The organism is Agrobacterium sp. GW821-FHT02D03, assembly GCF_059421725.1.
The window spans coordinates 1,780,761-1,829,799 of record NZ_JBWKVN010000002.1; the positions used below are offsets into that span (position 1 = coordinate 1,780,761).

At 55.1% G+C, this 49,039-nt stretch carries 47 protein-coding genes and 1 pseudogene (1 of these 48 running past the window's edge); 29 read left to right on the forward strand and 19 right to left on the reverse strand.

Annotated features, from left to right (window positions below):
• Both AC07U5_RS21435 and pcaF read left to right on the forward strand, forming a co-directional pair.
• Nucleotides 1-398, forward strand: the 3' portion of a protein-coding gene (locus tag AC07U5_RS21435) for a 3-oxoacid CoA-transferase subunit B (protein ID WP_272865800.1). It extends 304 nt beyond the left edge of the window; only the last 398 of its 702 coding nucleotides appear in the window; the start codon falls outside the window, past its left edge; the stop codon is at nt 396-398.
• A gap of 11 nt (nt 399-409) precedes the next feature.
• Nucleotides 410-1,615 carry a 3-oxoadipyl-CoA thiolase gene (gene pcaF, locus AC07U5_RS21440; protein WP_494724209.1) on the forward strand — a complete coding sequence of 402 codons (1,206 nt, stop codon included), beginning with the start codon at nt 410-412 and terminating at the stop codon, nt 1,613-1,615.
• Between the two features lie 87 nt (nt 1,616-1,702).
• Here pcaF and AC07U5_RS21445 read toward each other — a convergent pair.
• The 4 genes and pseudogenes from AC07U5_RS21445 to AC07U5_RS21460 form a co-directional block, all read right to left on the reverse strand.
• A pseudogene (locus AC07U5_RS21445) lies at nt 1,703-1,867 on the reverse strand (IS110 family transposase); the annotation flags it as partial.
• A 40-nt stretch (nt 1,868-1,907) separates the two neighbouring features.
• A complete protein-coding gene (locus AC07U5_RS21450) occupies nt 1,908-2,222 on the reverse strand; it encodes a putative quinol monooxygenase (RefSeq protein WP_494724210.1) in 315 nt (104 codons plus the stop codon).
• 136 nt (nt 2,223-2,358) lie between these two features.
• Nucleotides 2,359-3,153: an alpha/beta fold hydrolase gene (locus AC07U5_RS21455; RefSeq protein WP_494724211.1), complete on the reverse strand. Its 795-nt coding sequence runs from the start codon at nt 3,151-3,153 to the stop codon at nt 2,359-2,361.
• Entirely contained in the window at nt 3,150-3,512 is a 363-nt protein-coding gene (locus AC07U5_RS21460; protein WP_494724212.1) for a nuclear transport factor 2 family protein, read from the reverse strand. The genes AC07U5_RS21455 and AC07U5_RS21460 overlap by 4 nt, the downstream gene beginning before the upstream one ends.
• Nucleotides 3,513-3,620: 108 nt before the next feature.
• Between AC07U5_RS21460 and AC07U5_RS21465 the strand changes: the two genes are divergently transcribed.
• Complete coding sequence (locus AC07U5_RS21465) at nt 3,621-4,421, forward strand: helix-turn-helix domain-containing protein (protein WP_494724213.1); 801 nt, start codon at nt 3,621-3,623, stop codon at nt 4,419-4,421.
• 54 nt (nt 4,422-4,475) lie between these two features.
• Here AC07U5_RS21465 and AC07U5_RS21470 read toward each other — a convergent pair whose 3' ends face one another.
• Entirely contained in the window at nt 4,476-4,898 is a 423-nt protein-coding gene (locus AC07U5_RS21470; RefSeq protein ID WP_062599729.1) for a hypothetical protein, read from the reverse strand.
• A gap of 373 nt (nt 4,899-5,271) precedes the next feature.
• Here AC07U5_RS21470 and AC07U5_RS21475 point away from each other — a divergent pair, with 373 nt between their 5' ends.
• Nucleotides 5,272-5,847, forward strand: coding sequence for a GNAT family N-acetyltransferase (locus AC07U5_RS21475; RefSeq protein WP_494724214.1), 576 nt, complete (start codon nt 5,272-5,274; stop codon nt 5,845-5,847).
• Between the two features lie 211 nt (nt 5,848-6,058).
• Here AC07U5_RS21475 and AC07U5_RS21480 read toward each other — a convergent pair whose 3' ends face one another.
• Nucleotides 6,059-7,435, reverse strand: a complete 1,377-nt coding sequence (locus AC07U5_RS21480) for an MmgE/PrpD family protein (protein ID WP_440599008.1) — start codon at nt 7,433-7,435, stop codon at nt 6,059-6,061.
• A gap of 100 nt (nt 7,436-7,535) precedes the next feature.
• Between AC07U5_RS21480 and AC07U5_RS21485 the strand changes: the two genes are divergently transcribed.
• The 11 genes from AC07U5_RS21485 to AC07U5_RS21535 all read left to right on the forward strand — a co-directional run bounded on the left by AC07U5_RS21485 (nt 7,536) and on the right by AC07U5_RS21535 (nt 21,237).
• A complete protein-coding gene (locus AC07U5_RS21485; RefSeq protein WP_494724215.1) occupies nt 7,536-8,447 on the forward strand; it encodes a LysR family transcriptional regulator in 912 nt (303 codons plus the stop codon).
• A gap of 40 nt (nt 8,448-8,487) precedes the next feature.
• The gene (locus AC07U5_RS21490; protein ID WP_494724298.1) at nt 8,488-9,402 is read left to right on the forward strand and encodes a LysR family transcriptional regulator; all 915 of its coding nucleotides are present in this window, start codon (nt 8,488-8,490) and stop codon (nt 9,400-9,402) included.
• Nucleotides 9,403-9,571: 169 nt separating this feature from the next.
• Nucleotides 9,572-10,516, forward strand: coding sequence for an ABC transporter permease (locus tag AC07U5_RS21495; protein WP_494724216.1), 945 nt, complete (start codon nt 9,572-9,574; stop codon nt 10,514-10,516).
• Entirely contained in the window at nt 10,513-11,331 is an 819-nt protein-coding gene (locus AC07U5_RS21500; protein ID WP_112358090.1) for an ABC transporter permease, read from the forward strand. Before AC07U5_RS21495 ends, AC07U5_RS21500 begins: the two co-directional genes overlap by 4 nt.
• Nucleotides 11,328-12,956, forward strand: a complete 1,629-nt coding sequence (locus AC07U5_RS21505) for an ABC transporter ATP-binding protein (RefSeq protein WP_494724217.1) — start codon at nt 11,328-11,330, stop codon at nt 12,954-12,956. Before AC07U5_RS21500 ends, AC07U5_RS21505 begins: the two co-directional genes overlap by 4 nt.
• 17 nt (nt 12,957-12,973) lie before the next feature.
• Nucleotides 12,974-13,834, forward strand: a complete 861-nt coding sequence (locus AC07U5_RS21510) for a serine hydrolase (RefSeq protein ID WP_111846779.1) — start codon at nt 12,974-12,976, stop codon at nt 13,832-13,834.
• Nucleotides 13,835-13,873: 39 nt separating this feature from the next.
• On the forward strand, nt 13,874-15,415 hold the full coding sequence (locus AC07U5_RS21515; RefSeq protein ID WP_494724218.1) for an ABC transporter substrate-binding protein: 1,542 nt from the start codon (nt 13,874-13,876) through the stop codon (nt 15,413-15,415).
• A 104-nt stretch (nt 15,416-15,519) separates the two neighbouring features.
• A complete protein-coding gene (locus tag AC07U5_RS21520; protein ID WP_111846528.1) occupies nt 15,520-16,989 on the forward strand; it encodes a M20 family metallopeptidase in 1,470 nt (489 codons plus the stop codon).
• 442 nt (nt 16,990-17,431) lie between these two features.
• Nucleotides 17,432-18,136: a gluconate 2-dehydrogenase subunit 3 family protein gene (locus tag AC07U5_RS21525; RefSeq protein WP_494724219.1), complete on the forward strand. Its 705-nt coding sequence runs from the start codon at nt 17,432-17,434 to the stop codon at nt 18,134-18,136.
• A gap of 3 nt (nt 18,137-18,139) precedes the next feature.
• Nucleotides 18,140-19,909, forward strand: a complete 1,770-nt coding sequence (locus AC07U5_RS21530; protein WP_494724220.1) for a GMC family oxidoreductase — start codon at nt 18,140-18,142, stop codon at nt 19,907-19,909.
• 11 nt (nt 19,910-19,920) lie between these two features.
• Nucleotides 19,921-21,237, forward strand: coding sequence for a c-type cytochrome (locus tag AC07U5_RS21535; protein WP_494724221.1), 1,317 nt, complete (start codon nt 19,921-19,923; stop codon nt 21,235-21,237).
• Nucleotides 21,238-21,818: 581 nt separating this feature from the next.
• Here AC07U5_RS21535 and AC07U5_RS21540 read toward each other — a convergent pair.
• Entirely contained in the window at nt 21,819-22,502 is a 684-nt protein-coding gene (locus tag AC07U5_RS21540) for a GntR family transcriptional regulator (RefSeq protein WP_153310389.1), read from the reverse strand.
• Between the two features lie 121 nt (nt 22,503-22,623).
• On the opposite strand from AC07U5_RS21540, the gene AC07U5_RS21545 reads away from it, so the two are divergent.
• From AC07U5_RS21545 to AC07U5_RS21580, 8 genes are all read left to right on the forward strand, one after another.
• Entirely contained in the window at nt 22,624-23,265 is a 642-nt protein-coding gene (locus AC07U5_RS21545) for a GntR family transcriptional regulator (RefSeq protein WP_494724222.1), read from the forward strand.
• Nucleotides 23,266-23,435: 170 nt separating this feature from the next.
• A complete protein-coding gene (locus tag AC07U5_RS21550) occupies nt 23,436-24,260 on the forward strand; it encodes an ABC transporter substrate-binding protein (RefSeq protein WP_494724223.1) in 825 nt (274 codons plus the stop codon).
• A gap of 68 nt (nt 24,261-24,328) precedes the next feature.
• Nucleotides 24,329-25,021: an amino acid ABC transporter permease gene (locus tag AC07U5_RS21555; RefSeq protein ID WP_113261166.1), complete on the forward strand. Its 693-nt coding sequence runs from the start codon at nt 24,329-24,331 to the stop codon at nt 25,019-25,021.
• 22 nt (nt 25,022-25,043) lie between these two features.
• Entirely contained in the window at nt 25,044-25,937 is an 894-nt protein-coding gene (locus AC07U5_RS21560) for a dihydrodipicolinate synthase family protein (RefSeq protein ID WP_494724224.1), read from the forward strand.
• A gap of 14 nt (nt 25,938-25,951) precedes the next feature.
• Nucleotides 25,952-28,852 carry an FAD-dependent oxidoreductase gene (locus tag AC07U5_RS21565; RefSeq protein WP_494724225.1) on the forward strand — a complete coding sequence of 967 codons (2,901 nt, stop codon included), beginning with the start codon at nt 25,952-25,954 and terminating at the stop codon, nt 28,850-28,852.
• Entirely contained in the window at nt 28,849-29,577 is a 729-nt protein-coding gene (locus AC07U5_RS21570; RefSeq protein ID WP_494724226.1) for an amino acid ABC transporter ATP-binding protein, read from the forward strand. Before AC07U5_RS21565 ends, AC07U5_RS21570 begins: the two co-directional genes overlap by 4 nt.
• 9 nt (nt 29,578-29,586) lie before the next feature.
• The gene (gene hydA, locus AC07U5_RS21575; protein WP_494724227.1) at nt 29,587-30,996 is read left to right on the forward strand and encodes a dihydropyrimidinase; all 1,410 of its coding nucleotides are present in this window, start codon (nt 29,587-29,589) and stop codon (nt 30,994-30,996) included.
• A 21-nt stretch (nt 30,997-31,017) separates the two neighbouring features.
• Entirely contained in the window at nt 31,018-31,422 is a 405-nt protein-coding gene (locus AC07U5_RS21580; protein WP_494724228.1) for a DUF3830 family protein, read from the forward strand.
• Nucleotides 31,423-31,450: 28 nt separating this feature from the next.
• Here the strand turns inward: AC07U5_RS21580 and AC07U5_RS21585 are convergent, their stop codons facing one another.
• The 7 genes from AC07U5_RS21585 to traA form a co-directional block, all read right to left on the reverse strand.
• Nucleotides 31,451-31,696 carry a hypothetical protein gene (locus AC07U5_RS21585; RefSeq protein WP_494724299.1) on the reverse strand — a complete coding sequence of 82 codons (246 nt, stop codon included), beginning with the start codon at nt 31,694-31,696 and terminating at the stop codon, nt 31,451-31,453.
• A gap of 298 nt (nt 31,697-31,994) precedes the next feature.
• The gene (locus AC07U5_RS21590) at nt 31,995-32,174 is read right to left on the reverse strand and encodes a protein NO VEIN domain-containing protein (RefSeq protein ID WP_494724300.1); all 180 of its coding nucleotides are present in this window, start codon (nt 32,172-32,174) and stop codon (nt 31,995-31,997) included.
• A 326-nt stretch (nt 32,175-32,500) separates the two neighbouring features.
• Nucleotides 32,501-33,439: a hypothetical protein gene (locus AC07U5_RS21595; protein ID WP_494724229.1), complete on the reverse strand. Its 939-nt coding sequence runs from the start codon at nt 33,437-33,439 to the stop codon at nt 32,501-32,503.
• 268 nt (nt 33,440-33,707) lie between these two features.
• Nucleotides 33,708-34,619, reverse strand: coding sequence for a hypothetical protein (locus tag AC07U5_RS21600; RefSeq protein ID WP_494724230.1), 912 nt, complete (start codon nt 34,617-34,619; stop codon nt 33,708-33,710).
• Nucleotides 34,620-35,741, reverse strand: a complete 1,122-nt coding sequence (locus AC07U5_RS21605) for an AAA family ATPase (protein ID WP_494724231.1) — start codon at nt 35,739-35,741, stop codon at nt 34,620-34,622.
• The gene (locus tag AC07U5_RS21610; RefSeq protein WP_494724232.1) at nt 35,738-36,838 is read right to left on the reverse strand and encodes a DUF262 domain-containing protein; all 1,101 of its coding nucleotides are present in this window, start codon (nt 36,836-36,838) and stop codon (nt 35,738-35,740) included. The genes AC07U5_RS21605 and AC07U5_RS21610 overlap by 4 nt, the downstream gene beginning before the upstream one ends.
• 306 nt (nt 36,839-37,144) lie before the next feature.
• Nucleotides 37,145-40,327 (reverse strand): Ti-type conjugative transfer relaxase TraA, encoded by a 3,183-nt coding sequence (gene traA / locus AC07U5_RS21615; protein WP_494724301.1) that lies wholly within the window; start codon nt 40,325-40,327, stop codon nt 37,145-37,147.
• 238 nt (nt 40,328-40,565) lie between these two features.
• On the opposite strand from traA, the gene AC07U5_RS21620 reads away from it, so the two are divergent.
• Both AC07U5_RS21620 and AC07U5_RS21625 read left to right on the forward strand, forming a co-directional pair.
• A complete protein-coding gene (locus AC07U5_RS21620; RefSeq protein ID WP_494724233.1) occupies nt 40,566-40,973 on the forward strand; it encodes a mobilization protein in 408 nt (135 codons plus the stop codon).
• Nucleotides 40,970-42,613 (forward strand): type IV secretory system conjugative DNA transfer family protein, encoded by a 1,644-nt coding sequence (locus AC07U5_RS21625; protein WP_494724234.1) that lies wholly within the window; start codon nt 40,970-40,972, stop codon nt 42,611-42,613. Before AC07U5_RS21620 ends, AC07U5_RS21625 begins: the two co-directional genes overlap by 4 nt.
• A 325-nt stretch (nt 42,614-42,938) precedes the next feature.
• Here the strand turns inward: AC07U5_RS21625 and AC07U5_RS21630 are convergent, their stop codons facing one another.
• On the reverse strand, nt 42,939-43,118 hold the full coding sequence (locus AC07U5_RS21630) for a DUF3606 domain-containing protein (protein ID WP_494724235.1): 180 nt from the start codon (nt 43,116-43,118) through the stop codon (nt 42,939-42,941).
• Between the two features lie 336 nt (nt 43,119-43,454).
• On the opposite strand from AC07U5_RS21630, the gene AC07U5_RS21635 reads away from it, so the two are divergent.
• From AC07U5_RS21635 to AC07U5_RS21650, 4 genes are all read left to right on the forward strand, one after another.
• Nucleotides 43,455-44,462, forward strand: a complete 1,008-nt coding sequence (locus tag AC07U5_RS21635) for a nucleotidyltransferase and HEPN domain-containing protein (RefSeq protein ID WP_494724236.1) — start codon at nt 43,455-43,457, stop codon at nt 44,460-44,462.
• A gap of 832 nt (nt 44,463-45,294) precedes the next feature.
• Complete coding sequence (locus tag AC07U5_RS21640) at nt 45,295-45,627, forward strand: hypothetical protein (RefSeq protein WP_494724237.1); 333 nt, start codon at nt 45,295-45,297, stop codon at nt 45,625-45,627.
• Nucleotides 45,628-45,635: 8 nt separating this feature from the next.
• Nucleotides 45,636-46,085, forward strand: a complete 450-nt coding sequence (locus tag AC07U5_RS21645) for a hypothetical protein (RefSeq protein ID WP_494724238.1) — start codon at nt 45,636-45,638, stop codon at nt 46,083-46,085.
• Between the two features lie 130 nt (nt 46,086-46,215).
• Nucleotides 46,216-46,854, forward strand: a complete 639-nt coding sequence (locus AC07U5_RS21650) for a hypothetical protein (protein WP_494724239.1) — start codon at nt 46,216-46,218, stop codon at nt 46,852-46,854.
• A gap of 189 nt (nt 46,855-47,043) precedes the next feature.
• Here the strand turns inward: AC07U5_RS21650 and AC07U5_RS21655 are convergent, their stop codons facing one another.
• The 4 genes from AC07U5_RS21655 to AC07U5_RS21670 all read right to left on the reverse strand — a co-directional run bounded on the left by AC07U5_RS21655 (nt 47,044) and on the right by AC07U5_RS21670 (nt 48,502).
• Complete coding sequence (locus AC07U5_RS21655) at nt 47,044-47,466, reverse strand: type II toxin-antitoxin system VapC family toxin (RefSeq protein WP_494723309.1); 423 nt, start codon at nt 47,464-47,466, stop codon at nt 47,044-47,046.
• Nucleotides 47,463-47,729 (reverse strand): type II toxin-antitoxin system Phd/YefM family antitoxin, encoded by a 267-nt coding sequence (locus tag AC07U5_RS21660; RefSeq protein ID WP_494723308.1) that lies wholly within the window; start codon nt 47,727-47,729, stop codon nt 47,463-47,465. Before AC07U5_RS21660 ends, AC07U5_RS21655 begins: the two co-directional genes overlap by 4 nt.
• A 195-nt stretch (nt 47,730-47,924) precedes the next feature.
• A complete protein-coding gene (locus AC07U5_RS21665; protein ID WP_494723307.1) occupies nt 47,925-48,293 on the reverse strand; it encodes an HVO_A0114 family putative DNA-binding protein in 369 nt (122 codons plus the stop codon).
• Entirely contained in the window at nt 48,290-48,502 is a 213-nt protein-coding gene (locus AC07U5_RS21670) for a toxin-antitoxin system TumE family protein (RefSeq protein ID WP_494723306.1), read from the reverse strand. Before AC07U5_RS21670 ends, AC07U5_RS21665 begins: the two co-directional genes overlap by 4 nt.
• Nucleotides 48,503-49,039: the final 537 nt, after the last annotated feature.

Here is a 49,039-nt window from a genome sequence, read left to right on the forward strand (position 1 = left end):
CCATGGTGCGCGGCGGCCATCTGGATGTGGCGATCCTTGGGGCCTATCAGGTCGCTGAAAATGGTGATCTTGCCAATTGGCGTGTCGGCTCCAAGGGCGTGCCTGCCGTGGGTGGCGCGATGGATCTTGTCCATGGCGCAAAACAGGTGGTGGTCATCACCGAGCATGTCACCAAGGACGGCAAGCCGAAACTGGTCGAGCGTTGCACCTTTCCCCTTACTGGCGTTGGCTGCATCACGCGCGTCTATACCAGCCATGCAGTGATCGACATTGTGAATGGCAAATTCGTCGTACGAGAGAAGCTTGCAGCCATGACTATGGATGAGCTTCAAGCCATGACGGGCGCGAAGCTCCATATCGATGGCCATGTCGACGACCTCGTGGTTCCGGCGCTGTAAGGAGTAAATCAATGACCGAAGCCTTTATCTGCGCTTATATTCGCACGCCCATCGGCCGTTTCGGCGGATCCTTGTCATCTATTCGTGCTGACGATCTCGGCGCAGTGCCTCTGAAGGCGCTGATGGCACTTTATCCGACCGTCGATTTCGACGCCGTCGATGACGTCGTCTATGGCTGCGCCAACCAAGCGGGGGAGGATAATCGCAACGTGGCGCGCATGTCGTTGCTGCTGGCAGGTTTGCCGGTTTCGGTTACGGGTACCACGATCAACCGCCTGTGCGGTTCCGGCATGGATGCCGTCATTACCGCCGCTCGGGCGATCAAGTCGGGCGAAGCGGAATTGATGATCGCGGGCGGCGTGGAATCGATGAGCCGCGCACCCTTTGTTCTGCCAAAGGCAGGGACTGCCTTCTCACGCAATGCCGAAATCTATGACACCACCATCGGCTGGCGTTTCGTCAACCCGATGATGAAGAAGCAATATGGGGTCGACTCGATGCCTGAAACTGGCGATAATGTCTCGATTGACTTCAATATCGCCCGCGAGGATCAGGACGCCTTTGCCGTGGGAAGCCAGGCGAAGGCCGCTGAAGCACAGGCCAATGGCCGCCTTGCTAAAGAAATCACGCCGGTGAGCGTGCCGCAGAAAAAGGGTGAACCGCTAATCGTTGATCGCGACGAGCATCCGCGTGCGACATCGATGGAAGCGCTCGCCAAGTTGAAGTCAGTCAATAAAATCGAAGGTGGCACGGTTACAGCGGGTAATGCGTCCGGCGTCAATGACGGCGCGGCAGCGCTCATCATCGCTTCCGAAGCTGCTGCCAGAAAGCACGGCCTGACCCCCATCGCCCGCATTCTGGGTGGCGCTACGGCAGGCGTTCCCCCGCGCATCATGGGCTTTGGTCCCGCACCGGCAACCAAGAAGCTTCTTGCCCGCCTCGGCCTCGCTCAGGAGCAGATCGACGTCATCGAACTCAACGAAGCGTTCGCCTCCCAAGGCCTAGCGACGCTGCGGGATCTCGGCATTGCCGATGACGACCCGCGCGTTAACATCAATGGTGGAGCCATCGCGCTCGGCCATCCACTCGGCATGTCCGGCGCCCGCATCACCGGCACGGCAGCGCTTGAGCTTTCCTTGTCCGGCGCGCGTTACTCGCTTTCCACTATGTGTATCGGCGTGGGGCAGGGCATCGCGGTCGCGCTGGAGCGGGTGTAGGCTGGGTTCAATCCTGAAGTGCGTGTTGCGGATGATATCAGTGGATTATCAGCCACAAGGAAGATGTAGCGGGACGGTAAATACTTCCATGGTGGGTCGAGAAGCAGCCTTGGCGATCGCTTCAGCATCGACGGCATCATTTTTCTGACGCTTCACTACAGGCTTGATGTGCTCAGGGGCCTTAAGACGCACATCCTGGCCCAGCTTTCTAATCTCGCGACACCAGTGATGGCCCCCGGCGCAGGCCTCCCGTGGGAGGGGGGCCACAGGCCTGCCTTGCGAGGGTAGATGGTCAGGCAGACCTCGCAACGGTCCATATTGCAATATGTCGCGGCTCCACCAACAGAGCATCGATGTGCTCATGAAAAGCCGCTCGATAGGGCCGATTTAGCTGAACCTTGAGCACGTCCGCCCGATCTGTCCATGTTTCATGAAGCTGGAAGACGTTGCTCCGCTCCGGATCGACGTGCAGCGTGTATCGCACAAACGTCTGCTCATGGCGCATTGCGTCTAGTACCGGGTCGAGAAGGGCGAGGAACCGGCCAACTTGCTCAGGTAAAACGTGGAAGGTGATGACGTAGGTTTCAGGCTGTGTGTGCGAGGTCATCTTAGCGCCTCCGGAAACAGGACGGTAATTTTTGTGGCGCCTTGCAAAGTATATCTGCGTGACACTCTTCGGATCGGAATCCGTGAGGGCGCTGATAGTTGATACCTGCGGGGTGCCCGATCAGAGGTCGACTTGATCATGCCAACACCCGGCCGCTAATGTCGTTGGCAAGCCTTGAAGCGTGCGTGACCATAATTCCATGTGCCACCCCTTCGTAAACGACAAGTTCCGCGCCGGGTATCGTGGCAGCGTAAACGCGCCCACTGGACTCCAGCGGCGCGGAAACGTCGCAGTCGCCGTGGATTATCGTGACTGGCAGTTTCAAGTCGTGGGCTTCCGCCGAAAGGTTACTCAGCGCGATCGTCTGTTGGAAAGCGACCAAAGCCCGGCGAGAGCAATCCATAGCCATTGAGCCCATCCAGTCCTTGACGCGTCTATGGGCGCCGGGAGCGAAGGGGTCGATGTTGGCGTCGATCCAGCCCGACAGGTTGGAGGTGAGTTCTCCGCACAGCCTTTCCACCATTTCCGGAGTTACTCCACCGACGCCAATGACTCTAGGCCCGGTTGCACCCACTAGAATGAGCCTTTTGATCCGGTTGCCATTGTACCGCGAAAGGTAGCGTATTGCTTCGCCGCCGGCGCCGGAGTGCGCCACAAGCGTCACGTTCGAAAGGTGGAGAGACCTCATCACCTCAGCGAGATCGTCGGCCAAGTCGTCGTAAGAGTAGGTCGCCCGATCGGTAGAACGACCGTGTCCGTTTCGGTCGTAAGCGATGGTCCTGAGACCTGCGTCATTGAGACGAAGCCTAGTTTCACCCCAAATTCGGCTGTCCATAGCCCATCCAGCCAAGAAGAGCACGGGCGGACCACCACCCCAATCGCTGACGTGAAGAAAATGCCCGTCTCCGCGTGAAACAAATGCCGGCATCATACGAACTCCTTGTCGAGGAACCCGATGACCTCTTCGATTTGACCGTCCTGCGTTGCGCGGATGATGTCGGTCCCCGTGGCGATCAGCCTTCCGTCCTCGCCTGAGAGCGTCCAGGAGAACCGCGCAAATGAGCCATGCCCGTCAGGTTCGCCCCGAAGTGTAAAGGTGTAGCCAGGGAGTTGGGCCCGGACACCTGCGATCATTGCAGAGATGCCCCCCCAACCTTCGCTTGCCATTATCGGGTCGGCGTAGCGAGCTCCCGGTGTCCAGGCGTTGGCCAGTCTCTGGTCGCGTGATGTGGCGTCAGGATCATTCCAGAGCGCAAGATACTCACTGGCCAGCAAGTCGGGATTTATCATTGTCCGCCTCCATATTAGATGACGAACCAAGAATGCCGCAGCCGCTGGACGAAGACGATTACCTCCGAGGTAATGACTTAGACGATCCAGACCGTTAGTCTCCGCCACATGAGCGCAATATCGACGACCCTTGGTGAGGCATTGAGAATGTGGCGGGCAAGACGCCGACTTAGCCAGCTTGATCTCGCGGGCGAAGCGGAGGTCTCTACTCGCCATCTCAGTTTCATTGAAAGCGGCCGTGCGTCTCCTAGCCGCCATGTGCTATTGCGTCTTGCGGAAGCACTTCGCTTACCTCTGAGAGAGCAAAATCAACTACTGCGTACCGCGGGCTTCGCCCCGATCTATGAAGAGCGTGGATTCTCCTCTCCAGACATGGAAAACGCTTTGGTTGCCGTGGAAACAGTGTTGCGAGCGCATGCGCCCTTTCCGGCGCTGGCCGTCGATCGGCACTGGAACTTAGTGCTTGCCAATGATGCCGCGCGGCAGATGCTGATCGGCATCGATGAGAGGCTGCTGAGGCCTCCCGTAAATGTGTTGAGAGCGACGTTCCACCCACAGGGGCTGGCGCCACGCATTTTGAACCTCGCCGAATGGCGTCACCATGTTTTGTCACGACTTCGAAGAGACATCGATCAATCTGCTGACCCGGTACTAGAAGCGCTCCACACCGAACTCTCCGGCTTTCCTTTTCCCGCTAGTCGCCGCCCGCCAAGCTCTACCGAGCGCATTGCCGTGACGCTTTCCATTCGCAGCGAAGCAAATCGTGGCGTGATGTCGTTTCTGTCAACAACGACCGTGTTCGGCACTGCGGTGGACGTTACGCTCGCCGAACTGACGCTGGAATGCTTTTACCCGGCAGACGAGAAGACGCGAAAATCTCTAATGGAGGGAATGACCAATCCATTATGAGCCGTTTGTTCAGCAGTCCGAGCGTTCTTATATCAGCTTCACCGCACGAACATGTTAGTCATCTTGCCATGCAATGGCGGCAATGCGCCAAGCATTCTGAGTCCGCACCAACTGAATGAGCTTTGCGCCGCTTCCATCGTAGGGTTCGCCCGAGAAGATCCCACTCTTTGCGTAGGTCGAATGGCGGCAGGCTATGCCACGCAATACCTGAGTGGTCGCTGAAGTCTCCCACTCATGAAAGTCGATAAGCGAGCCGTCGCTAAGCATCCGCTCGCGCGGTACGATGAACGCATCCACGTTCATCGTTTCCACTTCAGCAGCATTGGCTCGCACGATGACTGCCTCAGGAAGAAACATTTCCCGCAGCCCTCGCACGTTAATGACCCGTCCGCTGCGGTTGTCGAACGCGGCATAAAATCTGCCGACCAATTCGTTGATTGCTGCGTGCAAATCAGGATTGTCACGTTCGGTGGTCATAGAAGCCTCGTTATTCCTATCTATGGAATTTACACCTACCCTAATAAGGCAGCGTGGTTCAACGACAGCGCTATGTTACGTCTACGAGGGACACTGATGAGGGGAGCGCGTGAATGCATTCCGCAGGCGAACGGATAGCTGCCAAAGAACTGTAAATGCTCGCCAACTTCTCTGACGTCAGCTCGGTGCCTCGTCGCAGCTGCCTGATCACTCCGTCGATCGCAGATTGCCTGGAACTCTGGTCATATTCCACCAAGCCGCCTTTGGCCGCCGTTGACGTTCCGATCCGTGCAAGCGTCTCTTCCAATATGTTCGGTATCAACTTAGTTTGACGCGACCAGATAATGTAAGAGCTGATGACGACTGAGGTTCGATGGACGCACTTGCCATGCAAAATGAAGCCCCGAATGTCATTTTGACCGATCGTCTTACGATGCGGTTGCCAGAGGTGTCTGATTTTGCGGACATGGTTCAGCTCTGGAGCGATCCCGATGTCGTCCGCTATATCGGAGGCCGTACTTCCACTGACGATGAGGTTTGGCAGCGCCTTTTACGTTATAGAGGCCTCTGGGCGCTGGTTGGTTATGGCTATTGGACTATTGGTGAGACCAAGACCGGTGATTTCGTAGGGGAGATGGGTTTCGCGGATTGGCACCGCGCCGGCCTTCCTCAACTGAAGGGCGTGCCTGAAGGTGGATGGGTTCTTACCTCTGCAATGCAGGGAAAAGGTTATGCCCGAGAGGCATTGAACGCTGCGCTGCAATGGCTTGATAGATCCATCACACCGCGTACGTCTGCGTGCATCATTGCACCTGAAAACAGGCGATCCCTCCGCCTTGCCGAGCAATGTGGCTATCAGGAGGTAACACGAACCGCCCACCGGCAAACCGATACGCTAGTTATGGTGCGCGATCATTTGCCTAGGGGCCATGATTGCGGCGCTGATTGAATTTTGGTTGAAAATTCGCTCAAAATGGCTCGGCTGGGAAACCTTGAATTTCAGAAATTGCTTGTTGGAAAAGTCTTGAAATCCCATCTGTTTTTCCATCGCGAGCGACATTGGTTGCTACCTTTTTGCATTGGGTTTGGGCTTAGTCAACCGGGCGTGGGCGCAGGAATAATTTCCGCTTCGTGCCTCAAGAGGGCACATAGGTGATGGTTTAAATTCGGGACAAACTAAAAAATTGTTGCAACGTATCATCGCAGACGGTCCTCACGCTCTTTCCGGAGCAAATTGCTTTCAATTCGGAGTGGGTGATAAGCGCCCTGGAATGTCCTGCCCACCGCAAGCAATCTTCAAGTTTTGCAAGCTTCTGCCCGCCATTTAAAGGTGCGACTATAGAGCCGTTGGCGTGAAGGCGCTCGGTGGAGAACCTCCGGCCATCCATTAACGAGATATGGACTTGATGCGGTAGGCGCTCAACGCCGCGCTCTTCTTCTGCGCTGTAAGAAGTAATACTGATCTTCGCCATGTGGGCTCGGAAACTTTGCCGCGTAGCAGCTTGAGGAGTGAAATCACGGAGTGATAGTCCTCCGCCCGAGAGCGCGACAGCCAAGCAGTAATGCATGGAAAACCTCGCCTGCATTTCATCGGTAGGATCGTCATAGGGAAGATTGTCAAATGCAGATCTTCCAACTTTCGTATCGATCCGTTCGATGTCATCAAGCGAAAATCCGTATTTCTTTTGAAGGTCCAACGCCGCGTCAATGGCTCTGTGAGTGGATGCGCAGCATGGATGAAGTTTCGTGACCAGACCGCGGGTTTCGATGATGTGCTCCTCGTTCCATGTGAGGTCCGCCCACCCCGTCGCTTCGTTGCCTCCGAAGAGATCGAGGAAGCCTTGCGATCGTTCGAGGATATCGAGCCTGCCGCCCAAACCCGATCGGGCAAGTAACGCGGCCTCGATCGCATTTCGCGCCGCGATGCCTGCGTGAAAGGGTTTTGCTCCGGTGCCAAATTGTCCTTTTGGACCCGAGGCCATGCTTGTGGCGAGGCTCATTGCGTTTGCTATCTTAGCTTCGTCAAGTCCGAGAAGGACGGCCACACCTGCGGCGGCTCCGACGCAGCCGATTGTCGAGGTTCCGTGCCAGCCCCGATTATAGTGCGAGGGGATGACGCCGAAGCCAATGGATCCCTGCGCTTCCAGCCCGGCAAGATATGCTCTGACCATCATGTGGCCCGAAAACTCGTCGCTGCTCGTCGCGACGGAGAGAAGCGCTGGCACCAGGACCGCTGATGCGTGGGCGCGTGCGGGATGAAAATTGTCATCGAAATCGAGGCAGTGGGCGGCAGTGCCGTTGATGAGGGCAGCGATGGAGCGCGATGCGCGGCCTCCTGTGAAAACCAGCGATGCGCCAATTTCATTGATCTCGTCACGAAAAGCTGCGGCCACAGACCGTGGGGCAGCGTCATTCCTGCCCGCAATCATACAGCCGATAGTATCCACAATCGCGTCTTCCGCCCGCTCTATTGCGATTGCTGAAAAGGACGTTCTTGCAATGACCTGTCGGGCAATCTTTTCGAGAACGGTTGTCATTGACGCGCTTCCTTGCAAAACTCGGAGGGAGCGGCATTGATGAACGGGCAGGTCTATCGGCGCAATCTTATGCAAATGACGGGTGACGTTATCCGGGAGAATGAGACTGAAAAAATCGGGCGACGTTCAGATCAGCATCAAGCATATTCAGGCCTTCGAAGCGATTGCGGCCACAGGCTCAACCATTGCCGCTGCCGTTGATCTCGGTATTTCTCAATCCAACACCAGCCGACTTCTGCATCAATTGGAGATCTACCTCGGTGTTCGGTTGTTCGACAGGGATAAGAACCGACTTTCGATGACGCGTGAGGGGTTGAAGCTAGGACCGGAAATCCGCGCCATTGCGGACAAGCTCACGACCCTGAAAATAACGGCGCAGGAACTGGAGGAGGGACGTTCAACGGAAATCCCACTGAGAATAGCTTTTCCTGCAAGCCTTTCCGCAACGCTGGTGCCGCGCCTAGTCAAGAGCTTTCTGGCGGAAGCCGGTCCTATCAGAATCGAAATTGCATCTGGAAATTATCTTGCGATAGAACGAATGGTGGCGGAAGGGGCAGTCGATCTCGGTTTCACGCGCCTGCCCTCGCCAACGCCGGGGCTTCGCGAAGAGCATGTCATGCCGACGCGCAATATTTGCATTCTCCATAAAGATCATCCGCTTGCCGGTCAGGGGAAGATCAACGTTGAACAATTGAAGACCGAGGATCTGATACTTCTCAATCGGGAGCGGGCCGTCCGTCATGAGCTGGAAGCGATCTTTTATCGCGCAGGACTTCGCCGCCGCCCGGCAATCGAAGCGCATTCCGTCGGTTGCGGCTGCGCTCTTGCGGCGGAAGGGCTGGGCATCGCAATCGTCAGCGAATTGCTGGCGCTTGAATATCAGGCCTTGCCACTGGCATTCGTTCCGCTTGAACCGACCATCTCCGTCGATTACGCAATCGTCAGTTCCGAACTCTCCCCGCTTCCGAAAATCGCTCTGCCGTTCTTGAACTACATCCGGGAATGGGCTTAAGCGTTTTCATATCGGCGGGAGAGGGAGTGGCGAAAGCATGATCAATTTCAGGCAGCTTGAGGTTCTGAAAACCCTGCTTGCAACAGGGTCGACGATCGCTACCGCCAAGAGCATGGGGCTTAGCCAGTCCGGCGTGAGCCGTCTCCTTCAGCAGTTAGAGAGCGATCTGGAACTGAGGCTTTTTGATCGGGATAAGGGCAGACTTATCCCAACGCCTGAAGCCAGTATTCTGGCGCGGGATGCCGAAACGATCTTGCTTGGATTGAACAGGTTTTCAGGACTGGCGGAAGATCTCCGCAGCGGTGCAAAGGGGCCAGAACTGGTGCGGGTAGGGCTTCCTAGCAGCATGTGGGAAAATTTCGCGCCCGCGATGATGAAGGAATTCGTGCGTGATTACCCGTCGGTCCGGATCGAAACCTTTTTCGAGACGACATCCAACATCGCACGTCTGGTTGAGCAGAAGGTCATCGATTTCGGCTTTCTGCGCAACGAACATCCCGCTTTACCTGGGATCGATATGGAAATCGTGGCATCAGGCACCAGCGTTTGCGTTCTGCCCGAAGGTCACGAACTTGCGTCGATGAAGGAAATTAGTGCACGGGACTTGCGTGGGGTGCCGCTTATTCTCATCGGTCGGCAAAGGCCGACACGTATGCTGCTCGATCAGACCTTTGCGCGCGAAGCCGTGAGGCAGAACGTGAAAATCGAGACTCATACCAACAGTTCGGCCTGCTCCTATGTGGCTCACGGTTTGGGAGTTGCCATATTGAGCAGCTTTTTTGCCAATCTCTACCAAAACCTTCCTATCGTGCAGCGCCCATTCGTTCCGGCCACCAAGCAGGAATTTGCGCTCGCAACCCCCTCTGGCACGTCTGCTTCTCTGGCAGCAAAAGCCTTGATGGACGCGCTCAAGCGCCAAATCGAAATCTCACAAAAGCAATGCTCTAGCTGTTAAGCACCGCGCCACAGATCAAACTCAACGCGCATCTGCGTCTGCAAAATATGCATTAGCCTATGAAGATAATGCATAATATTGCGCTCATTTTTTTGATCCGTCATAGTTTCAAACATAACAGCCGGTGACTTTGTAGATCCGGTCCCGCCAATCGCGTTCAGGGGAACCGATGATAAGATTCATATTCCATCGATTGCTGATGGCGATCCCGACATTGTTGATCGTCGCAATCACAGTCTTCGCTCTTATTCGTTTCATCCCAGGTGATCCGGCAGCTCTGATGCTGGGAGACATGGCAACACCAGATCAAATTGCCGAGATGCGCACTGAACTTGGCCTCGATACGTCACTGCCGCAGCAGTTTTTCGTCTGGGCGGGCAATGTGCTGAGCGGTGATTTCGGCCAGTCTATCGTGAACAAGGAGCCGGTGCTTCCGCTGGTTGTTTCGCGCTTCATGGTTTCAGCCGAGATCGTCGTGGTCGCGGTCATTCTGGCAAGTCTCATCGCGGTACCAGCCGGTGTCATAGCGGCGTGGCGGCAGAACAGCGCTACGGACCTCGTATTGATCGGCACGGCGACGGTGTTACTTTCGATCCCGACCTTCTGGCTGGGATTGCTTTTGCTTCTGTTCTTCGGACTGAAGCTCGGCTGGCTGCCGGTGTTGGGATATGTGTCCCTTTCGGATAATTTCGTGTCCGGCCTGTTATATCTGGTCCTGCCCATCATGACGCTCGTTATCCATGAGGCCGGTGTTCTCATCCGCATGGCCCGTGCCTCGACGCTGGAAGTGTTGCGGCTGGACTACATCACCCATGCCCGCGCCAAAGGCCTTTCGGAGCAGGCGGTTCTCTGGAAGCACGCTTTCAAGAATGCTTTCGGTCCAACATGGACGATGATCGGCCTGATCCTTGGAAATCTGCTTGGCGGCATTGCCGTCATCGAAACGGTGTTCACCATTCCGGGCCTTGGTCGGCTGATGGTCGATAGCATCTTCCAGCGCGATTACCCTGTCATTCAGGGCTGCCTTCTCTTCGTCGCCATGTCCTATGTGATCGTCAATCTGATTGTCGATCTCCTATATCCCCTCTTTGATCCGCGCGTGGTGGCCGAATGAAACACGTTGCTCTCAACGGCTTGATAGGCGGCGTTCTGATCGCGGCTCTGCTCATCGTCGCAGCCCTGAGCCTCTTCTGGACGCCTTTCGATCCCATGAAGCTGAGCTTCACGGCAAAACTGGCTGCTCCCGGCTCACTCCATCTCCTCGGCACTGATGAATTCGGGCGAGATGTGCTCAGCCGCCTTATGGTAGGCGCACGAGCAAGTGTCTGGATCGGATGCCTTACGGTCGGTTTCGCGGTTGTCGCTGGTACATTGATCGGTTTGATTAGTGGGTATGCCCGTGGCTGGATCGATGGCCTGATCATGGCTGTAAACAATGCACTGCTGGCATTCCCCGGCATTTTGTTGGCACTCGGACTTCTCGCGGTGTTCGGCGCAAATCAATACGGCATCATCTTCGCTCTGGGCATCGCATATACGCCGTCTATGGCACGCGTCGTTCGAGGAGCCGTGCTGTCATTGCGGGAACGCGAATTCGTTGAAGCGTCCCGCGTGATGGGCAATGGCGAAATCTTCACGATGTTCAGACACATCCTGCCGAATTGCCTCGCGCCAATCACCGTGCTCGCAACCTCGATGTTCGGCTGGGCCATTCTCTCGGAAAGCGCCTTGAGCTTCCTCGGTCTGGGTGTTCCGCCTCCCGCACCGACATGGGGCAACATGCTGGCCGCAGGTCGCCCTTTTATCGAACAGGCCGTTTGGCTCGGACTATTTCCCGGCCTCTGCATTGCTCTCACACTGCTCGGCATCAACCTTCTCGGAGATGCTCTGCGCGACAAACTCGACCCACGCATGAGAGGTTTGAAATGACTGAAAGAAAGCTTCTCAGCGTCCGCAATCTTTCGCTAGAAATCGTCCGCCGTGATGTTTGCGTGGTGAAAGACGTCAGCTTCGATGTCGAGCCGGGTGAAATCTTCGGCATCGTCGGCGAAAGCGGTTCGGGAAAATCGCTCGCGACGAGGGCGATTGTTTCTCTGCTGGCGCCCGTTATCCGCAAGACGGCAGGCACAGTCATCTTCAAGGGCCGCGACATCACCACCATCAGTGAAAAGGATTTGCGCACGCTTCGTGGTGCGGAGATCGGACTGGTTTTTCAGGAGCCGATGACCTCGCTCAACCCGTCCATGACCATTGGACGGCAACTGGAGGAGGGGCTGGCTCTGCACACGCAGGATCAAGCCTCCACGAGGCGCGAGAAAATTCTCTCCATGCTGCAACGTGTCGGCATACGCGATCCTGGGCGAGCGCTGACGTCTTATCCTCACGAATTTTCCGGTGGCATGCGCCAACGCATCATGCTCGCATCAGTCATGCTTTTGAAACCGGCATTGCTGATTGCCGATGAGCCGACGACAGCGCTGGATGCTGTCATTCAGCGCGACGTCATGGAGCTGATGGTGGAACTGACGAAGGCAGAAGGCACGGCAGTCCTTCTCATCAGCCATGACCTACCGATGGTGGCCCGCTACACAGACCGGATCGTCGTTATGGAAAAAGGCTCTATCGTTGAAGCCGGTACGACAGAGCAGATATTAGAGCGCCCGCAGCACCCTTACACGCGCAAGCTTCTGTCATCCTTGCCAGTGCGCGGCGACGTCAGGCCTATCGATACGACTTCGGCACCGATGATTTCGGCCCGCAACATCGTCGTGGATTATCCTGGACGGAAATCGTTTCTCAAGAAGGGCGAGCCGAAACGCGCACTGCATGGTGTCTCGATTGACATTCATGAAGGCGAAGTCGTGGCTCTGGTGGGTGGTTCAGGCTCCGGCAAGACGACCTTGGGGCGAACCATCGCCGGACTCGTCAAGGAAACCGAGGGCGAGGTTTTCTTCCAGGGGCGCACGCGTGATCAGGACTGGCGCGATTATCGTCTCAATTGCCAGATGGTATTTCAGGACCCCTATTCCTCACTTGATCCTCGCATGACAATCCTTGCTCTTGTCGAGGAGGCCCTGCGTCTCGTTCCCGGAATAGACCGGGTGGCGAAGATGACGCGCGCCTACGAAACGTTGGAGGAGGTTGGTCTCAACGCCGAGTTCGCCCTTCGCTATCCGCATGAGCTTTCGGGCGGACAGCGGCAGAGAGTGGCCATTGCCAGAGCGATTGCGCGACGACCACGCTTCCTCATTGCCGATGAGCCCGTTTCGGCGCTGGACGTGACAGTTCGCGCGCAGGTGCTCTCGCTCTTTTCCGATTTGCAGAAACGATATGGCTTCTCCTGCCTGTTCATCAGCCACGATCTCGGCGTGGTTGAACAGGTCGCCGATCGCGTCATCGTTATGCAGGACGGCAGGATCATCGAGGAAGGTGACCGCAACACGATCTTCGACATGCCGAAGCAGGCCTACACCCGGCGCCTTCTCTCGGCAATTCCCGCGCTCGATCTCAACGAGACCGGCGGCGTGAAACTCAAGTGGCGCTTGGAGGCGTGACGATGAATACTGCACCTATGATATCCGGCAATCTCGGATCAACTGCCGAAAGGCTGAACGCGATCTGTAATGCACAGCCATTCGTCACGCGCTTCAGCATTAAGAACCTGCGCAATGGCGAGGTTTTTGAACGCGGAGCGGATGAGGAAACGCCTTCCGCCAGCACCCGTAAGACCTCGATCATGATGGCGGCGCTGAAGGCTGTGCATGAAGGTAGGCTCGATCTCGACGAGCAGATTGTCTACGAGGCGCGCTTTGCCGACGAAGTCGCAAGCGGAATGTTTCGCTATCTGACGCCGGGCATCGTGATCTCGCTTCGCGATGCCATCACCGGCATGATGGTGCTTTCCGACAATGTCTGCACCAAGATGGTCTTCGAGCGCCTGACGCTGGAGGAAGTGGACAGCTATTGCAAGGCAATCGGCATGGAAGGCACGCATCACCGTTTTCTGATCCCGCCGCTCGCTCTGTCTCCCGATCATTCCTTGAAGTCCGTTACGACGACGACGGCGCGCGATCAAATGTTCCTGCTTCAGTCGATTCTCGATGCTCAGGGTTCCGAAGAGGCTTCGAAGCGGTTGGGCGTCTCCAAAGAATTGAGTGCCTACGCCTTGCAGACACTGAAAAATCAGATTCTGCGATACGCCATTCCTTCGCGTCTGCCGTTCGGTACGGTCGTCGCTCACAAGGGCGGCACAGGGAAGCGCGGCCGGATGAATGCGGGCATCGTCTACAGCGATGGTCAACCGCTCTACATCATCACCGCTTTCACGGATCAGGTGCCGCAGGAGATGCCGGATGGAACACCGGGATACACCATGTCTCTCGAAACCATCGGACGCCTTTCGCGTGTCTGCTGGGATGAGTTTCGAGCTTGAGCCAACAGCATTAAAACCAACAATAACAGAGGGTAGAACATGAAAAGCTTACTTCTTGCTGGAACTATATTGATGGCGCTTTCGGGCGCGACCCACGCGCGCGATATCGTCATTGCGCAGAGTTCGGATCTTCGCAGCAACATCCCCGGCGTCAACCGGGATGGGAATACGGATGGCGTCATCCTCCATATTGTTGAAGGACTAGTAGGCTACGCCAATAACGGTGAGGTCAAGCCGCTGCTGGCTGAAAGCGTCGAAACGTCGGACGATGGCCTGACATACACCTTCAAGCTTCGTCAGAACGTCAAGTTCCACAACGGCAAGCCACTGACCGCAGATGACGTGGTGTGGAACTGGAACCGGTACATGGACCCCGCCACGAAGTGGACCTGCGTCAAGGATTTCGACGGCGGTACAGTGAAGGTGACAACTATCAAAGCCGTTGATGGACAAACCGTCACCATGTCTCTGGAAAAGCCCTCTGCTGTCTTCCTCGGTTTGATGGCGCGTCCGGAATGCGGTTACACCGGAGTGATCTCAAAGGATTCCCTCAAAGCGGATGGTGCGTTCGACAAGCCAATCGGAACCGGTCCGTTTAAATGGGACGAGTGGAAGAAAGGCGAATACATTCATCTGTCCAAGTTCGATGACTACCAGTCTCCGGCCAATGACGGCAAACCGGATGGCATGGTCGGCTCTAAGCGACCGCTGGTAGATGGCATCAAGTTCATGGTCATTCCCGATGCATCGACCGTGAAGGCAGGTCTGCAGTCCGGTGTCCTTGACACGGCGGAAATCTCGCCCGACCTCATTCCCGAGTTCGAGAAGAGCGAAAAGGCCAAGGTCATTATTTCGCAGAACAACGGCAAAAACCTCTTCTACATCCAGACCCGCGACCCCATCATGAGCAAACAGGGTGTTCGCCGTGCAATCGCGATGGCGCTTGACATGGACGAGCTTGTTGCTGCGGCCTCCAACGGTACCGGGAAGGCCAACGGCTCGATGGTGGCGTCAGACTCGATTTACTTCAGCGAGACGCAGAAGAAGCGTCTGCCTTACGATCTTGACGCTGCGAAGAAAGAACTCGAAGCGTCCGGCTACAAGGGTGAGCAGATCAACATCATCGCCAACAAGCGTGGCAATGTACCCAGCTTCCCGGCAGCCGTTATCGCTCAGGCGATGTTGCAGCAGATCGGTCTTAACGTGCAGATCGAAGTTCTGGACTATGCGACGCAGGTCGATCGCCGCCGCTCCGGCAATTACCAGATCATTTCGCAATCCGTCGCACCCCGTCTCGATCCTGCGTTGATGTACAGCTTCTATGTAGGCGAAAAAGACAAGAATGCCTCGCTCATGTGGGACAACCCCAAGGCAATCGAACTGATGAAGGCCGCTTATGCGGAAATCGATCAGCATAAGCGTCAGGCAATCTTCGACCAGTTTCACGAGCTCATGTTGCAGGATATGCCAGGCATCTTCCTCTACGACATGATCGACGTTTGGGGAGCGACCAAGTCGCTTGAGGGTCAGCCGGTCTGGCAATCCAACGCGCGGCTTTGGGAAGTGTCGGTCGGCAAATAACCCAGTCATAAGGCGCCGCGAACAAGCGGTGCCTTTCATATGCACAGAAGCCCTCTGCCATCATCGATGCGCGGTGCCGGTTTCGCTTTGTCTCGAGGAACAGCATGCCAGATCAATCAGCCCTGAAATCACTAACGCAATCGATCGACGACCTAGCTCCTAATTTTACATCCATAAGTGATCAAATATGGGATCTGGCAGAACTGAAGTACGACGAATATAAATCAGCCGAACTTCTTGTTGAGACATTGAAGCAACATGGTTTCTCCGTTGAGGAAGGCATCGCGGGAATGGAAACCGCATTTGTCGGCCAATACGGGCATGGCAAACCTGTCATCGCATTCCTTGGCGAATATGATGCTCTTGCAGGCATGAGCCAGCTTGCGGACATCGATGAGCAACGGGAAGGTGAGCCGGGTGCCAGCGGTCACGGCTGCGGCCATAACCTATTAGGAGTCGGGTCTCTCATCGCGGCAATCTCGCTGGCAAGACATTTAGAGGCTAACGGTCTGCCGGGGACAGTTCGATATTATGGTTGCCCTGGAGAGGAGGGCGGTTCCGGCAAAACCTTCATGGTGCGGGCAGGTGCCTTCGACGATGTGGACGCCGCACTGACCTGGCACCCAGCCCCATTCAATGGCGTCAGATCGACAAATAACCTCGCGGTACTTGAGTATTACTATAGGTTCAAAGGCACTGCCGCGCATGCCGCCAATGCGGCTCATCTTGGGCGGTCGGCTCTCGATGCCGTTGAACTGATGAATGTCGGTGTCAACTTCCTTCGCGAGCACATGCCGCAGGATTGCCGCGTGCATTATGCCATCACCGATGCAGGCGGACGTGCCGCTAACGTGGTTCAGGCAAAAGCAGAGGTGCTTTATCTCGTTCGCGCGCCCGAAATGTCCCAGGCTCTGGCACTGGCCGAGCGCGTGGATCAGGTCGCGCGCGGTGCCGCCATGATGACCGGAACTGAGGTGGAGATCGTGTTCGACACCGCCGCCACAAACTTGCTGCCGAACCTCACGCTTGAAAACGCAATCCACGAAAATCTGATGGCGATTGGGCCGGTGCCGTTTGATGAGGCAGACATGGAGTTCGCCCGTAAAATCCAAGCCACATTTACGCAGGAAGCGATCAAGAGCAGCATCAAACTTTATCAGATCAAGGATGATGTCTTCTCCAACGAGAAGATTGACGGATCGACGCCGCTACATTTGGGATTGCGTGCTTTCGAAGGGCACTCCCATTTTCGAGCAGGATCTACCGATGTGGGCGACGTCAGCCGTGTGACACCTACGGCACAGTGCTGGGCGCCAACTTGGGCGATAGGTACAAACCCTCATACATGGCAAGTCGTGGCGCAGGGCAGAAGCCGTGCAGCCCATAAGGCAATGGTGCATGCTGCTAAAGCTCTTGCTTCGACGGGCCTTGATTTGGCAACATCTCCGAGCCTGTTGGCCAAGGCAACAGCAGAATGGAAAGCTGCGAGGGGCGACGACCCTTATGTCTGCCCAATACCTGAAAACGTCATGCCTGGTGCTTTGCATTCCAGTAAGGAGCAATCGCTGGGGTAACGGATGAATATCAAACAGACGCTAAAGCGCCCCAGTCAATAAGGAGCGAGCGTTAAAGCGAGCTTCCTGAGGTGGATGCTGTTGCGCCTTCTGGGCGTCAGCGCGCCTCAATTCGCGTTCTGGAAGCGCGTGCCGGAGGGCATTGTGAGTCCGCCTACTTGCCGATCTGACGTTGTACCGCATGGTTGTCAGACAGATACTCTATGCTTTGGGTATGTTGGTTTCAGATCGGAACGCTTCGCTAGGCGTCTTAAAGATTGTTGCTTATTTTAGAAGAATTACGGAACCAGATTCTCACGAAGCGACAAACGAACGATTTTTGTTCTAACTGAACTTGCGCTGATTTCGCTGCGACGATAAACCGCAGCGGCCCACCTGACTCATTTCCCGATGGATCGAAACAACAATTTTCAAGTGATGCCCGTCACAAAGCGAGTTGCCTATGAGAGACCTTCCAGGCCATCCTTCACGTCGAAATTTTCTTAAAGCGTCCGCTGCAAGTGCTGCAGTTGCAGGACTCGCAGCCGTGCCGCTGAAGGCTGAGGAGCAACCAGAGCCGGTCGCGCTGGGCGCGTACACGCCTATCTGTCTCAAGCCCAGCGAGTGGGCTTTCGTAGTGGCAGCGGTAGCAAGATTGATCCCTTCCGAGGGCGAGGGCCCCGGCGCCATCGAAACACGTGTCCCGGTCTTTATCGATATGCAGTTGGCTGGCGATTTCGGTCGCGCTGCCGATTGGTATATGGAAGGTCCTCATGAGGCGGACGCAAGTCCGTTGCGTGGTTGGCAGACACCGCTGACGCCGCTTCAGATTTATCAACAAGCCATCCCGGTATTTGACGAATGGTGTCGCACGACACATGGGAAGATTTTCGCGGAGCTGGATGAGGCGACGCAGGATCAGGCGCTTACCTCGCTTCAGAAAGACGAAATGAAGCTTGATCCGGAAATGCGCGATTTCTTCTCCATTCTGCTTGGAAACACCAAAGAGGGTTATTTCGCCGATCCACTGTATGGCGGAAACCATAAGATGCAGGTGTGGACCTATATCGGTTTCCCCGGCGCGCGTGGATCGTACAAGGAATGGGTTCTCAAACATAACGTCAAATATCCGCTGGGACCGGTTTCGATCTCTGGCGAGAGGGCATGAACGATGGCTAGAACTGAAAAGAAAAAAGATGTCGTCATCGTCGGTCTTGGTTGGACCGGATCGATCCTCGGCATGGAGCTTGCGCAGGACGCGCTCGAGATCGTCGCGCTCGAGCGCGGTCATGACCAGAATACCGTTCCCAATTTCCAATATCCTGAGATGATCGATGAGCTGAAATACGGCGTACGTCTCGGCATGATGCAAAAGCCGCGCAACTCGACAGTGACAATCCGTCGGAGCGAGACCGAGGTGGCATTGCCCTATCGCAGCCTCGGCTCCTTCCTTCCGGGCATCGGTGTCGGCGGTGCCGGCACGCACTGGAACGGGCTCAACTGGCGTCCTATGACGTCAGAATATCGTCTTCGATCCTATGTCGAGGAACGTTGGGGGGCGACCATTATCCCCGAAGATATGACCATTCAGGATTACCCGGTCACATATGACGAGCTCGAGCCCTATTTCGACCGTTTCGAACGGGTTGCAGGCATTTCTGGCAAGGCTGGTAACATCAAGGGTGAGAAGATCGAAGGCGGTAATCCGTTCGAGGCTCCACGCTCCCGCGATTATCCCATGCCGCCTATGCCGACGACCTGGGACGGAGCCAAGTTCGGTGAAGTCACTAAATCCATGGGCTACCATCCGTTTCCGCGCCCCGGCGGTATAGCGTCGCAAGCCTATGTCAACGAATACGGCATGCAGATGGGCCCATGTAATCATTGCGGCTTCTGCGAGCGTTATGGTTGTTATAACTATTCGAAATCTTCGCCGCAGACCGCCATTCTTGACGCCCTGAAGCGCAAGCCGAATTTCGAATATCGCACGGAATGCGAAGTGTTGCGCATCGAAATGGCACCGGATGGCAAGACCGCGACCGGCGTGACCTATTTCGACGAAAAGGCGCAGGAGGAAGTCTTTCAGCCTGCCGATCTGGTAATTCTGGCTGCCTATCAGCTGCACAACGTTCACCTGATGCTGCTATCCGGCATCGGGCAGCCCTATGATCCCAATACGGGAGAAGGCGTTACCGGCCGCAACTATGCCTATCAGATGAATGGTGGCTACACGCTGTTTTTCAAGGACGAGGTTTTCAATCCGTTCATCGGCACTGGTGCCAATGGCATGACCATCGATGATTTCGGTATCGATAACATCGATTTCGGTCGGGAAGGCTTCATTGGCGGCTCCTACATCTCCGCCGGGCAATCGAATGGTCAACCGATCCGCTCCATGGCGCTTCCAGCAGGCACCCCAAGCTGGGGCGCAAAGTGGAAGCAGGCCGTGGGTGAATGGTACGGGCACTCCATGTCCATCGGTTCGCACGGGTCCCATATGGCCTATCGTGGCAATCACCTCGATCTCGATCCGACCTACAAGGACCGGCACGGGCGACCCTTGATGCGGATGACGTTCAACTGGAATGCCAATGACATTCGCATGACCCAATTCATGAAGTCGAAGATTGAGCCGATTGCGAAGGCTCTCAACCCGACATCCATGCAGGAAGGCTTCAAGAAGGAAGGTGCCATGTATGATGTCAGGCCCTATCAAACCACGCACAATGTCGGCGGCTCCGTAATGGGCGACGATCCCAAGACATCGGCGGTCAACCGGTACCTTCAGGCCTGGGACAAGCACAATATATTCGTTCTTGGCGCCGGGGCATTTCCGCAGAATACGCAGTATAACCCCACCGGCATGGTGGGTGGTCTCGCCTATTGGGCAGCGGAGCATATCCGCAAGGACTACCTTCCCAACCCACGGCCACTAGTTTGAGGAGTGCCACCATGAAAACGCTTCTCAAAGTTCTCGCCGCTCTCGTCCTCGTTGGCATTGTTTGTCTTCTCGCCTTCATTTTCGTGCCCGTTCAGCGCACGGAAGCGACTGCTGAACTGGCAGCAAATTTCAAGCCAGCAGAAGGTCGTGGGGAATACCTCATGCGTGCCAGCGATTGCATGGCCTGTCACACCAATGAGGGTGGAACACCCTTTGCAGGCGGTCGTGCGATCCAGAGCCCGATGGGAACAATCTGGACCACCAACATCACGCCAGACGAGGAAACCGGCATCGGCAATTATACACTCGATGACTTTCGCGCGGTCCTCTACGATGGCGTGACGCCCAATGGCACGCATCTTTATCCCGCCATGCCATATGAGAATTACCGCAAGCTAACGGAAGAAGACGTAGTTTCGCTCTACGACTACTTCATGCATGAGGTGAAGCCTGTCTCGAATAAAGTCGAGCCAACGAAACTCGCATTTCCTTTCAATATGCGATTTGGTCTGCGTGCATGGAACTGGGTTGCTTTGCGTGGCGAAGCCGGATTTGCACCCAACACAGCAGAAGACGCCATTTTTAACCGTGGCAAATATCTAGTCGAAGGGCCGGGTCACTGCGCCGCTTGCCACAGCCCACGCTCGGTGCTGATGACGCAGGATGGTATTGACGAGACGTACAAGAGCTTCCTCTCGGGTGGTGAAATCGACAACTACACGGCTCCGGATCTCAGAGGCCCTAGCAGCGGTCCACAAAAATGGGGAGTCGAGGAGACGGCAGCTTATCTTGCCACCGGTCGCAACGCACATTCTACGGCAACAGGAGAAATGATGCTGGTGGTGCGCGATTCCACTCAGTACCTGACGCAAGATGACAATCGGGCGATAGCAAGCTTCCTGACGAAGATCGGGACGCCTGGACAACAGGCCGCGAAATCGGCCGACGCGCCAACGCCGACGGAAGAACTCTTGTCGAGCGCTGGACCTGACATGCCGCTCGGCGCGCGGCTCTATCTTGACAATTGCGGTGGATGTCACCTCGTGAACGGTAAGGGTGCGCCGGAAATCTTCCCGGAACTTGACGGAAACTCACTGGTGACAGCGAAGTCTAGTAAAGGTCTCATTAGCGTGATCCTTCATGGTGCAGAGCTTCCTTCAACTGAAAAACGCCCCATGAAGGTGAGAATGCAGGGCTACGAGGATCGCCTGTCCGACGAGGAGATCGCAACGCTTGCCACCTTCCTGCGCAACGCGTGGACGAACAAAGCTTCTGCGGTAACCACGCAGGACGTGGAAGCGATCAGAAAGCTCGGCAACGCTCACTAATGGCCACAAGAAGTAAGTAAGAGCCCTCGTCATCTCAGTGGGGCTCTTTCGTAACCGAATTTGATGATCGCCATCCTTGTGCGAGATACGGTGTATTTTGGCTTTCTTCCTGAGAGGGGCGACAACTGAGAAGGAAGTCGTTCGTTTCATCGACGCTTAGAAGGTACCCACATTGAACAAGGTCGCAGCAGAACTGTAATCGAGAGGTCGGTCGACGGAGGTGGAGCGATAAGCTTCCGGTCTTTTTACACTTCGATGCCCGGCGGCGGACGTACTCGACTTCATTTGCGTTGTCACCTTGCACCTTGCAGAAACATCGCGTTCCAAGTTTCACAACGATCCGAGCAGGAAAGGCGGAATACCCCTATAAAGCACGTAAGTTCTTCTCAAGCGGCAATAGCGGGCACATTCAGGAGATGATTTGACTTCAGGACAATTTGAAAAACACATGCGGTGTATCATCGCTGCCTTCACTTTTGTCCACTCGCGTTTCTGATCTCTCCAACCAATCGCCAATCCCCATGCCCAAGTACTTAGAAAGACGCAAGGCCGCCGCATGTAGCGTGCTTTACAGAGAAAGCTCACTCATTGGTGATGAGGTGCATTCGCGCAAACTCAATGAGGCTCTCAATGTGCGCTTTCGTTGCTTCAAACGCCGCGCCGGGGTCGTTGCGCTGCAAGGCGTCGATGATGGCAAGATGTTCCGTAGAATCTGGTGTCAGGCGGTCTTTCAACTGGCCGATTTCAAAGAGGCGCGTGGCGGCTCGCAGATTGCGTAAAACACCTGCCATAACTTCGTTGCCACAATGGTCGATTATCAGGTTATGCAAGTGATCGTCTGAAAACCAGTGGGCATCCGTATGGTACGCAGTAGCGCCCATAAGCTCGTCAATTTCGCGCCGCACCTCGACGAGTTTGCGACCGGGTATGCTTGGCATGGCCTGTACAGCCGCGTGTGGTTCGATCAACAGACGTAGCTTCAGGCTCTGGATGTATTCTCCGATATCGACGTGTCGCACCACGTAGTTGCGGCCGTCGCCTTTGTGAACCAAGCCTTCACCTTCCAGCCGCTGCAAAGCTTCACGCAGGGGCGTGCGCGACACACCGAGCATCTCGGCAAGCTGCGCTTCGATGATAACGTGGCCGCCTCCAAGACGACGGTGGCGGATCATGTCAGAAACAGCGTTATACGCGAGGGCGGCAAGCTTGTGGCCTGCGTCTTTGGACCGTTTTCCTATGCCAGGATCAGTGTCTGTTTGTGTCAAAGCGCATCAGCCTCCAGGCAGCTATTGGTCTATTCCCAGTTGATGTTGCCCCAAAGGCTTTTCTTGTTTTCAGCCATGGTCCATACCGCTCGATATTGTCAACTACCGGGGAGTCAATGGCATGAACGGTCAGGTCACGGCGGAACGAAGCCTTGCAGATGAGACCTATTCTGCACTGCTCGGGGAAATCCTCTCCGCGCAAATGGCGGGTGGTGCTGTGGTGCAGGAGCGCAGGCTTGCGGCGCGACTGGGCGTCTCTCGTTCGCCAATGCGTGATGCGTTGGGACGTCTTGAAGGGCAGGGGCTTCTTGCGCGCAACGCGAAGGGCGTTCTCACGGTGCGTATCGTCACCCTGTCCGACTACCTGAACAGCGTGGCGATGCGAATGCTCGTTGAGCCAAGTGCGGCGGCGCAAGCGTGCAAGGGAATAACGGCTGAGACAGTCGCAGACCTCGCTGCGATGCTTCGAGACATAGAGTTGGATCCAGATCCTGATCCCGAGTTCGTATGGAACTTCGATGATGCTTTGCACCAGGGCATTGCTGATGCCAGTGGAAATCCCTTCATGGCGGACACCATCTTGCAAATGAGGCGCTACACCACGATCTTCGAGCGCCAGCGAAAACTCGCCCAGCGGAAGCCGGGTCTTGCTGACCATCAGGGCATCGTAAAAGCACTGATGGACCGCGATGCGGATGCCGCCCGCATGGCTATGACGTTGCATCTTGAACGGGTGCGCCAGAACGTCCTTTCGACGTACTGAGCCGAGCCAGCCCATCCCAAACCTCAGATATTTCAATTTTTGACTGCCTTGGCGGAAAGATGTTGCATACGGCAAATGATTGTGTATGAAAGTGGTATACCAAATGAATGCGAAATCAACAAGCATCGTTGTTCAGGTCCACAAGAAGATCGAAAAACCAGAGGGTCATCATGTCATTCCGCACCATCTCCATTGCCTCCCTTCTATTACTCTCCACGGCAGCGTCGGCGTTTGCGCAGAGCTGCACGCCTAAGATTCCCGATTCCGAATTGGTCAAGCCTGGGACGCTGACAATGTCGGTTAATCCAACATTACCGCCGATGCAGTTCGTTGATTCCACCGGGGAGCTCAAAGGCATGCGGGTCGAACTTGGCAAAGAAATCGCCAAGCGGCTTTGCCTTACGCCTGAATATGTCCGTATCGAATTCTCGGCGATGATCCCCGGTCTTCAGGCTGGCCGATGGGATATGATCAACACTGGAATATTCTTCACGAAAGAGCGCGCGGCGATCATGCAAATGATCCCCTACGAGGATCAGGCCATCAGCGTTTCGGTGGCGACGAGCAATACGACGGTGAAGGACAAGGATGGGCTTGATGGTCTGCGTGTCGGCGTCGAGCTCGGCGGCTTCGAAGAAACGAAGACCCGTGCTCTTGACGCTGAACTCAAAGCCGCCGGCAAGACAGGGCTCGTCATTCAGACCTTCGATAATTTCGCGCTGGCCTTTCAAGCGCTGCGCGCCGGTCAAGTCGAGGGCGTTATCTCAATCGATGGTGTGGCAAAGGAATATGATAGCCGTGGCGATTTCCGTCGTGCCGTCAGCGGTCTTTATCCAGCACCGGTTGCCGTTGCATTCAAGAATGCGAAACTTGCAGACGCGGTATCTGGCGTCCTCAAAGACATGAAGACCGATGGTTCGTTGGGAAAACTCTTCGACAGCTACGGGCTGCCGATGATCGCAGGCGACTACGCAGTCAAGGGTCCAGGCCGCTGATCTGAGCGGTTCATCATTCTGATGGATGCCGGCTCGTCCGGCATCTCCCTAGCATTAAAGGTCCCTCCATGTCGTACTGGAACTGGTCTGGCTTCTTCGACTATCTCGTCAATCCCTTCATCCTCGGAGGTGTTGTCACCACGATCTGGCTGACCTGCGTCTCACTTGTGTTCGGCCTACTACTCGGCTTTGTCGTCGCCCTCATGCGCCGATCCAAGCTAAGGCTTATCAGGTGCATCGGGTGGTTCTATATCTGGCTGTTCCGTGGCACGCCGCTGCTCGTGCAATTGATCGTGCTCTATACCGCATTACCGCAGCTCGGGATCAAGTTCTCCGTTGTACAAGCTGCGTTGATCGGACTGGCTTTGAACGAAGCAGCATATCTGGCGGAGATTATCCGGTCCGGCATCGAGGCAGTTCCTGCAGGACAAGCGCGTGCGGCGAGAGCTTTAGGCATGACTGAGCGTCAGATAATGCGCCACATCGTCATGCCGCAGGCGTTCAAGGTCATCATCCCGCCCCTTGGTAACTCGGTCAATGGTCTGCTGAAAACGACATCCGTCACCTCCGTCATTTCAATGGAGGAACTGCTACGGCGCACCCAGGTGCTGATCCAGGAAAAGTTCATGGTGCTCGAACTCTTCGCCGTGGCTGCCATCTATTATCTTCTTCTCACGACCCTCTGGGACTTTGTGCAGCGGCATATCGAAAGGCGCTTCGGCCAGTCCACAGCTCCGCTACAGCTCAGCGAAAAGCGCTGATATTCAATAAAGGACTTACTGCATGCCAAAGACGTTTCGTGGTGTCTTTACCGTGATGATCACTCCCATCGACGAAGATGGGAAAGTCAATTTGCCAGCACTCGCTGCCTTTACAGATTGGCAGATCCGGGAGGGCGTGCATGGACTCATCCCTCTTGGTTCGACAGGAGAGTTCCTTTCACTATCCGATCAGGATTGGGACGACGTCGCCCGCACGGTCATCCAGAGCGCCGCCGGGCGCGTACCAGTTCTGATCGGAACAGGTGCTGAAGATACCCGTGAAGCGGTTCGCTTGAGCTGCAAGGCCGAGGCACTGGGCGCGGATGGCGTGATGATAATCCCGCCATTCTACTCGACGCCAACCGACGACGAACTGGTAACACATTACCAAACCATCGCCCGCTCGATTTCCATTCCGATCATGGTCTACAACAACCCTGCAACGTCGAATGTGGACATGAAGCCGGAACTTCTGGCTCGCATCGCCGAGATTGATGGCTGCGACTACGTCAAGGAATCGACGCTCGAGGTCACCAGAATCCGAGATATCGTTCGCCTGGCTGGTGACAAAATGACGCCTTTCGGCGGTATTCTAGGCTTTGAATCTTTCGTCATGGGCGCGCAGGGCTGGGTAGCCGTTGCATCCAATGTGGCGCCAGCAGCAATGTCACGTATCTTCACACTAGCAGCCGATGAGAAGAAGTACGATGAAGCGCGTGCGCTTTATCTGGAGTGGCTTCCCATCATCCAGGCGGTCGGTGGGCAGGCCTATGTCGCTGGTTCCAAGGCCCTGCTGAACCACATGGGATTTGCCGCAGGATCGCCGCTGCCACCGCGTCTGCCGTTGCCATCAGATCAGGATGCCGCGATGAAGACTTTGGTCGACCGTTTCGGCTTAAGCTTTTCGCAGAACTGAGCCGGAGAAAACAGATGCCCGGTTCGATCATCCAGGATGCAGGCGTGACCGTCTATTTCGATGGCGTTGCGCATCGTGTCGATCCGGGCCTTTCCGTTGCCGCCGCGCTGACCGCGCTGGATCGAGCCGACTTCTCCACTGATGCAGCAGGGAAGAAGCGTGGTCTTTTTTGTGGTATGGGTGTGTGTCACGATTGCCTTGTAACTGTCGATAGCCGCACCAGCCAGCGCGCCTGTATGACGCCTGTTCGAGACGGCATGCGCGCCGATCGTCAGCAGGCGCGTCCCGATATCACTTCTACTGACCTCGCCGACCTGAGGCCTGTCCCAACAAAACTTGCTGAGTTGGAAATGGACTTGCTGGTCATTGGAGCGGGGCCGGGTGGTCTCGCTGCCGCAGTGGCAGCGGCAGAAGCCGGGGCCTCTGTAACTGTGGTGGACGAGCGACACACATCTGGCGGCCAATTCTTCAAGCAGCCCAACACGGATGTCGCACGTCTGGCGCTCAATGCTGACCGGCAGGCCACGGATGGGGCTGCGTTGATAGAAAGAACACGTTCGCTCGGCGTGACCATTCTTTCAGGTGTGACCGTGTGGGGTGCGGCTCATGCAGAAGATGGAAAAGCGGTAATTTCCTGTCTGGGCCATGATGGCGTTTTCTATTGCCGATCTACCATGCTTGTCATCGGCACAGGGGCTTTCGAGCGACCGACAGCCATCAAGGGTTGGACGCTGCCGGGTGTCATGACGGCAGGGGCTGCACAAACCCTGCTGCGCAGCTATGGCACGCTTCCCGGTCGGCGCATTCTGATTGCCGGGAACGGTCCTCTCAATTTTCAGGTCGCAAGCGAGATTATCAAGGCTGGCGGTGACGTCATCTGTTTGGTGGAGCAGGCAGGCGCCCCATGGAGCAGACCAGGCGAAGCGTTCAGTGTTTTCCGCCATGACGCGGCGCTTGCCCTGAAAGGAGTAAAAGAGATCGCAAGATTGGAGCGAGCAGGCGTCAAGCTCTCCTGGAACGCGCAAATTTCGGACATCAAAGGTGATGGCAGGGTAGAGGCGGTGACGGTTTCCAGTCTTGGGGGCGAACTAACTTTTGAAGTCGATACCGTTTTGTTGGGCGGACATTTTACCTCGTCCAATGAGTTGTCGCGGTTGCTCGGTTGTGCTCATCGCGTAACCGAAAATGGTGCGCTCACTGCAGATTGTGCCGAGGATGGTGAAAGTTCGCTGCCTCACATCCACATCGTGGGCGAGGCTGTGCGTTTTGGTGGTGCCCACCTGGCAATGGCTGAAGGTAGGCTTGCCGGTCTGGCAATTGCCGCCAAGCTTGGCCTGAAGCCCCAGCCAGACACCACAGCCAAGAAAAGACTTGCGCGCGCCAAAGCGTTTCAAGCAGCCCTTTGGCGATTGTTTGCCCCGGCGCCAACACCGTTGGAACTCGCAGACACCGCGCTCGCCTGCAGGTGCGAAAGTGTTGCAATCGGTACTCTGAAGCGTCTTGCCGTTAAGGGTCCGCTGGACATCGCCACAATGAAGCGGCTGACCCGTGCCGGGATGGGACGCTGCCAAAGCCGCTATTGTGGCCGGACGCTCACAGAATTGACCGGCCGACCCATGAGCGAGACCGACGGCCTGCTTGCACCGCAGATGCCACTACGTCCAGTGCCGCTTGCGGCACTTGCGATTGAGAAGCCGGAGTGGGGAGGGCATAGACGAGCACTGTTGCCCGCACGTCCGCCATTGCATCATTCCGAACCGCTGCCGATGAGAGAAGCGTCCACCGTTGTCATCGGCGCGGGAATTGCCGGACTTTCGTGCGCCTTGTTTCTGGCGGAAGCTGGCGAAGATGTCGTGGTGTTGGAACGTGGCTTTCCAGGCGGGCTGGCATCGGGCGGGAATGCCGGCAGCCTACATGCGCAATTGTTATCATTTGATCACGGAGCCCGCGCAGAAGCAGGTGGAGGGCCAGCCGCAAAAACCCTTCCGTTGCAGCGAGACTCCATTTCGCTATGGCAGATGCTTGAAAAAAAGCTCGGTCGCGATTTTGAGATGAAAATCACGGGCGGCCTGATGGTTGCCGAGACTGAAGCACACATGCGCTTCCTTGAGGAGAAGACTCGGGTTGAACGCGAAAATGGCATCGATTGTCACGTGATTGGCGCCGAAGACCTGCAAAAGCTCGAGCCTGCGCTTTCGCCGTTGATGATTGGAGCCGCCTATTGCCCAATGGAAGGGAAGATCAACCCGCTTGTCGCAACGCGACATGTGCATGATGGCGCTCTGGCCGCTGGTGCTCGCGTACTGGACCGTACCGAAGTGCTGTCGATCCGCTGCGAAGGGTCAGTATTTATCATCGAAACCTCGCGGGGACCGCTACGGGCAGGTCGCATCGTGAATGCTGCCGGTGCTTTTGCTTCGCGCGTCGGCGCAATGCTGGGGCTAGACATCCCTGTGTTCGGAGCGCCGTTGCAAATGGTCGTGACCGAGGCTGCTGCGCCAGCAATTTCGCATCTGGTTGCCCACGCTGATCGTCATTTGACGCTCAAGCAGGCTGCTAATGGCAATTTCTTGATCGGCGGTGGTTGGACGGCTGGTCTTGATCCGGTCCACAGCCATCCTCGCCCGATGTTTTCCAGCTTGGAGGGCAATCTTTGGGTGGCGCAGCACGTCGTCCCGGGTTTGCGAAAACTGCATGTCATCCGCAGTTGGGCTGCCATGAACATCAACATCGACGGCGCGCCGATCCTCGGAGAGCATCCAAGTGTGCCCGGTTTCTTTAATGCAGTCACATCCAATGGCTTTACGCTTGGGCCTCTCATCGGCCAACTCACGGCCGATCTCGTCCTTGGCCGAGACCCCGGGCGCGATTTGTCGGCCTTTTCCATCAACCGCTTTCAGGGAGTTCGGTCATGATCGAGATCACCGGCGTCACGAAATACTATGGCAATTTTGCCGTTCTCAAGAATTGCTCAACGAGTGTTTCCAAGGGTGAGGTCGTCGTGGTCTGTGGGCCGTCCGGATCTGGCAAATCGACCCTGATCAAATGTGTCAATGCGCTGGAGCCCATTCAGGAAAGGTCGATCCTAGTAGATGGCATAGAAGTCAATGATCCCGGCACTGATCTTCCTGATCTTCGTTCTCAAGTTGGTATGGTGTTTCAAAACTTTGAACTCTTTGCGCACCTAACAATCGAAGCCAACATCATGCTTGCACAGCGCATCGTTCTTCACCGCAGCGAAAGCATTGCCAAAAGACGTTCCATGGATCTTCTGGATCGCGTCGGGATGACGGGGCACGCCCACAAATATCCAGGCCAATTGTCTGGCGGACAGCAGCAGCGCGTGGCGATAGCCCGGGCCCTTGCCATGAACCCGAAAGCCATGCTGTTCGACGAGCCGACGTCGGCCCTCGATCCCGAAATGATTTCCGAAGTGTTGGATGTAATGACCGACCTTGCCAAAGAAGGCATGACGATGATGGTTGTTACCCATGAGATGGGTTTTGCACGCAAAGTCGCGACACGGATGATCTTCATCGACCAGGGCGAAATTGTCGAGGACCGCGCAACGGAAGAATTCTTCAGTAGTCGTCACAATCCGCGCACAGACGCCTTCCTCAGCAAGATCCTCCACCATTGAGAGTTTAAAATGACCGAATTCGACCTAGTCGTTAAAGGTGGTACCATAGCGACCGCCTCCGACATCTTCAAAGCCGACATAGCCATTCGCCGCGGCAAAATCGTCCAGATCGGCGAACAGCTCGACGGCGGTGCCCAGACAATCGACGCCAGCGGCAAATACATTTTGCCGGGTGGCATTGATAGCCATGTCCATATCTCCCAGCCCTCGGGAGATGGCGTCGTCATGGCCGACGACTTCGAAAGCGGCACCCGTTCTGCCCTTTTCGGCGGCAATACGACGATTATGCCGTTTTGCCTACAGGAGAAGGATAAGCCGATGCGCGAGGCGCTTAATGCTTATCACGAACTCGCTGAAGGCAACTGCTATACCGATGTGAGTTTTCACCTCATCGTTTCGGACCCGACGGATAGTCTGCTTGGGCAAGAGCTTCCGGCTTTGGCCGCTGACGGATATTCTTCCTTCAAAGTCTTCATGACCTATGAGGGGCTTCGGCTCAACGATGCAGAAATCCTGAAGACGCTGGACGTTGCACGTTCGACAGGCGCGACTGTCATGGTCCATTGCGAAAACGAAGACGCTATCCGCTTTCTGATTGCAAGACACGAGGCCGAGGGTGACGTTGCTCCGCAAGCCCATGCCTCTACACGGCCGGTGGCGGTTGAACGTGAGGCGACACACCGGGCGCTAACACTTGCCGAGATCGTTGATGTGCCGGTTGTCATTGTCCATGTCTCCAACGGCGAAGCGATGGAGGAAATCGCGCGGGCCCGCGCTCGTGGCATCAAAGTGGTTGGCGAAACATGCCCTCAATATTTGATGCTGACGGCCGATGATCTGGACGGCATGGATTGGGAGGGCGCGAAATTTGTCTGCTCTCCTCCACCCCGCGACAAGGCTGCCCAGGAAGAATGCTGGAGGGGTATTAAAACCGGCATTTTCGATCTGTTCTCGTCTGATCACTGCCCGTTCCGATACGACGACGAGCGCGGCAAGCGTAGTCCGAAGGGACTTGAAAGCTTTCGTCATATCCCAAACGGTATTCCCGGTGTCGAAACGCGTCTGCCGATCCTTTTTTCGGAAGGGGTCGTGAAGGGGCGCATCGATTTGCCGCGCTTCGTGGCACTTTCGGCGACCAATCATGCAAAGACCTACGGACTCTACCCGGAGAAAGGCACGATCTCGATCGGTGCGGATGCCGACATGGCCATTTGGGACCCGACCATCAAACGCACGATACGCCATGCCGATCTGCACGATGGTGCCGATTACTCGCCCTATGAAGGTATCGAGATTACGGGCTGGCCGACCACCGTCATCCTCGGCGGTCGGGTGATGGTTCGTGACGGCGCGCTCATCGGGAAAAAGGGCGATGGCATCTACCGCTCAGCCCGCACCAAAAGTACTAAAACTATTTAAGCAATTCGGAGACTTGAATTTATGAAACTGAAAATCACCGCTGGCCCGTTCGTTTTCGATGCCGTGCTGGAAACAGAAAAAGCTCCACAGACCTGCAAGGCGTTCATCGAGCGTCTGCCCCTCGAAGGGCAAATCGTACATGTTCGCTGGTCGGGGGAGGGCGTGTGGATACCACTTGGAGACTATAATTTCGGCGTCGGCTACGAAAACCACACCAGCCATCCCGCGCCCGGTCATATCATCCTTTACCCCGGCGGCATCAGCGAGACGGAAATTTTGCTCGCTTATGGCGGTGTCGATTTCTCGTCCAAGATGGGACAGCTCGCTGGCAACCATTTCATCACTATCACGTCTAACCTCGAAAATTTGCCCGTGCTGGGTAACAAGACACTTTGGGAAGGTGCGCAGCAAATTCGGTTCGAGTAGAGACGCGATAGCGAGCCGTCGTGTATCCCTATTGCCTGCAAGCAACATGTTTGATGTTGATTTGCTTCAGCACCTGGATATCCTTATCGCCTGAAAACGAAGCCGCTTCCGAGTGATAAACCCCTCCGAGCATGATGAGGCGGACACTGCTTCTACTCGCCAGGTCCTCTGCAACATTAGGGGAGTAGCAAATGACGGTGACATGGGCATTGCCAGAATCTGCCGCGCCAAATGCAACATCGTCGTTCCGCGATCGATGAATAGAGTGTAATATGGTTCGATCATAGCTGCCCCTGCGTGCAGACGCGCATCTTAAAAGTTGCGTGGCTGTCCTTCGCCCCCTCCAGCGACATAGTCGCTGCTATTGTTCATCTAGTGAAGAATGCTCTCGATCTCGATAGATGGTTATTGAACGTCGCAATCCAGCACATCTTTATAATTTACAGTAAAAAGTGCTGTTGTCCGGCGACATGAAAACTTTATTTCTGTGAGTCTGATTGTCTTCACATAAAGTTGAACGAGATTCTCAGGCTCCAACAGGAATTTGCGCGCTCGTCCATCGGCCTTTCTCGTTATCGGAAGGAATGTGCAGTCGGATTTGCTCGACAGTTCGAAGGTGAAGCATCGGGGGGGGGCTTTTCCATATCCCACACGTGGAATAGGTATGCTTCACCAATTTGGTCGGCGTTATCCCACTCGTTACGAGAAATATAGAATTTCAGAGGGGAGGCGATAGTTGATTTAACTTCGATTAAATGTAGACGTCGAGAGACGTTCTACGCTCGTACTCTTTCCCTATGTTATAGGGAGGAGATGTAATAATCAGATTCATGCTCTCTCTTTTCAGAGAACGCATGAAATCAATATTATCAGCGCACTCAATTGTGTATTTCGGCTTTGTGCGAAACGGGACGATGTTTTCTGCTGAGGTTTTCATACCGAAGTGGTCGCATTTTATTCTCGCTGTGGCAAGCTCAACCTATATCGCTCTGGTTGAAAAAGACAATTCTTATGGACGCGCTTTTAGCAGGTTGCGAGGCAAGTGAATCCTCAATAGTACAAGCGTAAGCAACCGGTCTCAATCCTGACTTATGATGCAGTGGAGAGTGCTGACACCTTGGCTTTCGCTATATTCCTGCAGATCAAAGCGTTCTTCCCTGCGACCTGCAAGCTGTCTAGTATCTGCTGCCGCATATACTTGTATCGTTTGCGATGATCCCAGCAAAGCGAATGCGGTGATTCCTCTTGGAGGTTGATAGGCACCAAGCGTTTGCTGATGCGAAAACACCCGCCCATAGGTGATAGAAAGCAGTTTCTCAATGAGCTCTTTCCAATCAGTGGCGGCGCGGGGTGGCACGACTACCCCGCGGCCATCGCGTTGTCTAACCATTTGGGCGATGAAGTTCCCAAGCGGTGGAGCGCCGGAAGTCTTTACAGGTGAGGGAGCAGCGCGGTGCTGGGTCCAAAGAGGGTTTATGGAACGCCAGTGTCGATCGATGACGCCAAAGGTACCGTGGTCGCTCCCACCGGGAGAGTTGGGGATATGAAACGACTTTTTTCCATAAGTGATATCCGTGAAGCGGAATTCAGGCCACGTCGAAAAGAGATGAAGCTGATTTCTGCTTGAAGCACCGCTTAACGACACGCTCCCGGCTGCGTACGCCATCTTGGTCTGAATTAGCGAAGCCCGGCGGCTGGTAATACCGTTAATGCGTCTCTCCACGACGACTAATAGGTCGGCAAGCTCGCATCGGGCCGATTTGGATTTCGCCATATATTCTACAATCGGAGCGCCATGGCAAAAGACTCCAGTGAGTTGAACTGTGAGTCCTATAGGGTCGAGCAGGCTTTGCCACCTCGACGCCATATCCGGTATCGCTTCTAGCGTGACTGCTGCCACCAGGCCAACCTCTGTCCGTGGCGGGTTTTGCATGACCTGGGCTCCGTGCACCAGAGCAGACTCGATCGCGTCATTCGCGGCTTCGCCAAGTAGTTGTATGAGTGCAGCTGTGATCATACCAGATATCCCCACAAGGCGCCTGTTACCGCAGTCTCAATCGCCATGACGTACGCCTCGACCACTCGTCATTTATCCTCCTTCTTTCAAATGTCGATGCCCAAGGCCCCCCGAAAGTGGACGCACCAAACGCTTTGGGTTTTTATCCTTTCGCGGACTTGAAAAATGGCCGCTAGGCTCACCATCACGGCGCTCCTTGCCGCCAAGTAACGTGTAGCCTTTTAGGAGGTCAGCCGGAATAATCGCGTATTATCGATCTGAGCTGCAGCTATTCTTCTGATAAGAAATTACGTGCCTGAGGCAACGCGTGCTTGTACCAGTCTGGGGACGTCTTTTGCCCACCATATCCGAACGCAACCTCGCCTCTCTTGTTGCGACCGAACAATAGGCGTACGTTGTTACTGCCTTGGTGATAGGCGCGCACCTCGAAGATGGCGAGCTCGTTTCCCGAATGGAGTTTTTTGACGAGATCACCATCTGCCGACCAATTTGCATTGCACGCAAGCGATACTGCTCGCATTAAGACTTGCTCAAGGCCTGGTTGTCTTCGACAATCCAGGAACCACTCGTCGACCTGACGCGCTTTTGAGGCGCTCTTCGTCAGATAATTCCAGTTGTCGAAGCGATGCGCTGATATCCTCTCTTGCATTCTGTCGACGACCACTTCGGAAGTTTCTTCGTTGCAGACGTTGTCCAAGACCTGTGATCGAGTAATTTCTGCGTTCGCTGTTAGCATCGAAATCATTACCTCGCCAGATTTCCATCGATCGTCTGTGCCTAAGCTCAGAAGAACGCCACTGTCTAGAGCGCAAGAAACGAGCACGCTTGATGCGTCGGGATCGAAGTCAACATCACAATCATCTACGATGCTGGGAAAAGCCTCCGCTTGATCTTCAGGACATAAGGCGTCTTGCGCGGGCGACTTCTGGTCAAGCGTTTGTAGGAAGAACAAAAGTGTATCTCTGAATCCGGCGCCCGCCGTTTTACCAATCTGAGGCAGTGTAGCGTATTCGGGAGTCAGTGGTAATTGACTTGCCTTAAGGTTGCATAAAATCCTCGGCTCAATCAGATTTGAACCAACCAGTCTGCTGATGCCTTTCCTGAGATCACCCAGAAGTTCCATGGCCTGATCTAGGCCCTTAGCTGGGAAGCTCGAGCTATTTAGATAGCCACGCGCCATTTAGGAAAGTTCCATTAGGTCATTAATTGATTGATCGAAGAAGCCCTCAGGCCAATTCGAAACCGAGCCGTCCTCCGCTACAGAGATGCGTATTCGCCCATTATCTACGTCCTCGTCGGCGCCGAAGAAATGTATCGCGACTTGCTCGCTTCGTATCGATCTATCTTTGATCGCCAAACGTAAACCCGAAAGCAAATGATCGCTGTGGCTCTCAACGACAATCTGAACCCCCGCTGCGGCGAACCTAGCAAGAATTCGCCCCATATTGGACTGAGCACGCGGATGTAGATGGGCTTCGGGGCTGTCGATAACAACGATCTGTCCAGCTCTTGCGCAAAGCAGTGCAACGATGATCGGGAATGCATAGCTCAACCCGTACCCAACATTTGACGGCCTACGCCATGCAGTAGAGTCACCTAAGGCGAACGATGTCTTCGCCAACGCCAACCCCTCAATCTGCTCCGAGTTCACGCTTGCACCCGGAAATAATTCTTGTAGCCAAGCCTCTGCCTGCGATCGCACGTTTACCCGACCGTCACCGGGTAGCCGGCGAGCTTCCTCGACTGGTTCGTCAGCCAGTTGGACGAACCAGAAACCTGCAAACCGGCCGTCAGGCCCAACGTCTCCATTCACCGCTACTCCAGTGTCGGGGAAGGGCTGAGCCTCCCCAAAAGAAGCTCGGCCAGCACCAATGAAGACAGTCTCCCTAATTGTTTCAAGCAATAAATGTGAACGACCTCCCGGAAACCATTCTTTTGTGGCTGTTGAGCTGAACGAGAACGAGCTATTCTTGAGACGAAGCTCGTTCCTCCCTAGCTGCCGATCAACCTCGAAGGTCCAAGCGGCTTTGTTCCCTTTATCATCGGAGAAGCTAAACGAAACTGGATCGCCACTTCCGACAGCCACAACATCGCCCGCGCTACCGAGACGAACCAGCGTTCCGTTCAGCTGAAGAATATCTCGAGGTGGGGGCTCGCGCAGAACTTGCGCTAATAGAAGCAGGGGCTGGACGGAACTAGATTTTCCTGCACCGTTATAGCCTGTGAGTAGCGTGATATTTCCAAGTTCTAGCGTGAAGTCTTCGAAGCATTTGAACTGTTTTATTTCAATTGTTTGGATCATCTATGTCTCCACGGTGCCAACGCGATACTGAGCATTTCATACCGAGAACGAACCTGTGACGTACTGTTCGTCGATAATGTGAGCGCGTGGCTGAATACGTCGTCGTTCATCAGTTCTACAACCCTCTCGACAATTTCCTCTCCTGCTTCCTCGATCGTATGATCGGCGATGCGTGTCATGCAAACGGCGAATGTGTCAAACATTGAGATGTTAATCACTGATCTGGTTGCACTTGGATTACGGTCTGCCAAAGATTTTCGAAAAGCATGGATACCGAAAAGCCGCTCGTTTCTACGCATTGCATGCTTAAAATCGTCGGTAAGCCTCACAATAATCTCATGGCCGTTTCGGTTTATAGTAGATAGAGCGCGCCCTAGGAATTCATCCATATCTCCAAAATATTCGTCTGGACCAAAAAGAAGAAACCCGGCGAACCGATTAATCGCTTCACGATCTCGCATGGTTGAACTCGATAGCGATTGACCAGTAGCGGATAAGAAATCAGGGCTTTTTGCCATGTCCGCAAGCCATTGTGTCGCCTGCCCATTATACAGCGCGTTTCGCATCTGTTGGCGGCTAAGGGGAATACCGCTGTTAACTCTATCAAAGATATCAAGACGGGCGGCTTCTGGGGCATCCTTATCCAATATATACAAGGTAAGTTGGGTATCCTCGATTCGCTCCTGAATAGCTATCGGAAGATCATCAAAACGCTTTCCCTCCAACGGATGGTTTCTCCCCAACCCCGATAACTTAAGCTTGTTCGAAAGGAACGCCTGAAAGGTGCTCAGCCGTTGAAGACCATCTACTACAGTGATGCGGCCATCATAGCCTTCCGCGACATATAAAACTGGAAGCGGTATGCGCATCACGCAGCTTTCTATCAGCTTCGACTGCTTGTCGTGTTTCCAAACGAAATCTCGTTGAAAGTCGGGGTTCATTGAGTAGCGGCCCGCCTCAATCCGCTTAACGACCTCGCCTACGGTACGATTGTCTTTTCGGACCATAACATCATCCAGCGGATAGGAAACGACTTCGTCCGCTCCATAACCAAACTGTAAACCTTCGATTTGCTCCAGAAACGTCTCGGGTGGCACGGGTAATCCTCTTAAGGTGGTCTGTTTCTGCACAATTATCGCATTCGCAGCTTATAGCTGACTTATTCAAAATCGCGAAGAGTTAAGCCGTGTCCCAACATCAGTTATATGCCTCTCATTTCGGTGATTAAACCCTGGATCGGCCACGTCTAGATCACTTTGGACAGTAAGCATTTGAACGACATAGGAAATTTCGGCAACCAGTGACCAACCTCTCCATGCCGAACAGGTGTCAGTTAGCCAAGAATGCTGTTGCGCTCGCCGAACTCTCCAAGATTGCTTATAGCCCGAGGCCTAACCTCTTCTTCAATGCTCGAGCTGATACGTCCTTCTTTGCTGAGCCGTATTCGCTCGCTCGACCAGCCGCGCGACGTCCCGAATACGATCAACCTGCTGAAGCCGATCATTGCCCAATCGCAGATCCATCTTTTCCAACTCCAGCCTGTTGCTAGTTCCGAAACGTTTCTCGAGCGCACTAGCGATCGCTGCTGCTTCGACAAGCGCCTGCTTGCCCTCTGGCGTCTTCGCCATTTGCTCGAGGAACTGCGGCCTCTGCTCATGGTCGAGCTGATCGAAGGCTTTGAGTATCGCCTCGCTTTTCGGTGTCAAACCTGGCACCTCAACGATGTCGCGCTTCTCGCGTTGCCACTCTTCCGACCGGCGCGCTTCGTCCAATCGCCGCTCCCAGGTCTCTGCCGCTTGCCCTACATGGCTGGAGAGACCTTTCGCACTTCTCAGCGCCTGCTTGCGCTCGGCATTGTCGCCGAAGAGGCCACTCTTGCCACGCAATGTACCAAACTGCTCCGGCCGCTCCCTGACCGCTTTGACCAGTTCGGCTTTATCCGTTTTGTCATCGAGGATGAAGCTTTTGAAGGTGGACGCGACGGTAAAGGTATCCTGATAGACCGACCCCGCCATTGACTGCAGATGTTCGATCTCACGCTCCAGATGCGGCATGGCATTGTTCCACGCGATCTCGTCGACGGTGCGGTCGTAATGGGTGATTGCAGCAACGGGCGGGGCAGGGATGTCTCGACTCTGTGAGCGCGTCCGTTGGGGCTGTTCCGGCCTGTCGACGGCGCGTTCCTGCTCATGTGCCTTCGCTCCCACCGTGGCGACTTTCAGCCCGTTCATTCTGCTGGCTCTTGACTGAAGCCCACGCCGTTCGGCAAACACCTGCTCGTAGTCGAGCGTGGTTTCCTTGACGCCCGAGCGCCCGATGCTGGCGACCATCTCCTTCATGTCATGCAAATTATCGCGACCAGCATAGAGCGTCACATCTTCACGATGGCGGGTCATCGCCACATAGGTCAAATGCCGGTCCATGGTGGCCGATGCCATGACGAAAGCGCGGTCGACGGTGGCCCCTTGTGCCTTGTGGATGGTGGTGGCGTAGCCATGATCAAAGGATTGGTAATCTTTGACCGGTAGAGCGAGATGGGGGACGTTGTTTGGTCCGCCCGAAGATCCGTCGAGCCGCAAATGTAGTGCGTTCGGCTCGACGGCTTCCACTGTTCCCAGCATGCCGTTCTTCACGCCGAGATTGCGGCTGTTTTCCAGAAGCACGATCCGATCGCCAGGCGCAAAGGCACGCTTGCCGTTGACGGTCTGATAGACAATCTCGCGGTTTCTTTGATCAAGAATATCGTTTGTCCCAACGTTATGCTGACCCTCAGCTTTCGCCAGCATTCCTTCCGCCTGAAGTCGCTCCCGAATACCGTCATTGATGGCGCGAACATCGACCCGCCGATGGGCCAATGCAATGCGTGAGCCTTCCGGGTTCTCCGCTCGGTCAGCAAGATAATCGCGGATGAGATCGGCGCAGGCCTGCTCCCGATCATCGGCAAAGCGAATGCTGTCGCGCTCAGCGTAATGCTGCAATCCTTCTGCGGTCCGATGCGTGGCAAAAGCGACGGAGGCTTCTCTCTGCCAGTCATGTTTCTGCCGGCGGATATCTGTGAGTTCGACTGAACCGATGCGCTCGGCAATGGCACGGAACGGCGAGCCTGCACCGATCGCCTGAAGCTGCTCATGATCGCCGACGAGAACAATTTTTGCACCACGCTTTTCGGCCTCTGCGACGACGCGCGCCAGCTGTCGACTTCCCACCATGCCAGCCTCATCGATGACGAGAATGTCGTTGCGGCCAAGCTCATTTCTTTCACGGTTCCAGCCGTACTCCCAGGAGGCAAGCGTGCGCGCTGCAATTCCCGATGATGTCGTCAAACCTTCTGCCGCCTTGCCGGCAAGGGCAGCCCCATGAACACGATAGCCTTGCGCTTCCCAGGCCTCACGTGCAGCAGACAGCATCGTCGACTTGCCAGCCCCGGCAAAGCCGATCACCGCCGCAATCTGTGTCGGTGAAGTGATGTGGCGAACAGCGGTTCTTTGCTCATCTGTGAGGCCTGACCCACCCAGCACCGCATCCTGTCGACGTAGCGCCTTATCGATCGTGTTTGCGCTGACGCGATGATTGTTTCGCTCTGCCATGCGCAGGCTGCTTGCGGCCATCGCATGCTCGACGTTGATCATCTCGCGCGTCGAGTATTTTGCCAGTTTGCTGTTTTGCGCAGGCATAAGCTCCACGAGCTGGGGTGAGGCCATGACGGCGGCAAAGGCGCGCTGGAAACCGTCATTGTCGTTGATGTAGCGATGGATGGTGCGAGCGATATCATGACGGTCGAAGACGCTCTTCTCGTCGGTCAGGATGCGCAAAACCTCTTCCGGTTTTCTGCGGATCAGATCGGCGTTCTTCTTCGCTGCCTTGTCTTCCAGACGAGCCCTGGAAACATCCAGTCCACGCCGTTCCATCTGGCTGGCATGCACACCCATATGCTCTGTCGGTGAGAGCTCCAGGCCACGGTCGAGATGCGATCGATGGTCGACACGGATATCGAGACCGGCCTCCAGCAGATGACGATTGGCGTGATCGGCGAAGGCTTTGCGGATATCGCGCATCTGCATGTGCGAGGTCGGAAGACCGTTTGCCAGGAGCCACCTGTTCTCACGCTCGATCATGGTCTTCTCGCCAAGACGGTCTGGTGCTACCTCCCGGGTCGTCATCATCACATGCGCATGGACATTGCGGATGTCGCTCTTGCCCTGAGGAACGTGAATGGCAAAGTCGACGGCAGCACCGTAGCGGTCGGCCAGATCCTGGGCAAAGGCACGGGCGAGAGACAGACGGGCGTCTGCACTGAGCTCATGCGGAAGAGCAATCTCGAACTCACGCGCAACGCGGGAATCCTTTCGACGCTCCGCCCTCTCTGCGGCGTTCCAGAGTGTTGACCGATCCAGCGCCCAGTCTGCCTCGACATCGGCGGGTAGAACGATCTCGGAGTGAACCACACCCTTTTTGGCGGTAAAATCATGGGTGAGGCCATCGCGTTCGTTGGTGAGCAGGCTTGCCGTCCGGTAGGCGATTGCCGCGACGGCACTTCTGCCGCCCGATCGGCTGACCGGCTTTGCGCTGCAATGATAGATCGCCATCATTCCCCCGCGATAGACAAACCCGACAGGCAGACAGTCTCCAACTGTGCCCTGTTCCCTGGCCATAGAGCGCAAAACCCGCGCTTAAAAGTGCTCAACTCGTAAGTGCGCCCTTGTGCCTTAACCGGGGGTAGCTGTGGGGAGGTCAGTATTCAACTAGCACAAATGCCAGTGGCCAATTCGAAAGGGGTTTCCTTGAATGCCGGGCTTTGACCTACAACCATGAGGGAGAGCAAGGATGCGCAAACCCATCGAGCAACGGATCAGGGAGCTGGAAGAGCAGAAGAAGGCGCTGCAATCGCGGCTGGAGAAGCAGCAGCGGGCAGAGACGACACGGCGCAGGATGCTGCTCGGATCGTTCGTTCTGGAACGGCTGGAGCAGGAGGGAGATGACGGACAGCAACAGGGAGCGATGGACGGCAAACAGTTGCGACAATGGCTGGCTCGCGAGTTTCCGGCTTACCTCAGCCGCGATGCTGACCGGCTGCTGTTTGTCGATCTGTTGTGGCCGCAGAATGAGACCGATACGTCGAACCGTGCGGCGTCAAGCACTGGACTGGATAGCACCGTCAATGAGGCGGCACGGACACCTAGAGATGACGCGCAACGCTCCACGGGCGAGGACGGAGGCACCGTGCAGCCATGACGGTCTGGGGCTTTGTGAAGGCGGTCGTGACTGCGCCGTTCCTGGCAGCCATCTGTGCAGCGATCGGCTGGGTGAATGCAGGCACGATCATCTTCCTCGACTTCGTGGTGCATTGGGCATTGGGCGCGGAGCAGGGACTGATCAGTCAGGTCCTGCTGGTCGTGGCAAAACACCTGCCGCTCGTCTTTGGAGTGTTCGGGTTCATGGGAGCATTCGTCTCTGAGGTGCCGGTGCAATCCGTGTTTGGCACGGCACGCTGGGCCAGTGCGAAAGACATCGCATCGATGGCGGGAAAGGATCGCGCCGGTCTTATCATCGGACGCGATCCGCAGAAGAAGGCTTTGCTGCGCTATGACGGTCCATCGCATCTGATGACGATGGCACCGACGCGAACCGGTAAAGGCGTCGGCACCGTCATCCCAAATCTGCTGACGCTTCAACGCTCAGTCATCTGCATCGATCCGAAAGGCGAGAATGCCAGGATCACGGCACGGGCAAGGGAAAGCTTCGGCGCACTGCATGTCCTCGATCCGTTCGGGGTGACGGAGCGGCAATCCTCTTGCTTCAATCCGTTCGCGCATCTGGACGCAAATGATGTCGATATTGCCGAGCATGCCGGCACGCTTGCCGATGCTCTGGTCTATGACGAACCGGGGAGTTCCGGCGACGCACACTGGAATGAGGAAGCCAGGGCACTGATTGCCGGTTTGATCATGATGGTGGTTGCGAGCGAACCGCCGCATCGTCGTCATCCGGCAACGCTGCGCGATTATCTGACAAGACCGCCAAAGGCATTTGCCGACCTGCTGACACGGATGCAGGAGAGCGACCGTTGTGATGGTCTGATAGCACGTGCCGCCAACCGGCATTTGGGCAAATCCGATCGCGAGGCATCGGGCGTATTGTCATCGGCGCAGCGCCATACGCACTTCCTCGACAGTACACGCATGAAGCGGGTGATGGAGCGCTCGGACTTTTGCTTTGCCGATCTGAAGCGGCGAACGCAGAGCGTATTCCTGGTACTGCCACCGGACAGGCTTGGCACCTATGCACGCTGGCTGAGATTGATGATCAGCCAAAGCCTGACGGAGATGGTGACGACGCGCAACGGCACGTCACCATCCGGAAGCGTTACCCCGTCAGAAGTGACGTCTGCGACATTGGGCAGGCAGAAGACAGTCGCTCCCGCAAACAAGTCCGTGCTGTTCCTCCTCGACGAGTTTGCGAGCCTGGGACGTTTAGATGTTGTCGAGCGTGCCATGGGCCTGATGGCGGGATATGGCGTGCAGCTCTGGCCGATCCTTCAGGACATTCATCAGCTGCGTGCGCTCTACGGCAAAGGCGCCAACACCTTCCTTGCCAATGCCGGCGTGCTGCAGGTGTTTGGTGTGAACGACATCGAGACGGCAGAGCTTGTTGCGCGCTCGATCGGCAGGCGAGATGCGCATTACATGACGGCTTCCTATGGCGAAGGCAAGCAGACGAACTCGCAGCATATCGCTGCTCGCAACCTCATCAATGCCGACGAGATCATGCGACTACCAGACGACAGGATGATCCTCCTTCGGCAGGGGCATTATCCCGCGAAGCTTCGGAAGATCCGATACTACGAGGACAAGGAGTTCAAAGGATTGTTCTAGCAGATCTGATAGCGGACACAGGCGACAGACAAACCGACTTACAAAGCGCCGACCCAGCCATCGACATCGCACGTCAACGCGGTTCAGCAAGCAACGAGAATGGGCGGTCACTGCGACGGAAGATGGAGGGCGATGATCGAGCCTGTCCTGACGGGAACGCGCTCCCCCACAGCGCCGAAGTGAGCGGCAGGACAGGCGGGAGTCTTGCTCTGAAGGTGGAAAGGGAAACACCGGTAACGCCATCAACGGGCACGATGTCCTACGACGAAATGAAAGCCGCCTGGATGACGCCAGGCGGCTTTCCGTCGGTCACGACTTGCGGCAATCAGCCTTTGCGATCGAGCTCGTCTTCGACTTTGTCGCGACTGTTGCCAACAGACTTGATCGCACTCTTCACATCGTCCTTAGAGACGTGTTCCTTGTTAGCCTCATAACGGACTTCATTGTCCTGTCCGCCAGCAACGCGTGCGCGATCCTGGTTATGGCCTCGTGTTGTTTCCGACATCGTTCTTCTCCTCATGTTGAGGAAGACTAACCCGGCAGGATTCTGCCGGTTCCAGTCCGTGAATGGCGATGCACTGGTCTTCGTGTCGGTTCGTTTGGTTGAACGGTCTGGCTCACAACGCTTGTTCTCGCTTCGAAGACGCAAAGCTCTCGGGTGAGATAGCAACTGAGATAGACGACAGCGGGGTCAGGCGTTGGTGCCAGGCACATCTGGACCTCCAAAAGTCGACTAGCACTTTTGCCATTTGATGAATGTTACGAAGCGTATAAGGTCCACAGATACCACCAGCGCGATGACATCGCGGCGACAATCAGAAGCCAGTCAGACCCCGTTCCCATGATGAAATCCTCCCTCGATCATATCCCGCATAGAAAGCAGCGAGAGCTTGCCCGTGCGCTAGAAATCCTGCACGAGGAGTTCGAGGATGCGTTGAACGAGGGCACCGCCGACTTCAAGAAGCGCGGACGCATTCTGAAAATCATCCTGTTCGGTTCTTATGCGCGCGGCACCTTTGTCGATGAGCCGCATACGATGAAGGGCTATCGCTCGGATTTCGATTTGCTTGTGATCGTCAACAACCGCAAGCTGACCGATCATGCGACCTACTGGTACAAGGCCGCCGACCGGATTATTCGCGACAGCTTTATCGAAACGCCGACGCAGTTCATCGTCCACTCACTGCGCGAGGTGAACACAGAGCTCAAGAAAGGCCATTATTTCTTCTCGGATATCCGCAAGGAAGGGATTGTTCTCTACGAGCTTGATGACGAGCCGTTGGCCGAGCCGAAGCCTCTGACAGCGGAAGAACGACTAAAAGCTGCGGAAGGGCATTTGGAAGATCGATACGAGCTAGCAGTATCGTTTCTTCAGGGTGCCGAGGACTATCATAAGCGTAAGAATTTGCGCTTGGCTGCGTTCATGGTCCATCAATGCCTTGAGCAAGCGTATAGCTGTGTTTTGTTGACACTCACCAACTACGGGCCTGCCTCTCACAACGTGAAATTCCTGCGCTCACTTGCCGAAGAGCAGGATCTGCGGCTGGTGGAAGCGTTTCCACGGGATCACCACCGGCAAAGAGCCTGGTTTAACACGATCAACGAAGCCTATGTTAAGGCTAGATATTCAAAACATTTCGAAATTAGCGAAGAGGCGCTTGTGTGGCTTGGTGAGCGCACTGCGCATCTCCTGGAATTGGTGAAGGTCGTGTGCGACGAGCATATCCAGAAGCTGGAGCAGGATGTCTCGCGGGAAACACGTAACGCCAGATTCCGATCAGAATTCTGGCTTATCAGTTTTAGTAGTCAGAGCCGGCGATCCGCCGGCAGTTGCATTTCGTGCCGATGACAGCATGCAGTGAACGTGACGTAATCTCCGGTGGTCGTACGAACGCGTAAGGATCGTCGAGAAATCGTGGGGTCTGCTGTCGAAGCCTGCCCTGTCCGTCCCCCGGGCGGCAGCCTTCCGTCGCCATCTCAAGCGCCGAGTGCCGCGGGATTGGAATTTAGTAGCTTTGCAGGAAGTTGGAAAAAATACGAATATCCTGCTTGCCCGCCGCAGCGGTCGGATGACTGATGTGCATTAAACAGGTTTCGGAACCCAAGTTGGGCGAGCGCGTGTCAAGAAATATTGGGAATGTTATCAAATGCAACGAATCAGGATGCGAAAAAAAACAGCGTATTTCGTTTTTGTAGCATTATTTGCAGCGCTGTTTTCAAGCGCGTGGATTGTGTTCGGCCCATTTTCATTAGGTGCTTTCGTTGCGTTTATCATTCTGCTGTTCGGCATGAGACTGATTTTGCGAAGGTGCTTTGAATTTTACGAGCGTTGAAAGAACTCGTGAAGTGATTGGTTGGATGAGTATGGTGATCATGAGGAAGCGCCTGAAAAATATGTTAAAGCAAGGGAAGTGAATCCTGCCAGGTTTCTGTGTCGGTCCGGGCTCCGACTATATGATTAGCACGGGAGAAGTGACACCCTATGAAAGTGCGGTTGTTGCTGAAGTCTGTCAGGCTGCTGCACATCGCAGGGTACGCGCATGACGACGCCTGTTGCTGGCGCGCTGCTGGTGGGGGCCGATTGGCTGGGTGACGCATGATGTTCTTTCGGCAGTAACAATCATCGGCGACGCTTATATCATCAGTCAGCAGATCTCGAAGGCGGACGACCGCACAACACTTTGCAAGACAACGATGCGTCCGACTGCGCGAAGGAGAAGAAAGAGAAGGAAAAGATCGGGCAGATGGATGCGGATTCTAACCATAAGCCAGGCGACAAGGACTTTAACAGAGACAGACCGGGCACGGTCGACGATGCGAACAAGGATTTTGACGACCTCGTTGGAGGCAATGCGATCGATAAAGGAAATGGTATTAGGATAGGCAAGCTGTCTGACGGCCGGACCGTAACGGTGCGACCTGAAAGTAAAAGCAATGGGCCAACACTTGATATTATCAAGCCGAACGGACGGCCTTTCCGAAAATACAGATATCCTGGCAGCCCATCGACATGAGGCCAAAGATGAAATCCGATCGATATGGAATAGACAAGGAATTCTGCCGTAGGAACGGTTGCAGGATTTTCTTTGGCGTAGACTGGCTGGATGACGCCGAATTTGAAGCCTTCGAGGCATTTTTTGGCTCGCGTCAGTTGTTCGTTTCAAGCGGCGATAATCCACTCGAGGGTTCATTCGCCTCTTCGTTTTCCGAAGCGGTTAAACTGGAAAGTGAGTTTGTCGACGAAGAGAAGTATATTCTGTCGCCGAACGACGCGCTCATTTATGTGAGCGATGACCGAGATGTTTTCCTTGTCGCCGCACCAAGCGAGCGTCTTGCAGAGTTAAGGGCCGAAATTTCGGCGCGAGGCGGGAGCACATATTCCCCCCTCGTGCGCACAGGCACCATTGAACCCAAGAAGCAGGTCAGGGCGTATTTCGATTATTGGGCGGATATGAACTTTGAGATCGATTGACATCTCGGCAGAATGTCGGTCCAACCTTCTTCGAGTACCATAGTCAGGAAAAATCAAGGTTCAAACTGTCCGTCGTCGAAGAAGATGAGAACATCAAGATGACGTCAGCAAAGGTAGAGCTGAATTAGGCATGCTTCGCGCCCTTTTTAGAGCAATGATATTAGCGGGTGCATTGACGCCTTTCCTCGAGACGCATGTGGCGGCGGCGAACATGGAGGTGATAAAACCAGTAAAAACTCATATTACGATAATCGTCGATGATCCTGTTCTCAGAACCGGAGGAACGGTTCTCGTGGTGCCGCATGAGGTCTCCCAGGACGTTTGGCATAAACTTCGCAATCGACCGGAGAAATCTGTGCTTCAGGATAATCCGAAGGCTAGGGAAATCACGGACGAGGACAAATTGCTTGAGGTAAGGGTCTCCAGCAAAGTTTCCGTTGTCGAGTTCGACTATCCAGCTGACGGGACTTACGGGTTCAATCTGGTTTCCGGGGATAACTCCAGGCAGTCTGCCCTGCGCACAAAACGCGTTTTGGTGGGCAGCGGATATTACACCGATCAAAAGACAGGAACACGAGTGGACTGGGACGAGGTTTCAACGATCCACATCTTTGGGCCTGACGTTGATGAGAGTTTTAGCCGATCGGTGAGAATCTCATCTAACGAAATAATGAATAGTGGCGCCGACGAAGTTGCGGGTGAGGGATTTGTAGTTCGTCGGCTCAACGATGAGCAGGTAAACCGGGCAGTGATCAAAGAGCCGAAATAGGAGCAACTATGTCGAGGTTCACACTTTATACGAGCTTTTTCACATAAATGTAACCCGCAGGACGCTTGCAGAGGGCTTCATTGCGCTCGACAATGCATGATCATTCATCAAGTCTAAGCTGCCGGCAAGCTGGTGTTAGGCAGGCGCAGGAGAGCGTCTAGACTAATCTTTTCAACGAACAGGACCTGATCAAGTCTCCCACGGATCGATGACATTGATTCCGAGGCCTTCGAAATCTTTGGTATTGCGCGTCGCGAGCGACAACTGATGAGCGACGGCAGTGGCTGCAATCATCCCGTCCATCGAGGCGAGCCCTCGACCGCTTCGCTTGGCGAGCGCCATGAGATCGCCCCAGGCCCGGGCGACAAGTCCCTCCACAGGAATGATCCTGTTTTCGAAGCGTTGGGGCAGATCATCCGTCAGCCATTTGTCGAGTGCTTCTTGCTTTCTGCCCTTATCCATCAGAGCGACACCGCGGCGAATTTCAGCGATCGATACGATGCTGATGAACGTACGGTCTTCGTCTAGCTCGTGAAGCCACGTCAAGACATCTTCATTTGGGCGTGGTTTCGTTACTTCCGACAGAACATTTGTATCGAGGAGCAGCCTCATAGCGCCGGGTCACGTGGTTCGTCATGCTGTCGTTCGAGATCGATATCCGCGCCGCGCATAGGCGATGCCAACAGAAATTCTGCTAGTGATCCACTGCGTCCGGTTCTCCTCTGCCACTCTTCTGCGGAAACGACGACCACGCTTGGCTTTCCGTTGCGAGTAATCGTCTGAGGTGCCGATTGCGCGCGTTCCATGACTTCCGAAAGCTTTGCTTTCGCGCCTGCGACCGTCCAGTTCATCTCACCGTGTGTTGGTACCTGCATCACTTCGCCTATAACCATAATGACCATAGTGACTATAATATGCGAGAGCTCTTACTGCAAGCGCGTGGTAGTGGAGGTTGACTCCAGCTATTTAGCGCCTTGAGAAATCGCTGTTGAAGCATTGGGCTGCCGGCGTTTTCCTCCAGGAACTGGGAGTGACAAGCCCAGGGCAGCAGTTTGCGTTGCTGTCGCTGGTTAGGCCGCGGCTCTGAGATCGAAATTTGCATGGATCACGTCGTAGGGGACATAAATCTTTCCGTCTCCAGTTTGTTCGAATATACCCCACTCCAACAACGCGGACGTGTCCTCGTGTACGCGCTTGACGTCACGTTCGACGGCCCTGGCAAGTCCGCGTATACTCGATGGACCGATCTTCTGAAGATGCTCAATCAATTCCCATCTTTTGGGGCTAATGACGGAAAAAAGCTGCGCCGGCGACGAGAAGGTGAAGACTGCGACCGGCTCAGAGGAATTACCTGAGCGCATTGCGTTCGTTGCCCTGACAAACGCCTCATCAAGGGCAGCTTCACTGTCTGCTCGGATTTGAATTAAGGCTTCTCTCATGGTTTCTGCCTCCTCTTGATTATTTCCTTCCGAAAATCGGATAGGAGGGTATCGGTCGTCGTGAACGAGTAAGGATGCTCAGCTCCGTCAAGGTGACGATGATCGCCTTTACCGCGTTCGTTGTCGAAACCGACGATGCGGCGACCGTCCTTTCCGTAAAACAGTCGATACTTGAACAGGTGCGTGCTACCAGGAACGGGCTCCGGCACTTTCCAGACAACGATCTGACGAGCGCACCGTCTGGCAAAACAGTTTTCGAACGCTCGATAAGTACCGCCGCAATCATGTTGTCATTTACGCTATCGGTTCGGCTTGTTGTCAACGATGGCAAAGTTGGAGAGAGAGCTTTATGGTATATTGTGCCTATATATACTAAATTAATACATATATTATCTAAGTTATACTATGTAAGCGGAATAATTTACTACAGAATGAGTTGGCGCGGATGATTTATGAGCGACGCGAGTTCACCAGCGGTAGGGATCGGCACTTAAAGTGCAGATTGGCTGAGGAAAAAAATATAAATTAATTGAAGCTATCTTAGGGGAAGGGATTTGGCGTGGATTAGTTTTGGGTGCATTTGTTTGCGAGGGCTGATAATTCTGACTGTTATAAATAGATGATTTTATAGTTTTTCCGATTGTGAGGAATCAAAATGATGGGCGAATCCTAGGGGTATATGGATGAGAAGGCAGATTGGAAGGGCGCTGATAAATTGGTGGCGATCAATTATAATAAACAATATC

What these genes read in the sequence shown, in the direction of transcription:
- pcaF (WP_494724209.1), top strand. Translation starts at nt 410, where the DNA reads ATGACCGAAGCCTTTATCTGCGCTTATATTCGCACGCCCATCGGCCGT.
- AC07U5_RS21450 (WP_494724210.1), bottom strand. Translation starts at nt 2,222, where the DNA reads ATGACCTCGCACACACAGCCTGAAACCTACGTCATCACCTTCCACGTT.
- AC07U5_RS21455 (WP_494724211.1), bottom strand. Translation starts at nt 3,153, where the DNA reads ATGATGCCGGCATTTGTTTCACGCGGAGACGGGCATTTTCTTCACGTC.
- AC07U5_RS21460 (WP_494724212.1), bottom strand. Translation starts at nt 3,512, where the DNA reads ATGATAAATCCCGACTTGCTGGCCAGTGAGTATCTTGCGCTCTGGAAT.
- AC07U5_RS21465 (WP_494724213.1), top strand. Translation starts at nt 3,621, where the DNA reads ATGAGCGCAATATCGACGACCCTTGGTGAGGCATTGAGAATGTGGCGG.
- AC07U5_RS21470 (WP_062599729.1), bottom strand. Translation starts at nt 4,898, where the DNA reads ATGACCACCGAACGTGACAATCCTGATTTGCACGCAGCAATCAACGAA.
- AC07U5_RS21475 (WP_494724214.1), top strand. Translation starts at nt 5,272, where the DNA reads ATGGACGCACTTGCCATGCAAAATGAAGCCCCGAATGTCATTTTGACC.
- AC07U5_RS21480 (WP_440599008.1), bottom strand. Translation starts at nt 7,435, where the DNA reads ATGACAACCGTTCTCGAAAAGATTGCCCGACAGGTCATTGCAAGAACG.
- AC07U5_RS21485 (WP_494724215.1), top strand. Translation starts at nt 7,536, where the DNA reads ATGAGACTGAAAAAATCGGGCGACGTTCAGATCAGCATCAAGCATATT.
- AC07U5_RS21495 (WP_494724216.1), top strand. Translation starts at nt 9,572, where the DNA reads ATGATAAGATTCATATTCCATCGATTGCTGATGGCGATCCCGACATTG.
- AC07U5_RS21500 (WP_112358090.1), top strand. Translation starts at nt 10,513, where the DNA reads ATGAAACACGTTGCTCTCAACGGCTTGATAGGCGGCGTTCTGATCGCG.
- AC07U5_RS21505 (WP_494724217.1), top strand. Translation starts at nt 11,328, where the DNA reads ATGACTGAAAGAAAGCTTCTCAGCGTCCGCAATCTTTCGCTAGAAATC.
- AC07U5_RS21510 (WP_111846779.1), top strand. Translation starts at nt 12,974, where the DNA reads ATGATATCCGGCAATCTCGGATCAACTGCCGAAAGGCTGAACGCGATC.
- AC07U5_RS21515 (WP_494724218.1), top strand. Translation starts at nt 13,874, where the DNA reads ATGAAAAGCTTACTTCTTGCTGGAACTATATTGATGGCGCTTTCGGGC.
- AC07U5_RS21520 (WP_111846528.1), top strand. Translation starts at nt 15,520, where the DNA reads ATGCCAGATCAATCAGCCCTGAAATCACTAACGCAATCGATCGACGAC.
- AC07U5_RS21525 (WP_494724219.1), top strand. Translation starts at nt 17,432, where the DNA reads ATGAGAGACCTTCCAGGCCATCCTTCACGTCGAAATTTTCTTAAAGCG.
- AC07U5_RS21530 (WP_494724220.1), top strand. Translation starts at nt 18,140, where the DNA reads ATGGCTAGAACTGAAAAGAAAAAAGATGTCGTCATCGTCGGTCTTGGT.
- AC07U5_RS21535 (WP_494724221.1), top strand. Translation starts at nt 19,921, where the DNA reads ATGAAAACGCTTCTCAAAGTTCTCGCCGCTCTCGTCCTCGTTGGCATT.
- AC07U5_RS21545 (WP_494724222.1), top strand. Translation starts at nt 22,624, where the DNA reads ATGAACGGTCAGGTCACGGCGGAACGAAGCCTTGCAGATGAGACCTAT.
- AC07U5_RS21550 (WP_494724223.1), top strand. Translation starts at nt 23,436, where the DNA reads ATGTCATTCCGCACCATCTCCATTGCCTCCCTTCTATTACTCTCCACG.
- AC07U5_RS21555 (WP_113261166.1), top strand. Translation starts at nt 24,329, where the DNA reads ATGTCGTACTGGAACTGGTCTGGCTTCTTCGACTATCTCGTCAATCCC.
- AC07U5_RS21560 (WP_494724224.1), top strand. Translation starts at nt 25,044, where the DNA reads ATGCCAAAGACGTTTCGTGGTGTCTTTACCGTGATGATCACTCCCATC.
- AC07U5_RS21565 (WP_494724225.1), top strand. Translation starts at nt 25,952, where the DNA reads ATGCCCGGTTCGATCATCCAGGATGCAGGCGTGACCGTCTATTTCGAT.
- AC07U5_RS21570 (WP_494724226.1), top strand. Translation starts at nt 28,849, where the DNA reads ATGATCGAGATCACCGGCGTCACGAAATACTATGGCAATTTTGCCGTT.
- hydA (WP_494724227.1), top strand. Translation starts at nt 29,587, where the DNA reads ATGACCGAATTCGACCTAGTCGTTAAAGGTGGTACCATAGCGACCGCC.
- AC07U5_RS21580 (WP_494724228.1), top strand. Translation starts at nt 31,018, where the DNA reads ATGAAACTGAAAATCACCGCTGGCCCGTTCGTTTTCGATGCCGTGCTG.
- AC07U5_RS21595 (WP_494724229.1), bottom strand. Translation starts at nt 33,439, where the DNA reads ATGATCACAGCTGCACTCATACAACTACTTGGCGAAGCCGCGAATGAC.
- AC07U5_RS21600 (WP_494724230.1), bottom strand. Translation starts at nt 34,619, where the DNA reads ATGGCGCGTGGCTATCTAAATAGCTCGAGCTTCCCAGCTAAGGGCCTA.
- AC07U5_RS21605 (WP_494724231.1), bottom strand. Translation starts at nt 35,741, where the DNA reads ATGATCCAAACAATTGAAATAAAACAGTTCAAATGCTTCGAAGACTTC.
- traA (WP_494724301.1), bottom strand. Translation starts at nt 40,327, where the DNA reads ATGGCGATCTATCATTGCAGCGCAAAGCCGGTCAGCCGATCGGGCGGC.
- AC07U5_RS21620 (WP_494724233.1), top strand. Translation starts at nt 40,566, where the DNA reads ATGCGCAAACCCATCGAGCAACGGATCAGGGAGCTGGAAGAGCAGAAG.
- AC07U5_RS21625 (WP_494724234.1), top strand. Translation starts at nt 40,970, where the DNA reads ATGACGGTCTGGGGCTTTGTGAAGGCGGTCGTGACTGCGCCGTTCCTG.
- AC07U5_RS21630 (WP_494724235.1), bottom strand. Translation starts at nt 43,118, where the DNA reads ATGTCGGAAACAACACGAGGCCATAACCAGGATCGCGCACGCGTTGCT.
- AC07U5_RS21635 (WP_494724236.1), top strand. Translation starts at nt 43,455, where the DNA reads ATGATGAAATCCTCCCTCGATCATATCCCGCATAGAAAGCAGCGAGAG.
- AC07U5_RS21645 (WP_494724238.1), top strand. Translation starts at nt 45,636, where the DNA reads ATGAAATCCGATCGATATGGAATAGACAAGGAATTCTGCCGTAGGAAC.
- AC07U5_RS21650 (WP_494724239.1), top strand. Translation starts at nt 46,216, where the DNA reads ATGCTTCGCGCCCTTTTTAGAGCAATGATATTAGCGGGTGCATTGACG.
- AC07U5_RS21655 (WP_494723309.1), bottom strand. Translation starts at nt 47,466, where the DNA reads ATGAGGCTGCTCCTCGATACAAATGTTCTGTCGGAAGTAACGAAACCA.
- AC07U5_RS21660 (WP_494723308.1), bottom strand. Translation starts at nt 47,729, where the DNA reads ATGCAGGTACCAACACACGGTGAGATGAACTGGACGGTCGCAGGCGCG.
- AC07U5_RS21665 (WP_494723307.1), bottom strand. Translation starts at nt 48,293, where the DNA reads ATGAGAGAAGCCTTAATTCAAATCCGAGCAGACAGTGAAGCTGCCCTT.